The organism is Acinetobacter gyllenbergii CIP 110306 = MTCC 11365 (assembly GCF_000413855.1).
In the GTDB taxonomy this organism is placed as follows: domain Bacteria; phylum Pseudomonadota; class Gammaproteobacteria; order Pseudomonadales; family Moraxellaceae; genus Acinetobacter; species Acinetobacter gyllenbergii.
In genome coordinates this window covers 1-57,671 of the sequence record NZ_ATGG01000011.1, presented here as the reverse complement: position 1 = coordinate 57,671, position 57,671 = coordinate 1, and the positions used below count along the sequence as shown (strand labels likewise).

The window sequence follows — 57,671 nt, the reverse complement described above, 5'->3', positions numbered from 1 at the left end:
CACCACCAACGTCCGCCACGAAAAGCGGGTAAAGAACAGCTTTTGTGCCACAGCAAACATGACGATTTCAGCAATCACCCCCATCGCCCATAAACTACCAATTTGTGTAGTGCTAAAGCCTATTTCTTTTAGATAGTTACTATAAAAGCTATAAAACGGCGCCAATGAAAACAGCAAAATAAATTCAATGCTAAAAAATGCCGCCACAATAGGTCGTTTTAAAATCGGCATTAGCGGTTCAAGTGTTTTTTGTGAACTTGGTGCATGCTCTGGTTCTTTGATACTAAATGACCAGAGGAAAGCCAGAAACGAAACAGAGAGCAGTAAGATTGGCAGCATTGAAATCGGAATGATTTCCAACAAAGCCCCGATGACAAATACACCCACAATAAACCCGACCGAACCCCATTTACGTACTTTGCCATAGAGTTCACCACGTTTTTCACCTAACCAAAATAGGGTCACGCCTTCAAACTGCGCCAAGATGGCATTTTGGAAGAAGCTGAAAATCAGCATCAATAAAGCCACTGATTGGAAGCTATTCGGGATGACGAAGATGGCAAACCAGATACAGGCTTCCATCCATGTCGCAATACGGACCAAAAGCATTCGTTTCCCTGATTTATCGGCAATCCAGCCCCAAATCAGCGGTGCAAAAAAACGGGTAATAATGGCAATGGAAGATAAAATGCCAATCTCTTGATAATTGAAACCCTGATCTTGAAGATACAAGTTCCAATACGGCATGAATGTTCCGACTATGGCGTAGTAGAAGAAGTAGAAACCTGCGAGTCTGGTATTGATGGTTAGTGATGGCATTGATTCATTTTATTCGTTGGCTAAACCTGAAATAACGGCTTATATCGTTCTATTTGAAGCTTCAACTCGCATTCAAACATATATGCTTTCGTCATTCATACTGGCTTGTATCCAAGCATCATACCCCTAAACTATCTCGAATAATTGATCCGATGAACATAAATCCGAATATAGAGCCTGCGTTCATTTCTATGTGAATAATACTTCATCATTATTATTTATTTTCGCGTCCCACAAAACCATCTTTTGCGATGGCCCTAGCTCCAAAGTTTAAACTCTAAAAAAACTTTTTAAATCATATATTCATCAGAGTAAATCATGGTCTACGGTGATCCCAAGCCATGATCGGATAAGAAATCCATGACTCATGTAGCTTTTCTTCTTTCCAAACATTTAGCATTGCTTCCGATGCGGGAAATAAATTAGAGGGTAAGTCTGATAAGCTAAACCAAGCCCATTTATCAAAAATATCTGGTTCGGTGACCACAATTTGCGCTTTCATCTTGTTATTGTGCAACTGACACGACAGCCCTACCGTAGTATTTACAACGGGCGAAGACTGATTAATAAGTAGCGTAAATGGTTTAATATTCTGTTCTTCTAATTTTAAGCCTGTTTCTTCTAATAATTCTCTTAGCGCTGATTGTTCATAACTTTCACCAGCTTCAATTTTTCCACCAGGAAAACACCAAGAAGCCTCTTCACCCGCTTTAATACGCAAGCCCAATAAGACCTGATCTATATCATCAAATATCATCACGCCAACACCGACTATAGGTGCTAAATTTAAATTCTCAATCATCATATATTACCTGTGCAATACTTTTTATCTGGACTAAGTTATTTGAGATCCTATACAGAATATCAGCACTATTATGGTGACTTACGATTGCAGTAATAATACTAACTGAAAAGAACACCTCAATATAATTTTCCCATCATAAAAAATAGCATTCAAGCCAGATCTGCTAACCCGTTTTCATCACCAATCTGGTAACCCCATTCACAATCATATCAATTGCAATTGTGCCAATAAGCAATGCTGCCAACCGGCCAACAATGTCAAAATAACGATCAATATATTTAGCATGCTTATAACGCAAATGATCATGCGAGAGTTTCATCACGATTAATACACTACATGTTAAAAATAGCGTACATGCAATCACAGTTGCTGCTTCAGTAATTGACATCCTCATGCCTGTTACCACGGCAGCACTGATTGTTCCAGGGCCAATCATAAAAGGCATGGCTACTGTACCCGCTAGATGCTCTGGAGCTCCTCGCATTTCACCAATCGTATCTGCCCCTTGGAAAACATAGCGATAACCAATGACCAAAAAAATAAGACCACCAAATATCTGGAATGATTCAAATCGTACATTTAAATACTTATTAAAAATTGCCTCACCCCCCCAAGCAAAAAGTATAAACACAACATAAGCAATCAGCCCACCTTGTATCAGAGCACGATTAAATATTCTGGTCTCTGTATGTCGAATTAACCCAATCATATAGACACTCATCAGAAATGGATTCAACAATGAGAAAAATAAGAGAAATGTGCTCAGATAAGAAGAGGTCATCGCCCCACACTCCAATGCGTCTTCAATAGGTTAATCAACTTTCTACGGAAGACTGAGTTCATACGATTGTTTGCAAATTATTAAAAGTTATAAACAAACATGACATTCAATAGCTTGTTCCACCGACCATCATCGCCGCCCGCCAAAGAATTTGCAGTTCCGCCAATAAATGGGTCATTTTTACTGGTGATATATTCTGAATAAAGCGAAATCTGCTTATAGTTCCAAGCTGCACCTATGATATTACGTTGAGAGCTTTTATAATTCTGCTCATCTTTATCCAATCCGCTTAAGACCACATAAGGCGTAATATTCAGGCCATTTATGACATCTTTAAAAGTATAATTCACATCGACTGAATAAAAATTGCCACTATTTGCAATGTTATACGCGGTATCAAATGAACCAAATGTGGAGTAATTAGAGATTGCATCCTTGTTATCAATTTTGATCTGTCCAGCAGTCAGGGTTATTCCCAGGTTCTGATAGTTGAGCGTATTAAATAATGACCAAGCTTTACGATTGCCGTCTTTATGATTCTGTTGATTCTCAAGTGTTGAATACCAATAACTTCCGCCAACAGCCATATCTAAGTCATCATTATTGAAAAAGCTAAGTTCTTGTTTGGCTCTCATTACAAACATATTTTTTTCTTTTAAACTTGTCATTTCAGAATCATTGGTTTTCACCATATTGGCGGAATAACGAGCCGTATCTTTATCTGCGGTCCCAGTATAATGACCACCATCGCGAGAAAAGTATGCTAAATCAATCTTAGTGGCTGAAGGTAATTCAGTATGATAATTAATCCCTAGATTGAGTACATCTTGAAGCCCCATTGTATAATTGAGTCCTGCATAAAAGCTGCTATCCCAAAACCGACTAGGACCAAAAGGTACAGGCTGTAAGCCCAGTGTAATATGATCTGTACTGTTTAAACGATAACCCGCATAGGCCGACACTAAGGTTGAAAAGTCACATAATTCAGACCATTGATAACAACGCCACTGTACACTCCCAAATACTTTAGGTGATTCATAAGCGATATTCACAATCGCAGCATCAAACTTAATACTATTATCCGAGTCAATATTTGGACCATAATCTTTATAATTATATTTGGCTCGCAATGCACCTGAAACCGTCACAGCACCTGTATCAGTTTTTGGGTCACCCAAAGTCATTGTGGCAAAACTAGGAAGTGTCACCCCAGCTGCAAATAATCCTACACTTAACTTGCTAAATACGGTATGCATTCATATCTCCTTGTATAGATGTTGGAGAGAAATCTGTGGTTATTTCTCCCTCATTTTTAATCAAGAGATTTTGCTCATATGAGTCATAATCTAAAAAAACCAACACTGAAAATTAATTTTCAGCTTAAAAGTGATGGAATTAAGTTCAAGATAAACCATGTATTTCTTTCCAATTGCCTGGGTATACTACATAACCAAAGCAGGCATGCCCACCATAAATAAGTTCTGTACCCTCAGGTATCCAGAGCATCTGCCCTGGCCGAACTTCGTACTTCTGTCCATTTGCAGTGAGTTCAAAACAGCCTTCAATGACAAAAATGACTTCGTCATAAAGTAACTTCCAACTCACTTCCGCCCCTTCCCAACGTGCAAAACCGATACCCATATTTGGAGAAACATCGGCTCCTAATGCTCTAGCAACATAAGCAGTACCTTGAGGTGTTTCACCACGTAGGTTAAAAATCAATTGTTTACTATCAACTAAACGAACTTCACTCATTATCTTTTACCTTACAATTCACTACGGCTACGCCATTTTTCAAATCGAATACGAGTCTTCACGCCTAGACCTAAAAATGGTTCTGGCGGATTTAAACTGGGCATACCCGTCACAAATTGAATATCACTTAGCGCTTGAGAGTCTGCACCTACAACCAAATCAGCTAATAGCGTTCCTGAAATTGTGCCCCAAGCTGCTCCAACACCATTGTCACAAGCACTGGCATAAACACCATCTTCTAATTCACCAAAGAAATTGGTGAAGTTACGAGAAATTGCGTAAACACCGCCCCAAGTATGCGTAAATGGCACATCAGCTAACTCTGGATAACGTGCTAAAAAGGCTTTACGATGATCAGCCTGTATCCAGTGCCGATTATCATCACTGATATTGGCACCGTATTTCGGTACATGTTTATAAGTATTGCGGATCAAGATACGACGATCTACTGTCATACGTAATGTTGTTCCAGCATGATCTGCTGGTGTTAGCCCCCAATCCAATTCACCCAGATAAATATTCATTTCTTGGTCTGTCAGTGGACGTGTCCAACTCGCAAAGGTCATGACGGGTAATAAGCGATTTTTCAAATATCCAAATTCACGCGTGAAAATACTTGTTGCTAGAAGGATTTTTGGCGTGATGATTAGGCCATGATCACCTTCTAATACCCATTGATTATTATTTCGTTTTAAATCACGGATTGGTGATTGCTCTAATAATTCAACATTAGCTGGTAGATTTTCCCCCATACCTCTTACTAAGGCTGCTGGTTGCATTAAGTAAGAACCTGGGGTAAAAATTGCACGACTATAAAAATCTGTTCCTAATACTTTTTTCAGCTCGGCCTTTTCAACCCAACGATAGGGTTCACCTAAATCTTTCATCAAGTGTTCAAAATGATTGAGATGAGCTTCACCTCTTTCACCTACCGCACCTTGATATTTACCTGCTGCCGACCACTGACAATCAATATTATGGCGCTCGACTAAACCTTGTAATTGTGCAATTGCAGATCGGTTTAGACTTAACAACTTTTGCTTATGCGAAGGATCTGGATGTGATAATGCAAATTTATGGGGTAAATCAATTACAAACCCTGAATTACGACCTGAGGCACCTTCAGCCACACGCTGTGCATCTACTAGAATAATACGGGCGTTTGGCTTGAGTTCTGCCAATCTACGAGCTGCGGCTAATCCTGCGAAACCCGCTCCAATAATGGCGTAGTCTGCTTTTTGTGAACCGATTAACTTTTTAGCAGGACCTGCTGGAGGTAATGCCGCATACCAACCACAGGTACGATCATCATTTGGTAAAGCAATCATTTTGTTATTCCTTTAACTTAAACTGTGGATGAACACGAATCTAGTTTCTCTAGCCATTCACTACGATGATGTTGTAATTGACGACCGAGTAAGGCAAAGCCTGTTAACCTGCCTTGTTCATTGTAGAAACCAGCAGCAAACTCTCCGTCATGTTGTTCCACTCTCCACTCACCTGTCCCCATTGCAGGTAAAACAGAGAGCGGCAAAATTGGTGTTTTTACTAAAACAGGTGTTGATTTCAAATCCGCAGCCGTTGACTGACCTAAAAGATTATTCACTAAAGCAGGTAAGGCTTGCGTGATTGGATTGATATAAGGCGCCCACTGACCATTCACTTCCGCACAATCACCCAAAGCAAAAATCGTAGGATCGCTACTGCGGTGATCTAGTCCCGTACAGATTCCGCGTGCTGTTTCTAGGCCAGCGGCTTGAGCAAGTGCAATATTTGGTCTTAAACCGACTGCACTTAATACCAAGTCAGTTTCAACGGATTGACCATCCTGGAGAGTTAATTGGTAATGACCATTAGCTGATTGAATAGAACGGATACTATTTTGTAATTTCCACTCTACGCCTAACTCGCTTAGTGCATTTTGTAGTGCATGACCTAAAGGTTCTGGAATAAGACGTTCCATCGCCCATTTACCTAGCCCAACAACGGTAACTTTGACACCGTGTGCAGCTAAATCATTAGCGAACTCACAACCAATCAGACCATCTCCAAGAATTGTGACATGTTGTTTATTTGATAATTGCTGACGAAAACGGCAATAATCCGCGAGGTCATTTACGCTTATAGTTGCCGTAGAATCGCCATCAATCGGAATGACAACTGGTGTTGCACCTGTAGCAAGTACGAGTCTGCCGTAAGGATAATTACCAATTGTGGTTTGAAGCTTTTTATTTTCCCGATCAATATGAGTCACTTTGGTATGTGGATAAACGCGGATATTTAAACGTTGTTCCCAGCTCAGAACAGATTCACGAACTAAACTATCGCCATCTTTACCTAATGCCAAAGCATTCGATAATGCGGGTTTGCTATATAAAGCACCATCATCAGCAGTAAATACGGTAATAGACAAGTCTGCAGATTTGGCACGCAAAGCAGAAGCCAATTGATAACCCGCATGACCGCTACCAATAATCACCACGGGCTCAATCAATGCAGCTGCTACTTGAGGGATTTCGTCCTCCTCAACATCTGTGATATCGAGCATTTCAAAATCAGCTTTACCCACCTGACATTCTGGACACATCCAGTCATCAGGAACATCTTCCCACTTCGTTCCTGGTGCTATCCCATCATCAGGCCAGCCTTTCGCTTCATCATAGATCCAGCCACAGACAATACATAACCACTTTCTCATCTTGTCTATTTCCTTATTTCTTACACATTACACGCTATGTCTCAAACGAATACCGATGTTACGAGTCTGAACATAACTGTAGATGGCTTCCTGCCCTTTTTCACGACCAAAACCTGATAAGCCCACGCCACCAAACGGTGTTTCAATACCACCTGCAAACCATTCGTTAATAAAGACCTGACCAGCAATAAGACGATTTGCAACTCGAAGTGTTTGATTTAGATTTTCACCAAACACACCAGCAACAAGACCGAAGTCCGTGCCATTAGCAATTGCAACTGCTTGGTCTTCATCATCAAAAGGCATGATCACCATGACTGGACCAAACACTTCTTCCTGAGCAATCGACATGTCATCTTTTGCTTCAATAATCGTAGGTAAGACAAAATAGCCGTCTAGATCTGCTGCTCTACCACCTGTTAAGATTTTTGCACCTTCTTCACGCGCTTTATCAATCATGGCAAGAATCTGTTGCTGCTGATCTTTAGAAACAACTGGTGTAAGTTCGGCATTACTTTCACCAATTCCTATTGTTAGGCTTTCTGCAAGATTAACGACCGCTGCTTTAACTTCTTCATAGCGACTACGGTGTACTAATAACCGTGACATTGCTGAGCAGACTTGCCCTGAGTTATAAAAAATTCCGACTTTAACACTACGCAGTAACTGTTCTAAATCAACATCTGCAAAAGCGATAGCCGCTGACTTACCACCTAACTCCATTACAGCAGGTGTTGCACGTTCAGCCGCATCTTTCAAAATGTGTTGGCCTGTTGCAACGGAACCCGTGAATACAATCTGATTGGTCTCTTGGTGTTTAACCAAATGAGTACCCACTTCGGAGCCTTTACCGCACAGTAAGTTCACTGCACCTTGTGGAAAACCAGCTTGCTCAATGGCTTTGATGAGTAAAACCATTCCTAAAGGCGAAACTTCGGGTGACTTGATCACCACGGCATTACCAGCTGCTAAAGCTGGTGCAAGTGAACGTGCACAGATCGAAACAGGAAAGTTCCAAGGTACGATCTGAACCGATACACCCATTGGAATATACGAAGTGAAATCAATATAATCTTTACCTAAAGGGACTGAGATTCCTTCAATTTTATCTGCCATACCTGCGTAGTATTCAAAATAACGAGCTGCTTCATCGAATTCTTCACGTGCCGTATCAACATTTTTACCGTTTTCACGACATAGGATTAATGCGCCCTCTTCTGCAATTTCACGAATTGCTTCTGCTGCTTTTAACATCCAAGTTGTACGTTGTGCAGGACGTACATCAATTAGTGCACCACTGTTTACACAACCTCTAGCCGCAGCCATTGCTGCGTCTGCATCTTCGATACTTGCACGTGCTACGGTTGCAAAAACATGAGCTGTTGCAGGGTTGATCACCTCAAATTGGCGTGCAGCATCTCGCCACTGACCATTCACATAGTTCAGGTAATGTTGCATGTTATGCCTCCAACGCAGCTTTGGCCTGAGTTGCTAACCACTTTTGAAAAAAGTGTGTTGGTAAATCCATTTCAGGAGAAAAAACCCCTCCACCAAAACCTGGTGAATGACGACCTTTCTGCATGTTTTCGACAGCAAAAACATCTTCAGCAAAAACTACCTTCCATGATTCCAATGTTGCTTCACGGCATGCATCATATTTGGCATTTAGAGACTCATCGCTGACGTAATATAGACGAAGCCTTTCTATGGTCTGTTCTGGCGCAATTGGATCAATCATCATGGCAAATGCATGATCAGCTTGAATACCTAACAATACGTTTGGAAATACAGCAACATATTCTGCATGGCGTAATTGTTCTTCAGGCCAAGTTGGGAATTTTGGTAAATGGGTGCCTGCTGTCGCTGATAGGTTATATTTATAACTACCCTGACCTGCAAAGCGATCTTCAAACATAATGTTGTAATGATCTTCAAGTTTGGAGTAAGTATTTAGCGCTGGATGTACCCAAGGCAAATGATAAGCTTCGCAATAATTTTCAACAGTCAACTTCCAATTGCTTTTTACTGGAAGTTCAAAATGTGAACCCACTTTACTACTGCGGATGAGCTCTAAACCGTTTTCACCTAAGAAAGGTTTCCAACGCTCCACCAACGGTGCAATATGCGATTCAAATGTTGCGGCATCGCCAGAAATATTAACGAAGACCATATCCATCCAAATTGCTGAACGAAGTGCCTTTAAACCATGTTTTTCACACTTAAAACGTTCATCTTTGTGCTGACCAATTCCACCGACATGCGGAGTACCTTTTAAATTACCATTCAGGTCATAACTCCATGAATGATATGGACAGCGAATAACACCTTCAATCGCACCTTGATCATGTACCAGTTGCATACCACGATGGCTGCATACATTATGAAATACTTGAACTAAGCCATCACGGTTACGCATCATAACCAATGGCATACCCATAAAATTCACGGGCTTTACATAACTATTTTTAGGTAAATCCGAAGCAAAACCCACACACACCCATGTTTTACTTAAAATATTGTCGCGTTCGAAGTTAAAATATTCATTGCTGGTATAAGCTAAATTTGGCATACCATTAGATTCAGTAATTGGATTTAAAACATTATCAACTTGCTGAACCGTAATTAATTGTTGGCTAACTCGACTATTCATCTGATGATCTCCCTTATATTTGAACGAATGCAGAACTCCCTGCGCTGAGATGATTTGCACACTCTGCTATTTCTTTGGAGATTGTGTTAAATATCGAGTTGTCTCACAAACGACTTTTTAGCTAGGTATCTATGAGTTTTAATCATGCTCTTCAGATTTATTTTTTATGATCAAATTAAATATTAAAAAATAGAGTTCTTTGAAAAATCGAAGAATGATCCATCATTAATAAAAAATTGTTGTTGAAATTCCCTTATTAGAATGAGGGGGATTCTTCATATAAATTCTCTCCCGCTTGCGCCTAACGACGCTCATCTTTTTAAAAGGAAAAGTAACTTTCATTGCGAATTCATTACAGCTCAAAAATAACTTATGCAAGAGTTCTCATAATCTCCCATGATTAAAACTCACGGATGAATGAGAATAAATCAGTTGAGTGTTCTTCCTCCTCATTACTACTCTGTATTATTCGCATCTGATAGCTAATAGTTTTTAGCTATTTGCAACGCATCCAAGGAGGAGTTATGCGTATAACAACAGGGGCTACTGATTCTCATTCAGTCGTTTCAATAATTTCAAAAGTATTTGTAGTTGCATTCGTTATATTTTGTGCTGTTTTCGCAGATTCCGCGGGAAAAATATTCGCCGATCTATCCAGTGTTTTATTACACAATATGAAGTGGTTTATTTTGTCTTCTGTGTCGGCAATGTGCTTTTTCCTGCTGTATGTGATGTGTAGCAGATATGGCTTACTTAAAATCGGGAAAGATACAGATCAACCTGAATATAGCTATTTTGCATGGATCTCCATGCTATTTTCTTGCGCTATGGGAGTTGGTTTGGTGTTTTGGGGCGTCGCCGAACCGATGAACCACTATGCAAGCAACCCTTTTACCAAAGGCTTAACCGATGAAGCAGCCAGTATGGCAATGCAAATTTCCTATTTTCATTGGGGTTTACACGCCTGGTCCATTTATTGTTTAGCCGCTTTAGCCATTGCCTACTTTTCATTTCGCAAAGGCTTACCCTTTTCATTACGTTCAATTTTGCATCCTATTATTGGCGATCGTATTTATGGCCCAATCGGGCATATCGTTGACATACTTGTGATTATTATTACAACCTTCGGCATTTCACAAACACTCGCCATCGGTGTATTACAGATTAATGCAGGCTTGCATAAAGTTTTTGATATAGAAGTCAGCGTTACTGTTCAATTTATTCTCATGATTTCATTGTCGAGTATTGCAACCTTCTCAGTTGTACGTGGTATTGGCACAGGTATGCGCCGTCTTTCAGAAGTTAATATTATCTTATCTATCCTACTCATTTTGATTCTGATGTTTATCGGCCCTGCACGCTATATCACCAATTCATATATCGAAGGCATTGGCAACTATACATCGCACTTTATTGGGATGAGTTTATGGAGTGATGCCCAAAAAGATTCAGAATGGCAAAACTGGTGGACCGCTTTCTACTGGTTATGGTGGCCAACATGGGCCCCATTTGTAGGGATGTTTATTGCCAAAATTTCTAAAGGACGTACCATTCGCCAACTCATTTCAGGTGTGCTGATTGTTCCAACCTTAGTGACTTTCTTTTGGTTTGCAGTATTTGGTGGTTCAGCCCTCAAAATTGAACAAGATGTTCGTAAAAGTTTTGAACAACAAACGGCATTGATTGAAAATCAAATCGCACCATCTACAGACACGATGGTATCTCAAGCATCAACAATCTCACCTGCTGCTGTTGAATTTAAGGGTGGACCCATTGTAAAAGCAACTCAGCAAGATAATACACTTGCTGTATTTGAATTATTTAATGCCATAGATAGTGGATTATTCGGATCAATCCTCAGTATGGCGACTTGTCTGTTACTGATTACCTATCTCGTGACTTCTCAAGATGCGGGTACTCATGTGCTGTGTTTTCTAGATACGCGCTCCGAAAAGGATACACCGATCCGTATTCGAATCATTTGGTGTCTATTCGTTACCGCAATTAGTTTAGGTTTACTCTATGCAGGTGGCCTAAAAACAATTCAAGCCGCTGTTATTCTATTTGGCTTTCCAATTATCGTTTTCCTCACCATTTCAATGTTTGCCTTAATGAAGGCATTTAAACAGGAAGACATTGCCAATATTGCGGTTGTAGCAAAGCATCCTCCATGTGAACCAAAAGATTAAATTCTTTAGTTTGATACGAGGACATCGCAAGGAGAAGCATTCTAAAAATGATTCTCCTTAAAAAATTAAAATAGCGCTTTAAGAACTTATCCAAGAAACAGCTTAGTAGCAGATCGCGATGATTTACTCATTAGCGATCACTAAGCATATTATTCAAGGAAATTGAATGAAAAATAAAAAACCTCACCAAAACCGCATTACTAATCGCCATCCAGAACATTTAAATATGCATCAAATTGGGCCAGGTGACTTAGCAATATCTGAATGGAATCAGGCTGGTCTTACAATGCCTAATCTCGACCGCATGCATCAGTATCGGTTAGATCGCATCTGTAAATTATTAAAACAACAAGGGCTAGCAGGCATATTATTATACGATCCTATTAATATCCGTTATGCAACAGGTACAACCAACATGCAAGTCTGGTTGTTACACAATGCTGGACGCTATACCTATATATCCGCTGAAGGTGAAGTCATCCTCTGGGAGTTTGATCACTGTGATTTTTTAGCCGATCATTCCAAGGTTATATCACACATTCGCCCCTCTATCTCATGGTTCTATTTTTGTGCTGGAACTCGAATTGATGAGCAAGTAAAAAAATGGGCGAATGAAATATATGAGGTGGTTTTACAATACAGCAAAGGGAATAAAAAAATTGCCATAGATAAGTGCAATGACGAAGGTATTAAAGCATTAGAGCAACTCGGGCTCAGTATTCAAAATGGTGAAGTCATTATGGAACTTGCACGTGCGATTAAAGGTGAAGACGAAATCAGTGCAATGCGTTGTGCAGTCCATGCTACAGATACATCAATAAAAATTATGCATGAGCATTTAGAACCAGGGATTTCAGAACAGCGCTTATGGTCATATTTACATGCTGAAAATATTGCCCGTGGTGGCGAATGGATTGAAACGCGGTTGCTCTCCTCAGGCCCACGCTGCAATCCGTGGTATCAGGAGTGTAGTGGGCGTATTATCCAAAATGGTGATCTGGTCGGTTTTGATACCGATCTGATCGGTGCTTATGGCATTTGTGTGGATACTTCTCGGACATGGTTATGTGGAGATAAAGCGCCTACTGCCGAACAAAAAAATATTTATCAAATGGCATATGATCAAATTCAGTTTAATACCGAATTATTACGCACAGGTATAAGCTTTAAAGAACTTACGCACAATGCTTTACAGTATGATCCAAATCACTATAACCATTATTCCTTTCTTTACCATGGTGTAGGCTTATGTGATGAAGCACCTGGTATATACTTTAAAGAAGCTTGGGAAAGTTATGGTTATGATGGTGTTCTAGAGGCGAATATGGTTCTGTGTGTTGAAAGTTACGTGGGACATAAGCAAGGTGGGTCAGGCGTTAAACTTGAGAATCAAGTTCTGATTACGGAAAATGGCCCCGAAATCCTGACCTTATATCCTTTTGAGTCACGTCTACTGATTAATTAGATTGTATAAAAGAGCTGTAAAGTTAGATCATCATATTTACTAGTCCGCAGCTCTTTTAATTTTTCTCTTTCCATCGAATACAAATTAATTCAAACCTTTTTGCCCAACTTGTCCTGGCAACTGCTCTAAAAGCCAATGACGGAACTGTTTGACTGTAGAAGGAATAACCCCTCGATCGGTAGGTTCTAACATACAAAAATTAGCTTGAGTGCGTAATACGGTTTCAACAGGACGAACCAATGCCCCACTTTCTAAATAATCATCGACTAAAGATCCCCATGCCAAAGCTACGCCCTGCCCATTAATGGCAGCCTGAATGAGCAGTGGATAATTATTAATATTGACTCTACTTCTAGGCTTGAACATCGGATATCCCACCAAAGCAAACCATTCAGCCCAATTTACCCAATCCTTTTGCGATTCATCCAAAGACAACAAACTCTTCCCAAAGATATGCTCAGGGCTTTTGTCTTGAAATTGAGCAAGATAAGCAGGGCTACACACTGGAAATACTTCTTCAGGGAATAAAGGCGTAACTTTCATCTCGATTGGGGGGACTTTGCAATAAAATAAAGCTAAGTCACAATCCATTTTATGCAGGTCAAGAATCTTTTCGGTGGTTAATATTCTTAAATCAATGCCTTCGTTTTGTTGAAAACTCGCCACTTTAGGCAATAACCATAAGGCTGCCATAGCATTGGTTGTAACAACAGTCACCTGATGCTCACCCTGCCATTTTTTAATTTCGGCGGTTGCTTGAGACACATCCTGTAAAGCACTGTATATCGTTTGATAATATTGTAAGCCAGTCGGTGTTAAAACAATATTTCGATTGGCACGGACAAATAACTCCTTCCCTAGATATTCTTCGAGTTGCCTAATCTGACGACTGATTGCACCTTGAGTTACATTCAATTCATTTGCTGCCTGAGTAAAACTCAGATGGCGTGCTGCCGCCTCAAATACAATCAAACTGTTCATGGGTGGTAGTGGTTTAATTCTCATGGACGCTCCTTGTTTATCCTATCTATCCATGTCGAACACCTATGTTTGGCCAGCTTGTTCAAGTAAAGGTGGCTAAATGTTCAAACAGACTTCCTTGTGATGTCGCTCAATTAACTTATTATCGATGTAATAAATTATTTCATTCTTTTAATTTCGATAAAATCTCATAAATAACAATCAATAAAAAGTGAGAAAAACGAATAGATGTATGAGTTTTTCTCATTCAAAATAATTTTCCTATCATAAAAACAAAAAGGGCTGAAAATTCAGCCCTTTTTAACGATCAATTTACAACTTAAGCATCCGTATTCAGCGCCACACTTGGTTGAGCATTTCTCAATTTTCGCTGCTTCAAATAATAGGCCAGCATCAAACAGAGAATCCATGCAGGAATCATCATGACCGCGATACGCATATCTGCAGTCATTGACATCACCACCAGAATACTCAGCATAAAAATAATGCATAGATAGTTACTGAATGGATAAGCAATACTTGGGAACTTAGTCGTTAGCCCTTGTGCTTGCATGGCTTTACGGAATTTTAAATGCGTCCATGAAATCACCACCCAGTTAATCACAATCGCAGCAACCACCAGCATCATTAACAAACCAAATGCCTTCTCAGGAAATGCATAGTTCAACAATACACAAAGTACAGTGACGAATGCCGAAACATAAACAGCATTGGTCGGAATACCACGTTTGTTGATTTTCTTAAGGAACTTAGGTGCATTGCCTTGTTGAGCCAAGCCCAATAACATACGGCTACTACAGTAACTTGTACCGTTATAAACCGAAACTGCTGCGGTCAGGATCACAAAGTTCAACATGGTCGCAACGCCTTGGCTATCTAATGATGCAAAGACCATCACGAATGGGCTACCACCTTGTGCCATTTGGTTCCAAGGAAACAAAGCAAATAAGATGAAAAGCGTTGCGATATAGAAAATCAAAATACGATAGATAATTTGATTCACTGCTTTTGGCAAGGTTTTATCTGGATCACGTGCTTCTGCCGCAGTAATACCAAATAACTCGATGCCACCAAAAGCAAAAATGATCACTGCCATAGCCATCACTAGACCCTCTACACCAAATGGAAAGAATCCACCCAATGCCCAAAGGTTGCTGATTCCAGCTTGTGGCCCTGCCGTTCCTGTTGCAAGTAAATACGAACCAAAACCAATCATGGCCAGGATTGCTAAGATTTTGATGATGGAAAACCAAAACTCCATTTCACCAAAAAACTTGACATGCAAAAGGTTGATACCGTTAATTAAGATAAAAAAGGCCAATGCTGAAACCCATGTCGGGATTTCAGGCCACCAATATTGAATATATAACCCAATCGCTGTGAGCTCAGCCATACAGACCAGAACATTGAGTACCCAATAGTTCCAACCTGACATGAAACCTGCAAATGAGCCCCAGTATTTGTAAGCAAAATGGCTAAATGAACCACTGACTGGCTCTTGTACCACCATTTCACCTAGCTGTCGCATCATTAAAAATGCAATAAGCCCTGCAATCGCATAACCCAGAATGACCGATGGGCCAGCCAGCTTAATCGATTGTGAGATACCTAGAAACAAACCTGTGCCAATCGCACCACCTAGCGCAATAAGCTGGATATGCCGATTGCTTAAACCTGGGTTCAGGTTTCCTTGCTCCTGTTTTGACATATGATTATTCTCATCCGTGTCGCGTAATTTTTCTGTCTAAAATTACGTATATCATAAGTTAATCACAAATGCCTATATCTAACTCGAAAAATAATTAATTCACTTTTCGAATAACCGCGCATATAAACAGAAAATTCAATAAATAACAAATATTATGAATAATGTAATTAAATTATGTATTGCGTAATTAATTATTTTCAGTATGATAGAAATTAAGACGCAGGGATTTTTGCTCTAAGTAAACTAGAATTGGCAGATAAAAACTTAAATATCAATTTATCTTTCAACTACTTAATCAAAATACTCCCTAAACAAAGAGATTAGACCAACAGAATTAAAGACAAGGAAAGCGAATCATGGCCCATCATTTAACTTCTTTTCTTGAGATTGATGCCCAATCAGATTTCACAATACATAATTTGCCATACGGTATTTTTAGCGAGACCGCACAAGCTGAAAAACGCGTCGGCGTTGCAATTGGTGAATGGGTGCTTGACCTTGCCGCATTAGAGCAAAAAGGCTTATTACAGCTCACGACAGCAAACTGCTTTAATCAGCCAACACTGAATAAATTCATCGAAACAGGCAAACAAAATTGGCATAAGGTTCGCAGCACTTTGCAAAACTTATTGTCTGCGGAAAATCCAAGCTTACGTGATGATGCAGATTTACGTCAGCAAGTGTTGTTTAAACAAGAAGATGTGGTCTTACATTTACCGATTCATGTTCCTGGCTATACCGACTTCTATTCATCAAAAGAACACGCCACTAATGTCGGCACCATGTTTAGAGATCCTAAAAATGCACTCTTGCCGAACTGGAGCGAATTGCCTGTCGGCTATAACGGTCGTGCCAGTTCTGTGATTGTCAGCGGTAAAGACATTGTGCGCCCTTCAGGACAAATCAAATTACCGAATGAAGAACGTCCTATGTTCTCGGCAACCCGTAAACTCGACTTTGAACTCGAGACCGCTTTTGTCGTGGGTAAAGCAACTGAATTGGGCGAGCCGATTGCTATTGAAAACGCATGGGAACATATCTTTGGCATGGTGTTGTTAAATGATTGGTCAGCACGTGATATTCAACAATGGGAATATGTCCCTTTAGGCCCTTTCAATGCCAAAACCTTTGCCAGTGCCATTTCACCTTGGGTGGTGACCATGGAAGCACTTGAACCATTTAAAGTCAAAGGTCCAGAACAACAGCCACAACCATTGGGTTATCTACAAGAAAACACTGCCAATAGTTATGACATCCACCTCAGTGTTGAAGTGCAGACACCTCATTCAGAACAAGCGGATGTGATTTGCCAAACCAACTTTAAATATATGTATTGGTCAATGTCACAGCAACTAACCCACCACACCATTGCAGGCTGTAATGTACAAGTCGGCGATTTAATGGGTTCAGGCACGATTTCAGGCCCAACCGAAGATTCTTATGGCAGCTTACTGGAACTGACGTGGAATACCACCAAACCACTCAACCTTTCCAACGGTGAAAAGCGTGGCTTCTTGGAAGATGGTGACCGTGTCGTGATGAAAGGCTACTGTGAAAAAGATGGAATTCGCGTGGGTTTTGGTGAAGTTGCCAATACCATTTTACCAGCACGTCACTTTCGTTTTAATGAACAAAAGGACGAACGCTATGAAACTGTATAGTTACTTTCGTAGCTCTGCGGCTTATCGAGTGCGTATCGCACTCAACCTGAAAGCGCTGCCTTATGAAACTGAAGCCGTGCATCTCGTTAAAAATGAGCAACAGCTTGCAAGCTATCGTGCACTGAATCCAAGTCAGTTGGTGCCAACACTGCTTGACCAAGATCAGACCTTTACCCAATCGCTCAGCATTTTGGAATATCTTGAAGAACGTTATCCAACCAAAGCCCTGTTACCTAAAGATCTGGTTGAACGTGCCAAAGTCCGTGCTTTTGCACAAAGCATTGCCTGTGACATTCATCCAATCAATAACTTGAGAGTGTTGAAGTACCTGCAAAATGATCTTGCGATCAGTAACGAGCAAAAAACACTGTGGTACCGACATTGGATTTTAGAAGGCTTTCACAGCTTAGAAATGCAATTACAGCATTCCAATGGGCAATTCTGTTTTGGCTCACAGCCGACTTTTGCCGACTGCTGTTTGATTCCTCAAGTCTATAACGCCAAGCGCTTTAAAATTGATTTAAGTGCTTTCCCCAAAATTGAGTCGATCTATCAACATTGCTTAACCCTTCCCGCATTCTTGAATGCCACACCAGAACAACAACCAGATTGGGAATAGAGATAAAAGGAGTTTTATCATGAGCTTTGCAATTAAAAAAATTCACCATGTGGCTTATCGCTGTAAAGATGCCAAAGAAACCGTCGAATGGTACAAAAAAATGCTGCATATGGATTTCATTCTGGCCTTTGCAGAAGACCATGTGCCATCCACCAAAGCCTTTGATCCGTACATGCATTTATTCTTAGATGCGGGCCAAGGCAATGTATTGGCCTTTTTTGAACTGCCGACGCAACCCGATATGGGCCGTGATGAAAATACACCACAATGGGTGCAGCACATTGCTTTTGAAGTGGAAGATTTAGATGCACTGATGGCAGCAAAAGCACATCTGGAAGCCAATGACGTCAAGGTATTAGGGGTCACCAACCATGGTATCTTCCATTCGATTTACTTCTTCGATCCAAATGGTCATCGTCTGGAATTGACCTACAATGATGTCCATGCCGATGCCAAGATTGCACGCATTACTGAAGAAATGAAATTAGAAATGCTGGATGAGTGGAGCCGTACCAAACGTGCACCGCACCATACTCATTTCTTACACGAAGATGAACTTGGTGCATAAATCCAGTTCCATGAAATTGGCATTAGCGTTGTAAAATGCTAATGCCTTTTTTTATGGTCTAATTTTAAAGCATTTTGTATGTTTTTAAGGCATAGTAGGCTCAGCAAAATAGCGTGCAATCTCTCTAAAAACAATTGTATGCTTATGCAATTCGCCGATTTGATACATTTAAAAAGATGATTTCTATTTTGCCCGATGCTCAGGCATTATGTGCTGGATGTAAATTGTCCATGATTGACAGCAACAAATACTGCGTGAATGCGCGCAGCTTAAGGGTTATTGAATGATTGAAGAAAAGTTATCTGGTGGGGTTCAATCACTTGAGGTCGGCTTAGCCGTACTGAATGCCCTTTTAGAACACAACAAGCCCATTATATTAAAAGATCTATCCAGCAAACTGGATATGCACCCTGCCAAGGTACACCGTTATCTGGTCAGTCTGATTCGCATGAATTACGCCAAGCAACTCACTGATGGTCAGTATGCCTTAGGCGATCAAGCATGGCGTTTAGGCTTGAACTGTATTCAACATACCGATGTGTTACAGCTGGTTCAGCACCTGATTTATGAATTACAAAACAAGATAGGCTGTGGTATTCAAATCAGCAAATGGTCGCCTAAAGGGCCTTTAGTGGTGCAATCAATTGAATCCAACCATCCGATTTCAATCGTGACCAAGGTTGGTTCAATCATGCCTTTGGTCAATTCCGCAGCGGGTCGTGTGTTTGCCTCTTATATGCCTGAAGCCGTGATTAAGCCACTGATGCAAGCGGAATGGGAAAAAGCGGCTCATAACCATTATCCGATTAAACCGACTGATTGGGATGGATTCTTAGTATTAAAAGAACATGTATTGCAACACGGTATGTCGATTGCTCAGGGCGACTTGTTGGTGGGAATCAATGCGGTGGGTCTACCAATCTTTAATGCGCATCATTCAATGGAGTTTTGTATTGTGGCACTGGACAGTGAAATGTTTTTCTCGGTTCATGACGGCAGCGAGAACTTAGAACTGTTTAAACGTGAAGTTGCAGCAATCAATCAATATATTCAAACCCGTTAATGTTTCATCCATATAAAAAAGCCAAGAAGCGAACTTCTTGGCTTTTTTATTTCATTTGAATGCAATTACTTTGCTTCTAATACACCACGGCGGATCTGGTCACGTTCGATGGATTCAAACAGTGCCTTGAAGTTCCCTTCACCAAAACCATCATCATCTTTACGTTGAATAAATTCAAAGAACACTGGCCCAAGCATGTTTTGCGAGAAAATCTGCAACAACAGTTTTTTCTGACCATCTTTGGTATTGCCATCCAACAAGATACCGCGTTTTTGCAGTTCTTCTGTTGGCTCACCATGATTCGGTAAGCGCTCTTTCAACATTTCATAATAGGTCTCAGGCGGCGCTGTCATAAACTGCATGCCGATCCCTTTTAACTTGTCCCAAGTTGAAAGCAAGTCATCGGTAATAAACGCGATATGCTGAATGCCTTCACCATTGAAATCTGCCAAGAACTCTGCGATTTGACCGTTGCCTTTGTCTGAATCTTCATTCAATGGAATACGAATCATGCCATCTGGTGCAGTCAAGGCTTTCGAGGTTAAACCCGTATATTCGCCTTTGATATCAAAGTAGCGGATTTCTTGGAAATTAAAGATTTTTTCATAGAAGTTCGCCCAATATTCCATACGCCCTTTATAGACGTTATGAGTTAAATGGTCGATTTCGTTCAGGCCTGCGCCTTTAGGATTTCTGTCCGCATCATCAAAGAAAACGAAGTCATTTTCATAGATATCACGATCCACAAGGAAAATTGGCATGCCACCAATCCCTTTAATCGCTGGGATATTGAGTTCCATTGGCCCAGCTTGAGAGTACATCGGCTCTGCACCAAGCTCCACTGCTTTAGTAAATGCTTTGGCTGCATCGCGGGTTCTAAAACCCATTGCACAGGCTGAAGGACCATGTTCTTTAAAGAAGAATGAAGCATAAGACTCAGGCTGGTAGTTCAAAATAATATTGATATTACCCTGACGCCATAAATAAACTTTTTTAGACTTATGCTTTGCGACTTTAGAAAAACCGATGGTCTCAAAGATTTGATCTAATCCGTTTTCCGTCGAAACAAATTCAATAAAAGCAAAACCACATAATTCTAATGGGTTATCTAAAATGTCCATCTAGTTTCCCTTATTTAGATAAATTCATCCGTTTAATGCTCTGTATAGGTCTTATTCTTCAATTGCTTAATCGCTATCTAAAAGCATCAACCTATACATGCGTTATCAGAAAAGGCGACCGGTGTTTTTATTGGTATGTAAAAGCATCCGTGTTAAAGCCCTTTCCGTCCATAAGTCAGCCAAATGAAGAAATCATGATTCTTGATCTTGGCTCTCAGCTATAAATTCATGCTACAAGAAAGCCTGAATTTATGCAATACATAATTAAATTATGTTATGTGTAATTTTATTACTATTTGAGTCTGCCAATGAAAGGTCGCTATTAAAGAGGAATTGGTTATCTGGCTAAATCAGACCATGGTCTCAAGCTGATAGGAATAAATGTATTGTGAGTAGACTGCCTGTCTTATTTCCTTAACAAAGTTCAATTAGCTTAAGCCTATGAGCTACGTAGGCGAATGAGATAGACATGACGCAAACTTCGATTTTAGAACAGTTAACTCAACTCATTGAAAGCTATAGTCATGAGCATAGTGGTAGACCGCAAAAGATTTTGATTGGTTATAAAGCCTATTATGACTTGATGGGAAATTCGAGTTTTGCTGCTGAGGTCACTAACTCCGCTTTAAACCCCAATAAAAGAAAGTATAAAAAGATTAAAATCAAAGTCACCAAAGATGACTATCAGCTTGAGCTAGAGTAATTTTTCTGGTTTGGGAAATGCCTTTACCTACACGCTTTCATAAAGCATGACACCCCACAAAAACAACAATTAAAAGTTGTGGGGTGAATAATAAATATTGAATTAGACCATATCAGCATTAAGGTCTTGATCCCTCACTTCCGCCTAGTTTTAAAATACGTTCCCTCAAAAATTTCTTATAGGACTTGGTTTTCAATGCCCTTTTTCAGAACCAATCCTGCCTGCAATTTAAAACTCTCAAAAGCAATATGATCAATTGATTTTTATATTCTCTACGCTTGCTATCCATCATCTCACGAAAGTTATTTTATAAAATCGACCATCTTCGCAATTACATCACGCTACTTTCAGCGCTTGACTTCAACTCGATTAAATTATATACATTAATAATGATACGTTTCGTATCATTATACAAAACTACAAAAACAGGTGTATAAAATGGTAGGACTAATCGGAATAGTCTTGTCCTTAATATTGTTGATGTATTTAGCATATAAAGGATTTAGCGTAATTGTACTTGCACCCTTACTGGCATTATTTGCTGTCGCATGGAGCGGTCTCAGCAATCAACTCCTTGGGGTTTATTCCCAAGTGTTTATGACAGGTTTAGGCGGTTATATCATCAAATACTTCCCTCTATTTTTACTAGGTGCGGTATTTGGAAAATTAATGGAAGATTCTGGCTCTGCACAAACCATTGCCAATTTCTTTGTTGAAAAACTCGGACATCACAGAGCCATGCTGTCTATTGTTCTGTCTTGTGCAATTTTAACCTATGGAGGCGTTTCACTTTTTGTTGTTGGTTTTGCTGTCTTTCCCATTGCCTCGGCATTATTTAAAGAACTTGGTATTCCTAAACGCCTGATCCCAGCAGCGATTATGCTAGGTGCACTCACCTTTACCATGACCGCATTACCTGGCACACCGGCAATTCAAAATGCAATTCCAATGCCTTTCTTTGATACCGATCTTTATGCTGCACCTGGACTTGGTGTTTTAGCATCTATCTTTATTTTGATCACTGGCATGTGGTGGCTCAATAGACGGGTAAAAAAAACGGATTTGAGGAATGAAGGATATGGAAACCATATCGAGAATCATCTTGAGCAGAATTCAATATCTGCCAAGCCAAGTCTTATGGTCGCATTTGCTCCAATTTTTATTGTGATTGTGACCAACTTAGTACTCACTAAACTGATTTTACCCTCACTGGACACTGCCTATTTAGCCACGGATCAATTTGGGAATACTTCGCTCAATTCAGTGATTGGATTATGGGCAATCATATGTGCATTGGTTCTGGCTTGTTTAAGCATTATTGTTTTGAACTGGAAGTCTATTGTCGATATTAAAAATTCAATTCAACAGGGTGTCTCGTCATCCTTTTTACCTATTTTTAATACCGCCTCAGAAGTCGGCTATGGTTCGGTCATTGCGTCTTTGGCTGGCTTTATCATCTTACGTGACTTTCTTGTCGGCATTGCACCCAACAATCCGCTTATTTCAGAAGCCATCGTGATTAATGTATTAGCAGGTATCACGGGCTCTGCCTCAGGTGGTTTGAGTATTGCGCTGAATACCATGGGAGAAACCTATAAGGATTTGGCCTTGCAACATGGTATTTCACTCGAACTGATGCATCGCGTTGCCTCTATGGCTTCTGGCGCACTGGATTCCCTTCCTCACAATGGTGCGGTCATTACCATTATTACCTTGTGTGGTTTAACCCATAAACAATCTTATTACGACATGTTCATTGTCGCCGTCATCATTCCATTGATTGCGCTCAGTGGTGTGATCACGCTAGGAACAGTATTCGGTTCTTTCTAAAAACAATCAATTTTGACGTTAATACGGAGAATTAAAAATGTCATTTTCAACTCACCTTCCAAGGATTATGGAAATTGGAAAAAATGCGCGGGCTAAGCTTCCGATGATTTTAGAAAGCTTAGGTGCAAACAAGCCACTCATTATTACCGATAAAATGATGGTTTCACTTGGCTATATCACGCAAATTCAAGACCTGCTAAAAGCAGCGAATATAGACAGTGACTATTTTGCTGAAACCATTCCAGAGCCGACCTCTAGTTCCATCGAAGCAGGTGTGAAATATATTCAGGCACAGCAGTATGATGCCATTATTGCAATTGGTGGTGGCAGCCCGATTGATAGTGCCAAAGCGATTAGTATCTTGAGTAAACATGGTGGGGAGATTTCAGATTATAAATTTCCTAGACAAGTCAATGAACTCGGTCTGCCTATCATTGCCATTCCAACCACCGCAGGAACAGGATCTGAATGCACACGGTTTACCATCATTACCAATGACAAAACCAATGAGAAAATGCTGTGTGCTGGGCTTGGTTTTCTGCCAATCGCAGCAATCATCGACTACGAACTTACCATTTCACTGCCCCCACGCACCACTGCAGATACAGGTATTGATGCGCTTACCCATGCCATTGAAGCGTATGTCAGTAAGAAAGCCAGTCCATATAGTGATGCGCAAGCACTCGCAGCGATGAAACTGATTGGTCCAAATTTACAGATCGTTTATCACCAACCCAGCAATGAGCGAGCACGTGAAAAAATGATGCTCGGTTCGACTTTGGCAGGGATTGCTTTTTCAAACGCCTCTGTTGCCTTGGTGCATGGTATGAGCCGCCCCATTGGTGCTTTTTTCCATGTTCCGCATGGACTATCCAATGCAATGTTACTCCCCCTCATCACTGAGTTTTCAATCCAAGCAGCGCCAGAACGTTACGCCGACTGTGCCAAGGCAATCGGCTGTGCACATGCAGATGATTCGATTGAGATCGCCAATCAAAAGCTCATCAAAACCTTAATCGCGATTAATCAAGATTTAAAAGTCCCCACATTGGCTGAGTTTGGGGTCGACAAACACTATTTTGATGAGGTCGTTCAGACCATGGCCAAGCAGGCACTGGCCTCTGGCTCACCATCCAATAACCCTATCGTGCCGACAATTGAGCAAATGGTCAGCTTGTATCAACAACTTTGGTCAGCATAAAAGCTTTCATTTTTTATAACAGAGGATAAATTCACATGGAACTTATTGGACATTTTATTAATGGTGCAATCCATACAACGCATGCACGTACGCAAGCTGTTTACAACCCATCATTAGGCATACAAGTCAAAGAGGTTGCGCTTGCTGGCAAAGCAACTGTAGAAGAAGCAATTGCTGCCGCAGAAGCGGCTTTTCCAGAATGGCGCAATACCCCTGTAATTAAACGTGCGCGCGTCATGTTTAAATTTAAGGAATTACTTGAACAAAATGCTGAAAAAATCTGCCAGTTGATTGGTGAAGAACATGGCAAAATCGTACATGATGCCGCAGGAGAGTTACAACGTGGCATTGAGAATGTTGAATATGCCTGTGGCGCACCCGAGTTTCTAAAAGGTGAATTTAGTAAAAATGTCGGACCCGCAATCGATTCATGGAGTGAGTTTCAGCCTTTAGGTGTTGTTGCAGGAATTACCCCATTTAACTTTCCAGTTATGGTTCCACTTTGGATGTTCCCCATGGCCATTGTATGTGGAAATACTTTTGTGCTGAAACCTTCCGAGCGTGATCCATCCTCCACATTATTTATTGCTCAACTGCTCAAACAAGCGGGACTGCCTGATGGTGTAATGAATGTCGTTAATGGAGATAAAGAAGCAGTCGATACGCTACTGCATGATCCACGTGTTCAAGCGGTTAGCTTCGTGGGATCCACACCCATTGCAGAATATATCTATCAAACCGCAACTGCAGCAGGTAAACGCTGTCAGGCCTTGGGAGGTGCAAAAAACCATGCCATTGTCATGCCCGATGCAGATTTAGATAATGTGGTCAGTTCTTTATTAGGTGCAGCCTTTGGTTCATCGGGCGAACGCTGCATGGCCCTTTCTGTCGCAGTCGCTGTCGGTGATGACATTGCTGATCAAATGATCGCAAAACTATCCAAAGAAATCGATTTGCTCAAATATGGCCCATACTCAAATAAAGACAATGATTTTGGTCCAGTGATTACCGCGCAACATAAAGCCAAAGTCGTCAACTATATTGATAGTGCAGAACAACAAGGCGCCAGCGTGATCGTCGATGGACGCAATGCAGCGCCTGAAGGTTATGAAAATGGTTTTTATGTGGGTGCGACACTCATTGATCAAGTCACACCGAATATGACCAGCTATAAAGAAGAAATCTTTGGTCCCGTACTGCAAGTTATTCGTGTAAAAACCATGCAAGAAGCCATGGATCTGATTGACAGCCATGAATATGGAAATGGCACTTGTATCTATACGCGTGATGGTGAGGCTGCGCGCTATTTTAGCGACAACATTAAAGTGGGGATGGTCGGCATTAATATCCCACTTCCAGTACCTGTGGCTTATCATAGCTTTGGCGGTTGGAAGCGTTCGCTGTTTGGTGATCTACATGCCTATGGGCCAGATGGTGCCCGTTTCTATACGCGTCGTAAAACCATTACTCAACGCTGGCCGAGCACCAATGTCCGTGAAGGGGCACAATTTTCAATGCCGACACTCAACTAATTTATTCACCCACTAAAAAGAGTGAGCATTCAGCTCACTCTTTTTAAACATCAATCAATTTATTTAAATCATGTGCCGCCTGACGTAGTAAAGGCTCAAAAGTTAAGAGGTCATCAAGCGATTTTCTAATCGTAGGTGCATGGACATACAGGCATGCCACAATGCTACCTGCTCTTTGAATGGGGACAGAACAAGCCACCATACCCGAAATAAACTCTTCATTATCAGTGCCGAGTTTATTTAGAAAAATTTGATCCAAATTGTCTTCAAGTAAGACGGGATCGGTAATGGTATTTTTGGTGAGCTGTACAATCGGTAAATGCGCTAAGATATTTTTCCTGCGACTCACAGGCTGAAAACTTAAAAATAGTTTTCCACTCGAAGTACACCACAAAGGCACTGTCGCACCAACAGGTAAATACACCTGTAGCGGCCAATTCGCCTGCACCCTGTCGGTGTAAAGCATTTGATTATCACTAAGTATGGCAATACCACAGGTTTCATTAATTTGATCTGATAATTTTTGCAGGATAGCCAAGCGTTCCATCTTACGAGGTTCCTGCTCCCAAGAACTCATTAGCAGCTTATAGGTTCGATCCCCAAGAATATAACCACCATACATATCCATCTTCACAAATTTTTCTTGCTCTAGCGTTTGTAATAAACGATGAATGCTCGGTTTTGGAATATCCAGCTCTACCGAAAGATCTAAAGGTGACGGTGGATGTTTTGCAGTAGAAATTGCCTCAATAATGTCTAAAACTCGAGTAATGGATGAACCTTTTTTATTCATTTTTAAGTCCCAACACCTGCATATCGCCAATCTCTTTTCGAATACAGTACATCTATATTTATGAAAATTACCAATATTCAAGATAGTAATCGTGTTAGGAACCTGGATTCAAGTCATTCTTCCGCTGTAAACAAGAAAGTTACTTTTCCAATAAGCAAACTTATAAGAGAATAATTCTCATATCTAACAATTCATTACTTGAGCTTATGTGAGCTTCTTGGCATCGTTTGTCAGTTGCTTCATTATGGGAATCTCCTGCCGATGGCTAGTCCAGCGCAAGCTATAAGACATAAATTACTTAACACTTTCTTTTCAAGACATTCTGTTTGGTTTCTTTGTATTTTTACTGCTTTAACCATTACTTGGTTTAAATTTACCTATACTCCACATACCATTTATTATTTTATATCCGATACCCTTTTAAACGGTCTTTGGTTAGTCACTGGGGTGCTCAGCATTGTTGGTTTACGCGACTTACTGCAAAAGAAACATGCAATTTTGAGAAACTATCCAATTTTGGGACATTTCCGCTTTCTGTTTGAAGATGTTCGCCCTGAAATTCGTCAATATTTCATTGAATCAGATCAGGATGCACTGCCTTTTTCGCGGATGCAACGTAGCTTGGTTTATCAACGTGCAAAAAATGAAAATGCAGATAAACCATTTGGTTCTATCATTGATGTCTATGACCCAAACTATCGCTTCATTGTGCATTCGATAGCCCCTTGCCCACCAGCCAATCCAGAGTCTTTCCGTGTGCTGATTGGCAATGCGCAATGTAGCCAGCCGTATAGCGCCTCGATCATGAATATCTCAGCGATGAGCTTTGGTAGCCTCAGCGCCAACGCAATTCGTGCGCTGAATAAAGGTGCACATTTAGGTAACTTCTATCACGATACTGGTGAAGGCAGTCTGAGTCCCTACCACTTAGAGCATGGTGGCGATATTGTCTGGCAAATTGCCAGTGGTTATTTTGGTTGCCGCACAGCTGAAGGTTTATTTGATCCAGATAAGTTTGCACAGCAAGCTAAAAATCCAAATATTAAAATGATTGAGGTCAAGCTCTCACAAGGGGCAAAACCAGGTCACGGCGGTATTTTACCCAAACATAAAATCACTGAAGAAATTGCCCAAATTCGGGGTATTTCCAGAGATCATGACTGTGTTTCTCCTTCCAAACACCCAAGTTTTAACACACCGATTGAAATGATGCATTTCATTCAAAAGCTTAGAGAACTTTCAGGTGGGAAGCCTGTCGGCTTTAAATTGTGTATTGGTCAACCTTGGCAATTCATGAGTATTGTCAAAGCCATGCTCGAAACCAAAATTGTACCTGACTTTGTGGTGGTGGATGGTTCTGAAGGCGGAACTGGCGCAGCACCAATCGAATTTAGTGACTATATTGGTACACCTTTGAGAGAAGGTTTACGCTTTGTACACAATACTTTGGTGGGTGCAGGACTTCGTGATCAAGTTAAAATTGGTGCCAGCGGTAAAATGATCAGCGCCTTTGACATTGCCAGCACCTTTGCCTTAGGTGCGGACTGGGTCAATTCTGCACGTGGCTTTATGTTTGCCGTCGGTTGTATCCAAGCACAAAGTTGTCATACCAACCAATGCCCTGTTGGCGTCGCGACACAAGATAAAGATCGCCAAAAAGCGATTGATGTACCAAGTAAGGCTGAACGTGTATTTAACTTCCATAAAAACACCCTGCATGCCTTATCTGAAATGATTGCAGCTGCAGGTTTACATCATCCATCTGACATTAAAGCGCATCATTTGGCACAGCGTATGAATGACCGTGAAATTAAAAATTATGCGCAAATCCATTTCTTCTTAAAAGAAAATGAATTGCTGCACAGCGATTTAAATGATGACGAGAATTTCTATTATCGTATGTGGAAAATGGCGGATGCCAATCACTTTTAAGATAAACGTTTAAACCAATAAAAATCACCACTAGTAATAGTGGTGATTTGGTTTTGCATGTAGAAAAGCAGGAATTAAACCCGTCAGCGCAGCACGAATATCAGCACGCTCATTGATTAATTGGTGTGAGCCTTCTTCCAACATCAATAAAGTCTGCAATCTAAACTTACGGCGAATATATTCAATGTTATAACGCCAATCTACGGTTTGGTCTAAAGCACCCTGTGCGAGCCACACAGGAATACGACATGCTGGTCGCTGTTCCATTTCCAACATCCATTTTGACATCGCCAGAATCCAGTCCATGCCCATCATTCGAGGTTGCAAAGGATCTTTTAAACGCACAAAACGTAAAAACTCAGGATTATGATTATTACGACGGAAATGTCGTGGGACTTGGCTTTTAATGCGACGAATAATGCCCAGACCCACAGAGTTGTGCCACCATGCTGTTTTCGCTGGTCGGATCAATGGCGACAATAATAATACGCGATCGACAATAGGGTCTTCTCGACGTTCAGCATATTCCAGTAAATGATGCATCCAAATTGCACCACCCGTACTCTGTCCAATCCCTAACCACGGCTTAGGTAGTTGTTTCGCACCACGGACTGCATCATAAACTGCATGTAAAACTTGTTGATAATGATCAAAATTTTGGATACTGGCGGGTGAACCGTTACTTAAACCATGCCCAGGCAGATCATAGGTAACAATACTAAAACCTTGCTCAAGGATTTCTTTAATGATCGGTTGATAAATACCACTATGTTCCAAATAGCCATGTAACAGGCACACCGTACCTTGTATTTTTTGCTGTTTCGGCTGAAAGACTTGCACATGCAGGCGAAACAAAGGCATTTCCACATAGCCCTGCCAATGTTCACAGTCAAGTAAATGTAAACCATATAGTTTGCGATAAGCTTGCAATGGCTTAGAGATCTCAGTGACAGTAGATAGATCCAAAGGTTCAAGCAACTGTGGTGTGGTCTCTCGATTCGGTACAGGTAAATCTAATTGTTTTAAAATTGTCGGATTTAAAAATGGAATATCAGACATTAGGGTATCTCTCGACAATCACTTGAGCCAAATAACATATCACGAATCGTAGCCAGCATTTCATAGTTGGCACGGCGGCTATGATCATAGTTTTGTTCACTTGGCCGCCATTGCGTTAAGGTCGTTGGCATTGGGGCCATGACAGGCACAGTCTCAATACCATTTAAAGCAAATAAACGTCGTGTTCGTGGCATGTGATACTCATCAGTAATCAAAATAACGGTTGGTGCGCCACCTTTCTTTTGTAGCAATAAAGAACTAAATCGAGAGTTTTCACAAGTATTCATGCTGCGGTTTTCTAACAATTTAGCATCCACGCCACGCTCTTTTAACCACGCCTGCATATAAGGCGCCTCAACACCACTCAGTACGATTGGTAAAGCATATTTCTTCTCCACTTGTAAGGTTTTTTCCAAGCGTAAGCGGGTGTAATTATTCACCACAATATCTTTACCATTCGCACCTAAGGTCAGACCACCGCCGAGTACGACAATCGCATTCGGCTGTGAAGCACTTTGCGGCTCAACCAAATTCTCTTTATTATTTTTCAATTCAATCAGGTCTTTATTGGTCTGATCTTTATCCTCTTCATTGACTGGTAATGCAATTGGATAGGTTTCTAAAAAGGCAATATATTTCCCCATGAGTGCCTGATTATCAGGCGTATTCCACTGTAAAAAATCTAATGGTGTATTCATTACAACAGCTGAGCTTTCTTGATCCTGTTCAGACTGTTGATCATTTATCAACGGAATACTGGGTTGCTTTTTCTCATTTTGGCTTTCTTTTTCCTGCTCCTCAGCAATCAATTCCTGCAACAACTTGTAGCGTGCTTGAATTAACCTTAAATCTTCCGATTGCTCAGATTGAAAGCTCCGCTCCATGAGTTTCAAATAAGCCTGACGAGCAATCCAGAGATTCGAACCAGGTTCTAAGGTTTCATGTTCACTCAACGCTGCGGGGCGCTGACTCTGTGCTGCGACTTCATTGACATCGACAGGAACAAAGCGGTTCAGACCTTTCACGACCAGCTGAGAGTAAAAAGGCGAATATAAAAAAAGCACAAAACAGCCCAATAGCACGAATAATATGGTAATTACCCGTACTAAACTGACCATCCAATGTACTTTCGCCATAGATTTCTTCATCCAAGATGAGCTTGAATTAACCCTTGTTCACTATATAACACAGGTTCAGGTTCTAACTGAATACTAAACTTTTGTTTTACATCACTTTGTACAGTTTGATAGGTATTTTGTACATCCGCTAGTGTCGCCTCTGCATAATTCACCAATACCAAAGCCTGTTTATGAAACATGCCGACAGAGCCGAGTTGCTTACCTTTCCAACCTGCTTGGTCAATCAACCAACCTGCTGCCACTTTAACATTGCTGTTTGCTTGCGGATAATGCGGTATGTTTGGAAATTGTTGAGTAATTTTGTCAAATTCAGCTTGTGACAAAATCGGATTCTTAAAGAAACTGCCAACATTTGGGAATTCTTTCGGATTGGGTAGTTTACTCTGACGAATGTGAATCACCTGATTTTGTAAATTCTCTGCAGTCAGTTCATCACCAACAGCTTGCTTAAGATCACCATAACTCAATTTCAGTTCAGCTGTTTTCAACAACTTAAATGTCACACTGACAATAATGTAACGATTGGGCTGATCTTTAAAAATACTATGACGATAAGCAAAATGACAATCTTCTGCTGCAATCGAAGTAAAATGTTTCAATTCACGATCATAGACTTGCACAGATTCGATAAACTCACCTGCTTCAACGCCATAAGCACCAATATTCTGTACAGGAGAAGCACCGACTAACCCAGGAATCAAAGCAAGATTTTGCAGTCCAAACCACTGCTGCTGGGTGCTATACAACACAAAGTCATGCCAGACTTGGCCAGCACCTACTTTAACGGTAATGGTATTTTCATCTTCAGAAAGTACTTCTATACCCTGAATATTTAAATGCATTACCAAGGCTTGTATTTGCTGTGGCAATAACACATTACTACCACCCGAGAGCACCAAAATGTTTAAATGCTGCTGTTCCGCAAATGCTAATGCAGTAATGACCTCATCAGGATGATTGATTTGCACATAATGTGAAGCAATTGCATTCAAATTTAATGTATTTAAGTTTTTAAGCTGAACCTGCGCGTGTAGCTGCATATTAAATTAAATCCTATTGCCCTGCTTTCATTTGCTTTTTAAAAATATTGACCCATGCTTGGCTGCTAGATTCACACTGATCGAGTACGCGATCAAATCCATCTGCACCACCATAATAAGGATCAGGCACCGCTTGTTGATTAAACTGCGGATCATGCTCACTCATCAAAGCTAACTTGGCTCGAATCTGATGTGTACCGAACTGTTGTACAGCCTGTGACATGAGTGTTTGAATATCATCGAAATTTTCATGGTCCATTGCTAAAATCAAATCGAATTCAACAAAGTCTGCTAAAACAATCTGTCTGGCACGTAGCGCAGATAAATCATAACCACGTTTTACTGCATGTTTTTGACTACGTGCATCTGGTGCTTTATTCGGATGATAATTACTGGTTCCCGCAGAATCGACCATCACATTTAAGCCGTGCGCATCACAATAATGTCTAAGAATTGCCTCAGCAGTTGGCGAGCGACAAATATTTCCTAAACAGACACATAACACCTTATATTGTGTTGCCATCAGAAAAACATTCCAACATTCTGTCTTATAAGAAAATTAAAATATTTCATGCAAAATTCCTGCAAAATAAACGCAAAACGATTCACTGTCATTATGCCTCAATTGACCATTCTGACATCCACTATTTTGTCAAAAATTGCATTGATTTGAAAGGAAATAGTGTTTGTCTCTATTGAATATTCTGTATGAATATGTACTTTTTTGAAATTAAGAATATCTATCTCCTATAAAGCTGCTACACGGAGCAAGCAAGCAGATAAAGAAACTTAATTTTTAAAGATTGATTGCATAAAACAAATATAAAAGCCGCTCATAATTGAAATTGCTAAGGAAAGTTTCATTGTGGTTATGGGTTTTTAAAACAAAGCGCTACAATCAAAGCTTAGTTAAAACCAATAAAAATAACATCTTACAGTCAGCTCTAGAAAGAAACCACCCGAAGACGGCTGACGACGAGCACTAACCCATTCTATTTTCTTCTTTTTTAACAACCGAAGTAGAATGGGCAAGCTGGTATGATTTCCTCTGCAAAAAACCCAATATGGGGCTAATTTAAATTAACTGAAACAGTTGTGCTAAACATTTGATTATCGTCTTTGACCGTAGCAATTACGTTAAAATACGCTGTTTGTTCAAATGCAGTGATCGTTTGTGTTTCACGAAAAAACTCTATCGCTCCATCAATCGAAGTTATAACATGCTCCACAGCAGTTGCTGATAGATAAGCCATTACATATTTTACAGGCAAGTCCTTTGTCTGGTAGGAAGTGCCAAGCAGAGTTAATCCCTGCTCCGAATTTCCTGAATTAAATCCAATATTGGATTGACCTGCAGCAACACCATTCACATCTGCTAGTCGTGCACCACTTAAAACCCCAGATGCTAACGCCGTAACATTGGGAACAATCATTTCAAGCTTATCTCCAATATTTGCCTGAATGCCAGCATGATAACCATATGACAGGTCAGGAGAGTTGTCCGATCCCAAATCAAGCTGCCCTTCTGTCCAACTCAATACTCCATTCTCATATACACAGTTAGTCAGTTTCCAGTCTGGTATATCAGGATTAGGAATACTGGTAACCCCAATCACTGTAAATCCAGGGAGTACATTAACCTGCTCAAGATTCGTCATCACCTGATCATAATTGAGCTCATCTTGAATCCGTACCAATGCAATATGGCCTTCAGGAATATGTGTATTTGTTAAAAGTCTAGATCGCATTTCTACTGCGTTATTTACCACGAGCAAACTCCTTTATAATGATGTAATCGTTGCTTCTAAAAATTAAATTATTTAAACAATTGCCCTTACAGGCTATTCGGTAGTGCATTAACTACTCTTTTATTTTTAACATGAGATTTTTGTGAAATACAAAATACTGAAGTAGCAACCACACACAGTTGTCATCGTCCTTACAATTAAACCCAACGCTGTGTTAATCAAGATACTGGTCTTGCATAGAATATTGATAAAGAATAATGTAATTACCTGGACAAACATTTGCTTGAAGCAATAAAAGACAGAGCAAAATCAATCGTCTTTACCGCATTCAAATCATTCGTGTATGAGAAACGGCTACAACATACATAGACCAACTATTTGCAATAGTCTTAGCTTGCTTTTTTGATTTTCTTCATTAATTGGTTCTTTTGCGATTAAGTCCTACTTTCAATGAAAAACTCTAAGACTGCTAATATAAATTAGTTACTAATTTTTGCTCTTATGAGCTGATATTATTTTTTGTAAAAATATGGCTTGATTTCTGACAAGTTCAACTGCAACTTTCTAATTGATCTTTATTACTAAATTCTTAAGCAAGTTAAAATCCACGCCAACAATTAGACTCATAAAATATTATTTTTATAAAAGATACTTAATTTTATAATAATTTAGCATTCTATTTTAAATGAGCTATTAAAAACAAAACTGAATCAGCCTATTAAAATTTACACAAATTTACACAAATTTACAAATTATATTTATCTATATTATTTTAAAAATTAAATAAAACTAAACCTATTTACAATGAAATTTTTCTCTCATAAATCGTACTAAACAATTAGTCAAAGTTCATCAAACTTTCTTTGCAAAACTTGAAACAACGCACAATAAAAACCAACTAAATTAGTCTATTGAGAATTTTTAAGATTCACACTACTCTCTCAACTCAATTAATAAAAAAGGTAAATTTCATGAAAATTAAAAGTTTGTTGCTTGGTTTAATTTTATTAACAACACTCAATTCAGCTAATGCTGCAATGTATGGTTGGTGGACCTATATTAATGAATCTGTACAAGGTGTGACAAAAACATGCTATTGGAAACGTGAAATTTTAAATTCAAACGGTACAGGTAGCGGTCAATATCAATATTATAATTTTGTTATTGTGGCTATGAGTAGTTGTATGAGCCACACTGAAAAATTACCAAAATAATGTTAAGCCCTTCGGGGCTTTTCTTTTGACATCATAGAAGCGCTCTAATCAGCTTTAACTTAATTCATCTACAAAAAATAAAGGCCAAAGCCGTTATAATAATAAATAAACCTAATCTATTTCACAAAATATACCTTTCAGCAGATCATTAATTATCAATCAGTGCACAGAATATATATGATATCGTATATATTGAAGATCAAATAAATAGTAATCAATTTAATGGGACGTAATTTTTGAATCAATCTTTAAAAAGCGCCTTACCTGTTGCACTTGTTACGGGTGCCACATCTGGCATTGGTGCAGCGGTAGCCCGCAGACTTTCTAAGGATGGCTATGCATTAGTTATTCATTCACGCAATTCCATCGAAACTGGACTAGCCATGGCTGCTGAATTAGGAAATGCAATTTACATCCAAGCAGATTTATCAAATGATGAGGATAGAATAAGACTTATCCATGAGGCTGTATCTTGGAAAGGCCAATTAGATGTTCTGATTAACAATGCAGGTATCAGTTGTATTATTCCACATGAAAATCTAATGGCCGCATCGCCAGAGATTTGGAATCAACTACATGAAGTCAATGTCATCGCACCATTTAGACTCATAGCTGAAGCAGAAGTTACGCTGAGAAAATCAGCGCAAAATGGTCGATCTGCTTGTATCATTAATATCAGCTCACACGCTGGTATCCGCCCAAAGGGTGCTTCTATCCCCTATGCAACACCCAAAGCCGCACTAAACCATATGACGCGCTTACTTGCATTATCACTTGCTCCAGATATACGCGTAAATGCAATTGCCCCAGGTTTAGTAGACACGCCTTTGACAAAAAATTGGACTTCTGCCCATGAACTTTGGAATGAGCGCTCACCTATGCGTAAAGCAGCAAAACCAGAGGATATTGCTCATTTAGTTGCAATGTTAGTAACTTCAGACTATCTGACTGGGGAAATTCTAATTTCCGATGGTGGATTAAATCTGACCTAAGTATAAATCGAGTTTACTGACAGCAAAAAAGCCCATCTGTCGATGAGCTCTGGTGCTTAACTTTCTTATTCCCCTATTGGGATTGAAAATCTAAGTTGATTAGTTCCATGTGCTGAAGGTAACGGATTTTGCTTCACAATTTTCTGCTGATAGTCTTTTTCGGAAATTAAACCTTTGTTTTTCGCCTTCAACATTGAGTTGAACTGTTGCTCATGTCCTAGAGCATTTAAAGCGTCGAAATGTCTATGTTCTAGATAATATTGAGACTTATCATGAGGACTCATATTAGATGTATGCTGTTGTGTTTGATGCGCTTGCTCTAAATCATAATTACGTTGATTGATAATATCTTGTTCTTGTTGTTTCATTGATTCAAAAAAATCAAACTGTTCACTACTTTCAATCTCATGGTGTGGCTCTTTATTATTTAAAATTAAAAGCGATGAATTTCTTTTGAAGATATCATCAGCACTATACACTGAACCACAAACAACGGTACTTATAAGAAGAATTACTATTTTTTTCACCAAAATACTCAACACAAAAAAAATAAAGACAAGTGTATATTTTATTATTTGTTCACAATTATTTCAAATTAAATATTAAAAACAAAAACTTATAATTATTCTATAAAATCATAACCTCTATTATTGAGCATTAAGGATGTGACCACCTGGAATATTTTTTAGTTCACAAGTAAAGTAAATAGACCCGACAAGAGCCCTCACTCGAAGGAAGTTGTTCAGGATTAGTTTCATTACAGATCGGTTCCTCTAAACACTCAGGAAATAAAAGAATTCGCACTTTTGTCATCAGGCAAAATAAACTCAGCCTCAAGATGAATGCCTTCGACACCCGCCTTGTCTTCAAACGCTAAAGATTTCTCCTCAAAAATCTGAAATCTCATTTTCTAAGATTTCTCGCTCTTAGCGATATGTGCTATAGCTCAAACTTCTGACGACTCAACACGTCAAAGCTACACTTTTTAAGTGTGTCTTGTGTTAATTTATTTACACAGTGAGACCTCTAATCACTTGATATAAAAATGTTGTATTTATTATGAAAAATAAGGATGTATGTATGAACTCGTTTCAATTTCAAACTGTTCCCAACATCATTGCGGGGCTCGGTTCAATACAAGAACTTAAAAATGTTTTAACACAACAAAATTACCATAAAGCATTGATTGTCACCGATGCTGGGATGATACAGCATCAATTGCATCAGCCCATTTTAGAAATTCTGACTCAGATTGGTCTCGAGTATATTATTTATTCCGATATTCAAGCAGATCCACCAGAGCATATTGTATTAGAAGCTGTTGATTTTGCGAAACAAGAGCAAATTGATGTGATCATCGGTTTTGGTGGTGGTAGTTCCATGGATGTGGCAAAAATCATTGCCTTGCTCGCTCACCCGAAACAGCAACAGAATCTGAGTGAAATCTATGGTGTTAACCAAGCCAAAACTCCACGTTTACCACTGATTCTTATCCCAACCACAGCAGGCACAGGTTCAGAGGTCACTCCTATTTCCATTGTCACCACAGGTGCAACCACTAAAATGGGCGTGGTTTCTCCAATTCTATACGCCGATGTAGCCATTTTAGACGCAACCTTTACCCAAGGTTTACCTGCACATATTACTGCGGCGACAGGCATCGATGCCATGGTGCATGCCATTGAGGCTTATACCTCAAATATCAAAAAGAACTTTTATGCCGATATGTTGGCTAAAAATGCATTGAAACTACTCAATCATAATTTAGCCAAAGTCTTGAAAAATGGTGCTGATTTAGAAGCACGCCAAAACATGTTGGTGGGTTCGATGTTAGCGGGTCAAGCCTTTGCCAATGCACCCGTTGGTGCGGTACATGCCCTTGCATATCCATTGGGTGGGCATTTTCACCTTTCACACGGACATACCAATGCTTTGGTACTTGTTGAAGTTTTAAAATTTAATGCGCCCAAAGCCAAACAACACTATGCAGAATTAATGCAATTATTAGACCCTCGCAGTACAGGCTGTACGGATGGTTTATGTGACCTATTTATTGACCATATGCAGAATCATCTAGACCAAAGTGGCTTAACCCTGAAGTTAAGCCAGCTCGATATTGCAGAAGCAAAACTACCACAACTTGCCAAAGATGCTATGTTGCAAACTCGACTGTTGCAAAACAACCCAAGAGAAATGACTGAGCAAGACGCATTAGATATCTATCAGGCGATTTACGCATGAGCAAACCGACTTTAAAACAGCGCGAACAATTTAAGTTCTTTTTTCCAATCCAAACCCGATGGGCCGATAACGATATTTACGGCCACGTCAACAACGTGACGTATTATAGTTATTTCGATACCGCAGCCAATTCATTACTGATTCAGAAAACAGGTTTCGATATTCATCACAGTGAAATTATTGGCTTAGTGGTTGATTCAGCTTGTAGCTTTCAACAGGAACTGTCGTTTCCAGAAGTCGTTGAGGTTGGTGTTGCGATTGGCAAAATTGGGAATTCATCACTCAGATATGAGCTGGCGATCTTTAAACAAGGTCAGCAGCAAGCCGCTGCTCAAGGGCATTTTGTCCATGTCTTTGTAGACCGAGAAAGTCGAAAAAGTACCGCTATTCCAGAAGCGATGCGGGACGCTCTAAACCACTATTTATTGTAATTTCAGATCGCAGAAATGAAGAACATGCTGCAACATTGTCATGAACGATGTTGCGGCATGCCATGATTAATCTAAATCATTAGATATGTGGTAAAGCATAAGGCACGATATCTTGGAAGGTACGGCCATGCACATTTTCACCAATCGCATGCATTTTCCATGCATCGTTGTGGCGATAAATTTTTGCAATAATTAAACCAGTATGGGCGCCTTGTGAAGACAGCTTATAGCTTGCAATTTCCTGATTGCTGGATTGATCGACCAAACGACAGAATGCATTTTCGACTTTCTCAAAGGTCTGTCCACGGAAACTACTCACAGTAAATACCAAAGATTTTACTTGTGCAGGAATCTGGTTCAAATTAACACGAATGACTTCATCATCACCATCGCCAGCGCCAGTTAAGTTGTCGCCAGAATGGTGGATACTGCCATCTTTACTTTGTAATTGCCCAAAGTAAACCACATCTAATACTTGTTTGTTATCATCAAATAAAATGACAGAGGCATCAAGGTCGATATCCCCACCGCCGCCGCCAAAGCCGAAAAAGCCCTTGCTCTTCGCTACATCCCACCCCACACCTAAAAAGATTTGTTGCAAGCTGCTGCCATCTGCTTTTTGCAAGCTGATTTTTTGGCCTTTTTCTAAGTTAATTCCCATGTACTTTTACTCCTCTGGATAGAACGATAAAAATGATTGTTTTAATTTGATTGATTACGGTTTAAGTTTAACTTCGAGGTTAGCCATTGCAGGAAATTGTTGCGGTTTCGAGAACAGATTACTACCTTACCTTGACCTGAAAAACGCAATACCATCCCTTCGCCACTGGTCACACTATTGACCAAATTGCCAAGAAAACCACTACTCTGTGAAGTCGATACAGATAGATTATAATTTAAGCGTGAATCCCAACAGACCACATGTCCATTATCAATAATGACTTCTTTGTTTGGTTCAACCTCAAGCTCAAACAAGGTCCCACAGCCAGACACTACCACTTGGCCTTGCCCACTGGTTTCCATCACCAGAAAACCGCCGGTATTGCCAAAAAAGGCACCACCAAGGCTGCTGTTTAAACGTGCTTTAACCTCAACTGAATCATGGGCTGCCACAAAAGCCCCGTCACTCAGCAAATACTGCGTCGCACCGACATCCAAAATCTGCATATCGCCATCCAATGCTGCTGACAATAGACAATCGCCATCTCCACGTACCGCTTCGATATGCTGCTGGAACAACGATTCATCATTGGCAAAACGGCGTAATAGAGATTGCATTAAACCACCTTGCAAACGCCCTTTTAATTCCAATGGTGCTTCCATCATCACCATGGCATTACTTTCACAATAGATTTTATCGCCACGACGCATCGAAACATGTAAGAACGGCTCTGGTGAACCCACTAAACTAAACTGTGCCATCGTCTTTATTCCTTTTAATTTCTGACAATCTGATGTTGCTTGGCTGCATTTAACCAATCCGGAAATTCTTGCAATAACAATTCATATAGGCGTTCATCAGAAACACTATCAATGCGATCCAAACTAAAGAAATTACAGTTATCGACAATCCGCCCTGACATTTCATCTAACTTTTCTAGTGCACCATAATCTCGTCCACCGATCCCGACAAATTGCCAGAAAATAGGCAGTTTGGCGGCTTGCGATAATATTTTCTGCATTTGTCTACGGCTGCCCACGCCGCCATCTGAAATGAATAAAACATAAGTTGGGATTTGATCTTTGAACTTTTGGAAATAGTTAATCACAGCTTCAATCGCTGGAATTTCCTCATTATAGCGCGCCCCCACTTGCCAGTTCTTCCAACCGCGTTGGGTGGTATTAATGAAATCATTGACATTGCTGAGGGTTACATCATCCAGTTGTGTGGTTTTAGCCGCAAAAGCCCAACATTCAAAGCTACCATCATCATCAAAATGAATGGCCAGTGGCATTAGGCGATTCACCACCTTTTGCACATCACCACGACGATATTGCCCATCCATTGAGCCAGATGCATCTAGAACTAAGGCAACACGTGCGGTCACGCCCAGTAAATTTCTCTTTTCCAGTTGAACCAATGATTTTTTGGTCAGATCGATAATGGATGCATTGCCCGTTTTTTCGGCTTTTTGCAAAGATAATTTTTTCTTTAAATCAATATTCGATTGTGGTGCTACCGGTGTCGTCTGTTGTGCTGCCGGCTCTTCAGCGACTTCACCACCAAAATGCTGAATTAAAGCAGCAAGACCTGCATTAAAGCCTTGTCCAATCGCTGCTAAACGCCAGATACCATCTTTTCGATAAATCTCGATCAGCATGGTGGCACGTTCTTGATCGAAGATGCTGCCATCTAACTTCAGTTCAGCGATCGGCTGAAACTGCAAGTTAAGAATTTGAATCGTGGCTTGCTGTAATTGTGACATGACATTCTGGCCATCAATGGCAGCGGTCAAAACCAGATGTTGAATACTTGCAGGTAGTTTTGCTAAATCAACTAAAAAACGGCTGCATTTATTCTGGTTTTCAATCAGACGAACCGCTTGGCATGGCGTTTCAGGCTGATTATAAAAGCTCATGTATCGCTCATCACTCAAACGATATTGCGGATCAAGTCCAAAACTGGCGATGTCTAAATCAAAAGCTGCTTGGTATTGAATCTGGATATAAAAAGAGGATTGCCCCTGTAAAACATCATTTAATTTTATTTTTTGTCCGCGAACTAAATTCAACATATCAAGCAATAACCTATTTTTTATCATTTATAAATATCGAAAAAGAAGATAGTGCCTAAACACTATCTTCCACAGGCATCTTAAACAGAAACGCCATAAGAAGCCGCTAAAGGCCCTAAACCACCAGCAAAACCTTGACCGATTGCGCGGAATTTCCACTCGCTACCATGTTTATAAAGTTCACCAAAGATCATTGCAGTTTCTGTGCTGCTGTCTTCAGACAAGTCATAACGTGCAATTTCAGTACCACCCGCATCGTTACTTACACGAATGTAAGCATTTGCAACTTGACCAAAGTTTTGGTTACGTGTTTGACCGTCATAAATCGTAACCGCAAAGATCACTTTTGCAACGTCAGCTGGAACTTTGCTTAAATCGATACTTAAAGTTTCGTCATCACCATCGCCTTCACCTGTACGGTTATCACCATTGTGAACCACTGAACCATCTGATGACTTTAAGTTATTGAAGAAAATAAAGTCATTATCAGCACGAACCTTACCACCTTCATTGACTAAAAATGCAATTGCATCAAGGTCAAATGCAGCACCATCAGTCACACGTGGATTCCAACCTAAACCCACAGTCGTTTTTGTAATACCAGGCGCTTCTTTGGTTAAGCTAACGTTGCCGCCTTTGGTTAAACTAATTGCCATTTGAGTTTCTCCTTATTAAATATCAACTCATTGTTTATTTCATTTGAATCATGGACATCATATAAATGATGTATCCATGCATTTTTATCAAGCTTGTGTTTGTTGTTTACTGTAAGCAATCGAAGATAATACAGCCCAAATGATGAATGCAATACCAATCAAGCCTGTTACAACTTCAGGCACATGACCACCTGTTCCGGTATAAAGCATAATTGCAGCTAAAGCACCAATCGCATAATGTGCGCCATGCTCTAGATAGATAAAAGCTTCTAATGTGCCTTTCTCAACTAAATAAATCGTCATAGAACGGACAAACATAGCACCAATTGCCAAACCGAGCATAATCACAACGACATCACTTGTGATCGCAAATGCACCAATCACGCCATCAAAGCTGAATGACGCATCTAATACTTCGAGGTAAAGGAAACCACCAATACCAGCTTTGACAATATTACTTGATGTACCCGAAACCTGTTTTTCATCGGCTTCATCATCTTCACTACTGCCTTCAAGCAAATGACCCAGTACCTGTACACCGATGTAAACCACGATGCCCCAGATTCCCGCGACAATCACAATCAGTTTTTGTTGCTCAGGCACAAATGCAGCCATAGTCAACAAAGCAATCAGTGATACGAATACTGACATCGCAGGAATGTTTGCTAGATTCGATAAATGGGTTTCCAACCAATGGAACCAGTGTGTATCTTTACCATCATCAAACAAGAAGTTTAAGAACACCAACAGTAGGAACATCCCACCAAAGGCTGCAATCTCTGCATGGTGTGCAAGTAACTTTTCTGAATAAGTTTTTGGATCATTCAGCGCCAGTTTCGCAACCTCGACCATTCCCATGTCTGCGGTAACACCAACAATCAACAATGGGAAGATTAAACGCATACCAAATACAGCAACTAAAATACCGACAGTCAGAAACAGTTTTTTCCAGAACTCATCCCAGTTTCTTAACACTGAAGCATTAACAACAGCATTGTCAAAAGACAGGGAAACTTCCATGACCGCCAGTACAGTCGTAATCAATAAAACTTTAAGCATCATCGAGAAACCAGCATTTGGGCCGTGCGTAAAGCCCCACCATGCTGATAACCCGAGACAGATTATGGTAAAAATAATTGAGAAACGAAAATGTTTCATTGTTTTCCTTTTCTAAACAGCTTTGAGCTATTCATCATTTATGTGTTGAAATGAGAACCTTAGCCGACCTGAATACCATATTGTTGGCACATCGCAGCAAGCCCACCAGAATAGCCTTGACCAACGGCTTTAAATTTCCATTCACCATTGTGGCGATAAACTTCGCCAAACACCATGGCAGTTTCAGTAGAATAATCTTCTGCCAAATCAAAACGAACCACTTCGACATTGGTGTCTTGATTGACAACACGAATAAAGGCATTGGCAATCTGACCAAAATTCTGGCCACGTGCTTGCGCATCATGAATGGTCACAGTAATCGCAATTTTTTCAATTTCAGGTGAAACTTTTGACAGATCAACCAACAATGTTTCATCATCACCATCGCCTTGACCTGAGCGGTTGTCACCTGTGTGCTCGACTGAAGCATCTTGCGATTTAAGTTGGTTGTAGAAAATAAAGTCGTGATCGCCACGTACTTTACCTGTTGCGGTTAATAAGAATGCACTCGCATCCAAGTCAAATGCTGCGCCATCAGTCGCACGCTCATCCCAGCCCAATCCAATTAAAATACGAACTAAATTTGGATCTGTTTTGCTTAGGGATAAATTTCCACCTTTATTTAAACTAATTGCCATTTTGTTTTTTCTCCTCGTTTGAACATTTAAAATTCAATGGTCTTAATAATGTCTACATAGATATCGAAAGTGTTGTTATCTAATACATCATTAAATATCAATTTTATTTACTGCCTGCAACCCAGCGCAGACCAAAACCAAAGGTTTGATCCAGCTCACGATGTCCAAGCACATAGCGCACATGACGTTGTACTTGGATACTACCGCCTTGATTGACTAACTCAACAATTCCACACATCCCTAAAGGTTGCCCTTCAGTTAAACGGATTTCAATCGGTGGTTGATCTGGAACATAAATCGTGACCACAGCATCTGTTTCAGCCCAGTTCGGCACACCTTCATAAATAAAGGCAAACAACACCACACGGCGAATCTGCGACCAGTGCTGTCCATTAATCCGAAGCCACTCACCCTCTGTCAATGCACCAGTCCGGTCATCGGCAGAAAGCTGAATAAAGGGGAAACCGTTAAAATCACCAAATCGATCACCTAAAGCCTGAATCACCGATTTGCTACCGTCTTGCATCTCGAACAGGCAACCCAAATCCAAATCAATACCTTGATTTTGGTTAAGCAGCTTTTTAAAGAAGCCTCCTGCTTGTGCTTGCTGAGTCCGTTGATTCCAATTCAGATTAATTTTAATCTCACCAAAACCATGCGCCTGTTTCTGTAAATTAATCTGGTTATTGCGTTTATCTAAGGTAATTTTGCTTAAATTAATTTTAGGCTGAGGTGCTGGCGCAGGTACAGGTTGAGACACAGGCTCAGGCGTTGTTGCTTGATCACTAATTTCTACCCCAAAATGTTCGGCTAACGGTTGTAAGCCACCATTAAAACCCTGATTCACAAAGCGGAATTTCCACTGGTCTTTATGACGATAAACTTCGGCCAAAATCAGAGCTTTTTCAGTCTTTTCAGCACTTTTTACCGTTGCTGATGCCGTGAGCTGTCCGTTTTCCCATAATTCAATTTGAATATCTTGAATCGCATTAATTGCGCCTTGCCCATCAATCGTTGCACACATCGCAAGCTTGCTGATGTCTGCATCGAACAATTGAGTGTTCAGATTAAATTGCGCGATATAGGGGGCTTTTGTTGTCGCCTCGATTAATTCCACACTACGGTTCGGCGTCTGCTTTTGCCCATAAAAGATCATGTCCGCATCACCACGAACCTTGGACTGAGCATTTAAGACATAAGCGGTAACATCTAAACCGATATGAGCCGCCAATGTGGTTTTAATTTTCACTTGGTACTGTGACTGGCTCAATGCCAGATTGGCTCCTGTAATGAGTTGTTGCATCGATTATTCCTATATTTTCTGTTTTTTATACTTTTAGCCCAAACACTTTTGCTCGCTCTAAAATTCGTTCCGCCCAACGACGATGTGTTGCAGGTTCAAGCATACTGCCATGACAGGCAAATACAGCCTTGCTGCCATCCAACAAAATACCCTGCGCTTGTTTTAACTCGATTTCATTAACCTGATAAGCCTGATGCACAATCGAGATCTGTGCAGGATGAATCACGGTTTTACCAGATAAGCCGTGCTGTAAATCCAGATATAATTCATCTTGCAACAATTTCACCTGACTAAAATGCTCACAGACAGGTGCGCTCAGTGCAAAACCATAAGGCAAAAACTGACCTGCTAGATTTGCAATGAGTGTGCCGATAGGCGTTTGGTATAAAGTCATATCACTCGGCCGACGTAAAGCCAAGCAATTCAGTAAGTCATTGCCCCCGACCCGAAGTACCAATACTTTATGAAATTCTGGCAAAGCTTGTCTCAGCTCTTTCATTTGCCCCATATCAAAACTGTCCGCTGTTTCAAGCGTAGGCATGTAATAAAGTTCTGGTGGAAGAACTTCAAGCCATTGCTTAAAACTGGCTAAACCAAATTTCGGCAACACCATGCCATCTAAAGCCGTGATTTCTTGCCATTCTGCTAACTCAGCGGCCATTGCAATATGACGAGGGCGAATAAAAACTTTTGGATGTTGTTCTAGGCGTTGTTGTTGCTGAATTTGCTGCAACAACTGTTTGAGATTTTGTTTGGCAAACTCAATTTCCTGTTCAGTGATGGCATCTTCCAGACAGATCACCAATGAGCGCAACTCTGGATATTTTTCACCCTTGACCACAGCCCATAAGTCTGGACGCGTGGCAGGCATATATAATGTTGCCCCTAAAGATAATGCAGATAACATAAAATTATCCTTTCCCCAATTTTTGAATCAATGTAATCGCTCTATACGGCGCAATTTGATCACCAACCACTTGTACAGGTGTCTCTGTGACTTGCGTTAAATAACGTAATAAACGGGTATCGGCATCATCAGCATCGCGAAGTAAAACCAGATCAGGTACTCGTCTTAAAATTGCTCGGGTTGCTTCTGCGATACTCGGTTTTATCCGATTAATATTTTGAATGTCGTATTCTTGGGCCAGTTTCTGTACCACCTGCTGGCTTTGATCTTGTTGTGTCAGTTGCTGTGTTTGCCCCCAAACAGCATTCGGTTGAGGATTAAGCTGTGTGCGAATCTGGTTGATGCGCTGAATAAACTGCTGCGAAATATCAAATTCTTTTAAATGACTATATTCAATACATCGATGCCATTGATCAATGTTATCCGCATTGATTTCCTCGGCACTTAAGGCTTCACCTTCACAAATGCTACGTGAAATAAGACCTGAAATGGTCGAACCCAAAATACCAGATGGAATCAGCCAGTCATCGCCACTGGCCGCCAACCATGCACAACCGGCAATATCAGACAAAACCACCAACGGTAAAGGTCGCCCTGCAAAACGAGCATCTCCACCTAAACTACGTTGTAATTCTTGGCGAATCGCACCTTTCCCCGTCCAACCATCCACAAATACAATCGATTCGTGTCCATGTTTAGCAATAATGGTTTCCAAGGCAGCAAAATCGATACCACGGTCTCGAATAATACTGATGCCATAATGTACACAGTCACAGCCTAAGTCATGTATCGCATGATAAAGCAGTACGCCTAAGGGTACGCCCGCACGTACAAAACTCACCAATACAATTGGTTCCTTGAATTGTGCAATCAAGCTTTGTGCCAACTGTTGAACTTCTCGAGCCAAACGTTGTTGCCCTTGCTGCATAGCCTGTTCAAACAACTGTAAATGACGTTCAGTCGGTGCACTCTCCAAACTGATCATTTGCGAATAATGTTTTTCTCCCGATTGAATCAGGCGTTCTTTTTCGATGGTATCGGTTGGTTCAATATGCGTCCGTTTAAGTAAAAAAGTCACTTGTTCCGATTGGTAACTACCACTAAACCCTTGTTTTAAAATTAATTCACTTGCTTTATCTTTATTGATAATCGCCATAATATCCTTCTTGTTTATATTGCTGCGTCAAATTATGTTTTACCCAACGATTCAATTGACTGTGGTTTGGCATGCCCCACCAATGGCAGAGATTCAAAAACTCTACATCGGATAAACTATCGCCAAAACCGAGAATCGGGCGTTGTTGAGACGCAAACTGTTGCAATAAAAAACGTGCAGCATTGGCTTTACTGACAGGTTCTGGAATCAAAGCCAAATTATTGCCATTTAAATGAAAATAGAGCCCATCCAAAACTGCTGGGCTTAAGCTATTTAATAATTCTGGTAAGAAATTCGGTGCATAGGGATTATCATTTTCGGTATTTTGCTTGGCAACTACGTATAGGCCCAAACCTTGCTCTTCGACCACCCAAGTACGGATAGAACCAAAATGGGTTGCCTGTTGTTGTACCACCTCAATCAAAGCCTGTTGTCGCGCTTGATAAGGAGCCAATGCATCTTGCATCTGCGCATGCCAATCCAGATTTACACTGAAATCGGCATTCAGTACCGTACCGCCATGGGAGCAGACGGCCCCGTATTGGAAAGGTAAATGGACCCGAGACAATGCTTCTGCACTTCGTGCCGTAACAGGAATCAAATGTGTACTATGCAACAACCACTGCACAAAGTGCTGCTGAATCGGATTCATATACGCCAATGCTTGCCCCTGTTTGTCCGTGGTGACCATTTTAAAGTCAGCTTGGGGAACAATACGGCGATGGGTCTGGAATAAAGTATCATCCAGATCAACCAACATAAGCGGCGTTGCAATATTTTGCGCGTCAAATAAGAAATTAGTCATTTGCACTACACAGATTAAAAGTTTGATGTGGAAATTCTACTGCGCTGATGACTTCAGCATTTGGAATCGCGTCTAATAGGCTATTGGCGACTGACTCAGCACAGGTTTCCACTGTAATGAAGATTCGGTCATACTCTAATGGGTTGATATTGTAAACAAAGTTCTGAATACCCAAACCATAGTTATCTGAAAAAGCCAAAGCAGATTGAATTGCATGTCCTACTGCGATTGGTGAGCGCGTGATCGCACTAAATTTCACCTCCGCACCCTGTCGCTGCAAATCTTCGGCCAATAAGAATGAAGACCAGACATATTCACCACTTCCTAACACTAAAATCCGTTGTTGAGGTTCGACCTTCAAACGAATATAGGCAGAAGTATCTTGAGTCGGTAACCGCCCCCAAGTCGGTTCAGACAAGGTTGCATACTCACCAAATGCCACGGTATCGACTTTGGGCATATTGATCTGTGGTGGATTTTCGGCATCCTGCCACTGCCACTTACCTGTCATCAATGCCACGGACTGACAATGTAATCCAGCAATATGAATACCTGATGACCAATCTGCTAAAGTGGCCGTCACAATATGGGAAATTTGATCAAAACCAGCCGCCTGTAGTGCCGACACTAAATTGATAAAGGTTTTTCCTGTAGAAGCTTCATCATCGACCAATACAATACTTTTGCTGGCTAAAATTTTCTTTTGGATATCCGCATCAGGAGAACCATACAGCAACTGATCTTGCGCATGGCTGTGTTCTTCTAAAAAGCGAGCCAATAATGGTGCACCATCAACGGGATGACGAGTAGTCGTGACATACAGTGCATCGGGATAACGTGCTTGTAAAACTTGATGTACACCTGCACCAAGACCTACCGCAGTTTCTGCCATCCCAATCACCAAAATTGGTTCAGGTAAATCACTCGGAATCAGTTGAGCTAAATCAGTAAACGCATGACGCATGACTTGAGGACTCACCGGAATATGTCTTCCCAAGACTTTTGAAACAAATAAAAATGCTCTTTTCGGATTTATTCGTTCAGCAAAACCGAGTAAATCCTGCCATTTCCAATGGCTATTGTCATCCGGCTGTAAATCCAGTTTGCCACGTTGTAATTCAATCTCGATCATATAATTCTTAAATCTAAGTTAAAATAATATACATAATGGTCTTTATATTACACAAATACTCTGACTTATGCTGCGTACAGTGACTGAACTTTCCATCTTTTCAGGTTGATAATTGAGCTGTAGTGCTTGCGCAATCCCTAAATGAACCAAATTCACGCCACTCATAAAGGTATGTGCTATGCCACCTGAAGGTCGAGAGTTCACCTCCAAGATATATAACTGCTGTTGATCATTATATCGAGCCTGCATATTGACGAGTCCATCACAACCAAATAGTGCAGCCACCTGATGCGCCAACTCAATCGCTGGATCTTCAAAAGTTAAGTTTTGGCAACCATTGTTCTGTTTATAACGTGCAATCGCACCATGCACCTCACCATGTATGCACAACATATCGACTGAACACTCAAGCCCAGATAGAAATGGCATAACTAAATACACAGGGGGTTGTTCTAACTGCCGATAACTCTCGATAAAACTTTCAGGATGTGCTTTAAATCTCATGCTATTGGCAAAGACATCAAAAGCATCCGCTTTAGGATCTAAATGCCAAAACCCTGAAGCAAAAACCCCTTTGGCAGGCTTGACGCACACATCGCCTTTTTGCAGCCAGTCATGATATGCATCTTGTAATTGCTCAGCATTTTCAACAATGGTTGCTGGTGCAACCGCCAAACCGTGAGTCACACAAATTTGAGTGAACAGTGATTTGTCATTCAGTTGCTCGACCTGCTCCACCGTATCACAGCCCGCCATCAGACGGATACCCAATTGCTCGAAGCGATGCTTTTGAGCCAGATAAATTGCAGCATGATGCCCAGCAATGATCAACTTGACGTTTAAGCGCTGCGCCTGTTGTAACACCCACTCGACTCGCTCTGACAAAGACGGTTCTTGTAAAGCAATATCGGCAACAGAAGTAATTTCAGGACGATCGTCTGCATGTGATGCCACCACATGAATTGGGAGATTAAAAGGCGCAGTTTTTGCTGCCAAAATTAAATCACGTTGACAAGAATGCGCTTGGGTAAACCAAATCCCGATCGAGTTTTCTGCGATGCCAATCTGAGCAAGCTCATTCACTATTATTTGCGTCATATACATTCCACCATTTGCACCACCACTAAGCGACCTCCATCCTGACGTGAAAGTAAAATTTGTTTTCCATCCAGCAATTCGATTTTTTCGCCAATTGGAATGGTTGTTTTAGTTGCCACATCCATGAGATCGGGCAGATTTTCATTCACTAGCCACCACTGATTTTGGTGAAAAACAAAGTAGCCAACACGTTTGGTTTGTTCTGCTGTTAAACGCTCATTCGGCGCAATCAGATTATTGGCATGCCACGGGTAAAGCGACTGCCCTGTCCAGACCATTAAACGGTGATTATCAGGTCTAAAACTGCCTTCTCGGCGTGCCGAATAGAGATTCAATACAGGTAACTTGCCTTTAAAGGCTGTGCCACAAAATGGACATACTGGTTTTGTTGTATTATCAAATACATACCATTTTTGACTGCAATTGCTATTTAAACAAGGCTGAATCAAATCCACCGTTTTAACCAAAGCAGTTTCCCAATCATTAGCAGATGGTCGCTGCTGCGGTTGATGTAAACCCGTCACAAAGCTTTGTAAAAACAGTTCTTTTAAATAAGGACCTGTCACGGTGAATGGAATTTTTTCTGGATCAGCCCATGGTAAAGCGCTTGGACGCACCTGACTAACTTTCACCCGGTTGCTTGGATCAGTTGGATGCTCAATAAATAAGGCATTTTCACCCATTGCCAGATTTTCATCGCGCTGCGGATCATTCACATCATGGACTTTACCACCACGCAACGGGTGCCGATACAGCAAATACATATAGATCAATACGGCCAAGGCATGGCGATCAGTCATGATATTTGGGAGACTACGTAGCGGATCATCCTTTTTAAAGTGATTGGTTTTCACCACTTCTGGCGCAATGAAGTCAGGCGTCCCCACGACATCAGGTGGGTATTTACCAGGTACAACCAAGCCATCAACATCAATCACACAGGCACGGCCAGTTACAGGATCAATTAAAATATTCTTATAGGATAAATCTGAATGCGCCAAACCTGCCGCATGCATACGGCGCACAGCTCGGGCAATCAGAATACAAATTCGCAGATAATTCGACCAATTGCCTTTTTCTTTTTCATCTAAAAACCGATTTTGATTATTGGCACTGGCAAACCATTTCCCTTCTTTTTCCTTACCTTTAATGCCTAAAAAATCATTATTTTTAGAACCATACTCAAAGAAAAACTGTTTTTGGTACGTCGGGGCGGTAATGCCCAATAAACCATTATACTCCACCAAACCATCGGGCCAGCAAAAGACATTTTTCCAATAATCCCCACCTGCACTGTTGAAAATACCTTGCCATTTATTGCCAACAATTTCCTTTAAGCGGTCCTTCTGTCTTTCCAGCTCAGCATGCGACTGATAAAAATGGTTTTTTTCTTTGCTAAAAAAACACACTACATAAGATTTATCAGGCGAAAAATAGACATCTTTCATTGCTCCTGAGCCAATGACTTCATCAACAAATGCGACTGGCCGACCATCTAAAGTTTGACACTGGATAATCTTAGTCATGGGCAAGACCCTCCACATCCGCAATCACAGGCTTATTCCATAAAATCGCCAAAGTACGATCATCATGATGTCCTGCACTAAAGAACTTTGACCATTCCAATAAAGCTTGATCTGGGTGTGGTTGCTGTAACTGAGGTTCAATTTCTTGCCAGAATGCCTGCCATTTTTCGTGGTTTGCAAGTCCAGCATCCGTTTCAAAACGCGGATCGGAAATACCATCTGTCATTAGAATCACAGCTTCACAATCATCGTAATAGCCAATATTGACGCGACTACCAAACTGTTGTGCAAAACTACGATCTAAGAAACGGGTTTGCCCAGCAAACTCTCCACCATCTGGTTTACCCATTAAACGCACTTTATCTTTGGCATATACAGCAATCGCGCCATCACCCATCCAGAAGGTGCTAATAAAGGTTTTTTGCTCGCATTGTTTAACCACAGCCACCAATAAAGTCGTGGCATACGCCTTGGCTGCAACTTGCTTTAACTCGGCTTCCTGCTCAATAGCCTCAATCGCCACTTGTGCTGTTTTATAGAAGGTATCGTGAAAATCTTTATAGATTTGCTGTGCAACCGACTTGGTCATTTCATCGTCACTGCCAACTTGCCATTGCTGCAATAACAGGTCTAGATGCGGATGATGCTGTTCGAGGTAATCCGTCAGCGTTTTTGCTGCACTTTGCACCGCAAGCAAAGAACCTTGTCGAGAGTAACTGGCACTGCCAGCGCCGTCTGCAACAATTAATAGCGACCAATCGGTCTCAGCAACACGAGCAATCAGAAAGTCATCGTCACGGAAAGTCCCCGCATGTTCATGGGAGCGTCCACGCTGGCTACAGGCCATGAGGTTAAAATACTCAGTCTGAATCAGTTGATGGTCACTATGTGCTTTCTGATAAGGCGCATTGATATCAGGTTCATTAACTTGCCACAAACTACGTGGATCAGCAGTAATAATAAAGGTCACTTCACCCGAAGACCATGCTTGTGCGGCTTCACTGTTTTTATACTGAAATACCAGTTTAAACTCGCCTGCTTGCAACGGTATGCCCTGTAACTGTTGGGCTTCATCATCAAATACAATACCTAAGTCTTCTGGAATTTTGATCGATTCAGAACAAATCAGCACATCCTCTTTGACCGGATATTGCATTTGAATACGTGCTTGATAGTCTTGCCCAACACGCGCATTGGGGATCTGAAAATGAGGCATTTTTTTCACCATTTTCACCTCATGATTTTGTTTTCCTGAGGGATTATTCTGCTTGTGGTCTGTATTACTGGAGTCGATATTTGCAGTTGTACTAAGTAGCAACGGCGTTGTAGAGCATGGCTTAGCAACGAAACAATCATTGATCAAAGAAGGCTCAGTTTCTGCATCAATAGGTGCAGACAAATAAAGTTCATCTAAAAAATCAAGCTGATCAATTGACTCCAATGCATCACCCTCATTGATTGGATTCAACATCATTTGCGTATGATCGAATTGCTGTTGATTTGGTTCAGTACGATCAAGCCCAGCGCTGATAGAAGCATAAATCGGTAAGCGACCCTGCTCCAGAATGCGCTGTAATGAAGAATGCTGGAAGGCTGGTGACTGCTCTAATTGAAAACCCATCAGCGCATATATCTGTTCAGCCAAATCATGATAGGCATTATAAATTTTTTTATTTTTCAACAATTGATTAAAGGACTCATCATCCACCACAAATTGGTTCGGTTGAGTTTGATCTTGTAACAGCTGTTTCAATGTACTCAAAAAAACAGTCTGAACTTCATGAGTCAATGTTTGCGACATGGCTTTTCCTCAATCCAACTTTTAACCACGTCCTCGTTGCACATCGAAGCCGTCCATTCCACCATAACCAAAACTGACTTGGCGACGGCACCATGGGCAAGTCACGTCCTCGCTAAAACCGTCATAACACATCAATTGGCCGCAACCACACATCGCAAAAGCCGTTTCAGCCAAACAATGTGGACATTCTGGGGTGCCTTGTAACAACGTGGTATTGACCTGCTGCTGATGCTGGGTTTGATCAGACCAAGTGAAATAGTCCTCATCAATTTTGCAGCATTCAGTCAATTGAAAATGATATAAATTCAGGTTGATATTTAAATCTTGAGGCGCTTGATACTGAATTTCACGTTCAAATTTCATTAAATAGGGTCGATTCAATTTGCCACAGCGCCCCACAAAAGTGACACAGTTTTCATCCACCAAGGTTTTCTTGGCTGGCAAATCCTTGACCAGACGCATATAGCGCTCATCAATTGGTGGTAAATGATTTTGCTGCTGCCCATCCCCAATACTTTTACTTTGTGCAACCACAGAAGCACTAATCCATTGGAAAAACTTTTTAAAGTCTTGCTCATTCAACTCATCAAAAGCAATACAGTGTTCTGTTAATTGCTTGAGCGTTGCATAATCAACGTTTTTACCCATTCCCAAGGCAATCAGCGTACAACGTCGTGCATATTTCTTTTGCCATCGGTAAATCGCATCTTTACATTCATCCGTTGGACGACCATCCGTAAACAAATATACGATTGGCTTCCAATCCCCTTTGGTGTCTTCCGTTGTTTTAATCAAATGACGATCAAATTCATTCATCAAATGTTCTAAGGCCTTACCTAAATGTGTCCCACCACCTAAAGGTAATTTCGCAGGATAATAGGCATACACCTCAACCAAAGGAACTAAGGTTCGAACAATCCCTGCAAATGCTATAACAGAAACATACACGGTTTCCAAGGCATATGGATCTTGACGTAATTGTTGCATAATCAACTGGATGCCTTGTTGCATCTGCTGAATATTTTGCCCTGCCATCGACTCAGAACAATCCAATACGAAAAAAACAGGTAAACGGCGCATCTTCTGATTATCCTTAATGTATTTTTTTATTTACAACACCAACTGTACTTCAGGCGGCGGTGGTGGCAATGAAACAGAACCAGAAATCCCGGCACTACTGCTTCCAACGACGACACTGGCAGACACCCACTTAAAGAATCCTGCAAAAGAAGCCGCATCCATGGTATCCAATACCACTACTTTATCAGTAAGTTGCAGGAGATGTTCCTGTTTGGCCTTCGGTCCAGCGGCACAAGCAACGATACTGGCAAAATTTAACTGTTGTATGACTGGAATTGCTTGCTGATAGGCGTAGACATCTGAAGGCGAGCCATCAGTCATCACAAATAACAGTGGACGCCAGTCTCCTTTGACCTCATCGGTACTTTTTTGTAATTGCTGACTCACTTGCTCTGCCAGCAACTCAAGTGCAGCGCCCATAAATGTTGCACCTGCACTCGGCACATCGATATCTGCAAGCTGTACTTGATCTAAAGGCGTTAAAGGCAAATAAACCTTCGCCTCCAAATCAAAGGTAATAATACTTAAATGCACGCTCTCCAATGCATAAGGGTCTTGGCGCAATGCACTCAACATGGACTGCAAGCCGACGTTCACCGAATGAATTGGCTCACCTCGCATTGATCCAGAGGTATCTAATAAAATATAAACGGGTAAACGGCGCATGTTGTTCTAAACCTTTCTTTAGCCGAAAATCAATTTTTTAAGCGTATTGTTTTAACCATTCCACAAATGAATCAGATTGGGATGCCTGTCCGACTGCATTAAATTTCCATCCTGCCGATTCACGAACAAGTTCAGCAAACAGTAGTGAGCGCTGCTGATCATATTGCCCAGTACCTGACAAATCGAAACGGACCATTTCCTTGCCTGTAGTATCCACTGCACGAATAAATGCATTTTTGACTTGCCCAAAATGTTGTTTATTCTCAGCAGCTTTATAGATTTGCACCACAAAAACGACTTTTTGATATTGTTGACCAAGGTCATTGAGCTTCACGATAATTTGTTCATCATCGCCATCTCCCGCACCTGTACGGTTATCACCAGTTAACCAAATATGTCCAGAAGAATGTTTTTGATTATTGAAAAAGATAACGTCACTATTTTCTAAGGTGACATTTCCTTGCGCATCTCGCCCCAGATTATTGACCTTGCCATTGCTCCCTACAAGGAAGGCAATCACATCCAAATCATATTCAGCGCCATTACCACCAAATAATCCACCAAGAAAGCCTTTTTTCTGTTCCTGAATATCCCAACCTAAACCAATCGTTACTTGAGACAAATTATTTTCAGTTTTACTTAAACTAATTCCTTGACCTTTATTTAAACTCACAGCCATGGTTTTACCCTCTTATTTAAACTTTGTTTTACTTTTATAGTACGATGTTGACTTCAGGTGGCGGTGGTGGCAAATCGCCCAACCCCGTAACTTCTTTTTGTCCTGCATCCACTTTCTGACTGCCTGTTGAAATACTGGCAGAAACCCATTTAAAGAATGCTTTAATCGTATTTGAATCTGCCGTTGCCAATTCAACCACAACTTCTGTGATTTGTTTTAAAATTGAAGTATCGGCTCCATGTCCTGCTGCACAAGCCACGATCACGCCTGTTTTGACTTGTTGTAAACGTTGCAACCCTTTACGCCAATCATCTGTTGGCACACCATCTGTCATAATGAAAATCAAAGGTTTCCAGTCACCTTTGACCTCTGCAGTGGTTTTTGCCACTTCCTGTTCAATTTTATCGGCTAACAGCGCTAAAGCATCGCCCAAGGCAGTGGTGCCTGTGACCTGCAAATCTGGCGCTTGGAAAACAGCCAATTCAGTTAATGGGACTAACTGTTTGGCTTGGCTATCAAAACTAATTAAAGATAAATAAGCCGTTTCCAGCGCATATGGATCTTGACGCAAAGTCGAAAGTAAAATTTGTACCCCATTTTTTACAGCTTCTATAGGTTCACCGTGCATAGAGCCTGAGGTATCAAGTAATAAATAAACTGGTAAACGACGCATTATTTTTTACCCTTATTTCGTTATGATTTAAATTTTAAGCATAGATTACACTTTTAGCTTATCTAAATCATTACAAAGTAAAAAATAAATACTCTTCTGTCTATTTCAGCTAAGGATTGAGCTTAATATTAACCAATTCGGCATCAAAGGTATCTACTAGACTCTTAATTGTTGGCTCTTGGTGCAATAACTCAACCGCACGGTTAAATGCTCTCTCTTTACGCTCATTCTGCATCATTAAAGGCGTATTGGAATCCACTGCAGCATATTGCACACTAAACAGGGTTTGTGGCCATTGCGCCTTTAAAGCATCCTCCAAACCATGCTGCAATTGCGACAACATGCCTTCATATTCTTGAGGAATCTGAAAAACAGAAGTGCCATTGATCTGTCCTTGCATCACACCATGTTGGGCTAACTCTTGAACCGCAGGTGAAAGTTGACTGGTTCTAAACCAATATTCCCATTTCTCTAAATTCCACTCGCCTTCTAAAACCTGCTCACGCAGTTTTAAAATATCTTGAGGCATCAGATCAGTTTGTCCATGATCTTGCTGTTTTATTACGGGTGCAACTGGCTTGTCTGCGACAACATTCGGTTCCGAAACAACCACTTCAGCTACTGACTCCGATACGAGATCAAGTACTTGCTCAACTTTCACTTGCTGCAGCGGTACTTGAGGACTTTGCTCGACAGGAAAAACCAGCACATCATCCGCCGCAACGATATTCGACTGAATCGTGTGTTGTTGCACTGATAGATCCAATCCAATTAACTGACCTTCCTCGGCATCAAACACCATGAGATGAGGTTCTTGATTGTGCTGTTCAGGTTCAGGTTCAGGTTCAGGTTCAGGTTCAGGTTCAGGTTCAGGTTCAGGTTCAGGTTCAGGTTCAGGTTCAGGTTCAGGTTCAGGTTCA

General features: G+C 40.7%; 52 protein-coding genes and 2 pseudogenes (1 of these 54 running past the window's edge). 15 read left to right on the top strand and 39 right to left on the bottom strand.

Annotated elements, in window-relative coordinates; translation table 11 throughout:
• The 10 genes and pseudogenes from F957_RS14660 to F957_RS14700 form a co-directional block, all read right to left on the bottom strand.
• Window positions 1-819, bottom strand: the 5' portion of a protein-coding gene (locus F957_RS14660) for an MFS transporter (protein WP_081401614.1). The gene continues 351 nt to the left of window position 1, outside the view; 819 of the gene's 1,170 nt are visible here — the first part of the coding sequence; it begins with the start codon at window positions 817-819; its stop codon lies off the left edge, out of view.
• 316 nt (window positions 820-1,135) lie between these two features.
• Window positions 1,136-1,624 carry a nucleotide triphosphate diphosphatase NUDT15 gene (locus F957_RS14665; protein WP_016540330.1) on the bottom strand — a complete coding sequence of 163 codons (489 nt, stop codon included), beginning with the start codon at window positions 1,622-1,624 and terminating at the stop codon, window positions 1,136-1,138.
• 163 nt (window positions 1,625-1,787) lie between these two features.
• Window positions 1,788-2,405, bottom strand: coding sequence for a MarC family protein (locus F957_RS14670; RefSeq protein ID WP_016660228.1), 618 nt, complete (start codon window positions 2,403-2,405; stop codon window positions 1,788-1,790).
• Window positions 2,406-2,485: 80 nt separating this feature from the next.
• Window positions 2,486-3,661 carry a hypothetical protein gene (locus F957_RS14675; protein ID WP_016540332.1) on the bottom strand — a complete coding sequence of 392 codons (1,176 nt, stop codon included), beginning with the start codon at window positions 3,659-3,661 and terminating at the stop codon, window positions 2,486-2,488.
• A 145-nt stretch (window positions 3,662-3,806) separates the two neighbouring features.
• The gene (locus tag F957_RS14680) at window positions 3,807-4,160 is read right to left on the bottom strand and encodes a cupin domain-containing protein (RefSeq protein WP_016540333.1); all 354 of its coding nucleotides are present in this window, start codon (window positions 4,158-4,160) and stop codon (window positions 3,807-3,809) included.
• Window positions 4,161-4,171: 11 nt separating this feature from the next.
• Window positions 4,172-5,488 (bottom strand): NAD(P)/FAD-dependent oxidoreductase, encoded by a 1,317-nt coding sequence (locus tag F957_RS14685; protein WP_016540334.1) that lies wholly within the window; start codon window positions 5,486-5,488, stop codon window positions 4,172-4,174.
• 17 nt (window positions 5,489-5,505) lie between these two features.
• A complete protein-coding gene (locus F957_RS14690; RefSeq protein ID WP_228129625.1) occupies window positions 5,506-6,708 on the bottom strand; it encodes an FAD-dependent oxidoreductase in 1,203 nt (400 codons plus the stop codon).
• Window positions 6,697-6,858, bottom strand: a pseudogene (locus F957_RS21855) (rubredoxin); the annotation flags it as partial. The gene F957_RS14690 and the pseudogene F957_RS21855, both read right to left, overlap by 12 nt.
• Before the next feature lie 27 nt (window positions 6,859-6,885).
• The gene (locus F957_RS14695; protein WP_016540336.1) at window positions 6,886-8,316 is read right to left on the bottom strand and encodes an aldehyde dehydrogenase family protein; all 1,431 of its coding nucleotides are present in this window, start codon (window positions 8,314-8,316) and stop codon (window positions 6,886-6,888) included.
• A 1-nt stretch (window position 8,317) separates the two neighbouring features.
• Window positions 8,318-9,508, bottom strand: coding sequence for an aromatic ring-hydroxylating oxygenase subunit alpha (locus F957_RS14700; protein ID WP_016540337.1), 1,191 nt, complete (start codon window positions 9,506-9,508; stop codon window positions 8,318-8,320).
• 524 nt (window positions 9,509-10,032) lie between these two features.
• Here F957_RS14700 and F957_RS14705 point away from each other — a divergent pair.
• Both F957_RS14705 and F957_RS14710 read left to right on the top strand, forming a co-directional pair.
• Complete coding sequence (locus tag F957_RS14705) at window positions 10,033-11,697, top strand: BCCT family transporter (RefSeq protein WP_016660227.1); 1,665 nt, start codon at window positions 10,033-10,035, stop codon at window positions 11,695-11,697.
• A gap of 166 nt (window positions 11,698-11,863) precedes the next feature.
• Window positions 11,864-13,162, top strand: coding sequence for a M24 family metallopeptidase (locus F957_RS14710; RefSeq protein WP_016540339.1), 1,299 nt, complete (start codon window positions 11,864-11,866; stop codon window positions 13,160-13,162).
• 84 nt (window positions 13,163-13,246) lie between these two features.
• Here F957_RS14710 and F957_RS14715 read toward each other — a convergent pair whose 3' ends face one another.
• Window positions 13,247-14,167, bottom strand: a complete 921-nt coding sequence (locus F957_RS14715; protein ID WP_016540340.1) for a LysR substrate-binding domain-containing protein — start codon at window positions 14,165-14,167, stop codon at window positions 13,247-13,249.
• 295 nt (window positions 14,168-14,462) lie between these two features.
• On the bottom strand, window positions 14,463-15,851 hold the full coding sequence (locus F957_RS14720; RefSeq protein WP_004807561.1) for an amino acid permease: 1,389 nt from the start codon (window positions 15,849-15,851) through the stop codon (window positions 14,463-14,465).
• 356 nt (window positions 15,852-16,207) lie between these two features.
• Here F957_RS14720 and fahA point away from each other — a divergent pair, with 356 nt between their 5' ends.
• The 4 genes from fahA (at window position 16,208) to F957_RS14740 (ending at window position 19,762) form a co-directional block, all read left to right on the top strand.
• Window positions 16,208-17,512 carry a fumarylacetoacetase gene (fahA, locus tag F957_RS14725; RefSeq protein WP_016540341.1) on the top strand — a complete coding sequence of 435 codons (1,305 nt, stop codon included), beginning with the start codon at window positions 16,208-16,210 and terminating at the stop codon, window positions 17,510-17,512.
• Complete coding sequence (gene maiA / locus F957_RS14730; RefSeq protein WP_016540342.1) at window positions 17,499-18,131, top strand: maleylacetoacetate isomerase; 633 nt, start codon at window positions 17,499-17,501, stop codon at window positions 18,129-18,131. Before fahA ends, maiA begins: the two co-directional genes overlap by 14 nt.
• Window positions 18,132-18,150: 19 nt before the next feature.
• Entirely contained in the window at window positions 18,151-18,699 is a 549-nt protein-coding gene (locus F957_RS14735) for a VOC family protein (protein ID WP_004653219.1), read from the top strand.
• A 283-nt stretch (window positions 18,700-18,982) separates the two neighbouring features.
• Window positions 18,983-19,762 carry an IclR family transcriptional regulator gene (locus F957_RS14740; protein ID WP_016540343.1) on the top strand — a complete coding sequence of 260 codons (780 nt, stop codon included), beginning with the start codon at window positions 18,983-18,985 and terminating at the stop codon, window positions 19,760-19,762.
• A 65-nt stretch (window positions 19,763-19,827) separates the two neighbouring features.
• On the opposite strand, the gene hppD is transcribed toward F957_RS14740, so the two are convergent.
• Window positions 19,828-20,883, bottom strand: coding sequence for a 4-hydroxyphenylpyruvate dioxygenase (hppD, locus tag F957_RS14745; protein ID WP_016163504.1), 1,056 nt, complete (start codon window positions 20,881-20,883; stop codon window positions 19,828-19,830).
• A 469-nt stretch (window positions 20,884-21,352) separates the two neighbouring features.
• Here hppD and F957_RS21770 point away from each other — a divergent pair, with 469 nt between their 5' ends.
• The 4 genes from F957_RS21770 (at window position 21,353) to F957_RS14765 (ending at window position 26,149) form a co-directional block, all read left to right on the top strand.
• A complete protein-coding gene (locus tag F957_RS21770; protein ID WP_016540344.1) occupies window positions 21,353-21,586 on the top strand; it encodes a hypothetical protein in 234 nt (77 codons plus the stop codon).
• A 438-nt stretch (window positions 21,587-22,024) separates the two neighbouring features.
• The gene (locus F957_RS14755) at window positions 22,025-23,416 is read left to right on the top strand and encodes a GntP family permease (RefSeq protein WP_016660226.1); all 1,392 of its coding nucleotides are present in this window, start codon (window positions 22,025-22,027) and stop codon (window positions 23,414-23,416) included.
• Between the two features lie 37 nt (window positions 23,417-23,453).
• Window positions 23,454-24,617, top strand: a complete 1,164-nt coding sequence (locus F957_RS14760) for an iron-containing alcohol dehydrogenase (protein WP_016660225.1) — start codon at window positions 23,454-23,456, stop codon at window positions 24,615-24,617.
• A 35-nt stretch (window positions 24,618-24,652) separates the two neighbouring features.
• A complete protein-coding gene (locus tag F957_RS14765; RefSeq protein WP_016540347.1) occupies window positions 24,653-26,149 on the top strand; it encodes a CoA-acylating methylmalonate-semialdehyde dehydrogenase in 1,497 nt (498 codons plus the stop codon).
• A gap of 43 nt (window positions 26,150-26,192) precedes the next feature.
• On the opposite strand, the gene F957_RS14770 is transcribed toward F957_RS14765, so the two are convergent.
• Window positions 26,193-26,942 carry an IclR family transcriptional regulator gene (locus tag F957_RS14770; protein ID WP_016540348.1) on the bottom strand — a complete coding sequence of 250 codons (750 nt, stop codon included), beginning with the start codon at window positions 26,940-26,942 and terminating at the stop codon, window positions 26,193-26,195.
• Window positions 26,943-27,203: 261 nt separating this feature from the next.
• On the opposite strand from F957_RS14770, the gene F957_RS14775 reads away from it, so the two are divergent.
• Window positions 27,204-28,874, top strand: coding sequence for an FMN-binding glutamate synthase family protein (locus F957_RS14775; protein ID WP_016660224.1), 1,671 nt, complete (start codon window positions 27,204-27,206; stop codon window positions 28,872-28,874).
• A 30-nt stretch (window positions 28,875-28,904) separates the two neighbouring features.
• Here F957_RS14775 and F957_RS14780 read toward each other — a convergent pair whose 3' ends face one another.
• From F957_RS14780 to F957_RS14800, 5 genes are all read right to left on the bottom strand, one after another.
• Window positions 28,905-29,933 (bottom strand): alpha/beta hydrolase, encoded by a 1,029-nt coding sequence (locus tag F957_RS14780; protein WP_016540350.1) that lies wholly within the window; start codon window positions 29,931-29,933, stop codon window positions 28,905-28,907.
• On the bottom strand, window positions 29,933-31,069 hold the full coding sequence (locus tag F957_RS14785) for a YdcF family protein (protein ID WP_016540351.1): 1,137 nt from the start codon (window positions 31,067-31,069) through the stop codon (window positions 29,933-29,935). The genes F957_RS14780 and F957_RS14785 overlap by 1 nt, the downstream gene beginning before the upstream one ends.
• Before the next feature lie 8 nt (window positions 31,070-31,077).
• Window positions 31,078-32,112, bottom strand: coding sequence for a UDP-N-acetylmuramate dehydrogenase (murB, locus tag F957_RS14790; RefSeq protein ID WP_016540352.1), 1,035 nt, complete (start codon window positions 32,110-32,112; stop codon window positions 31,078-31,080).
• A gap of 13 nt (window positions 32,113-32,125) precedes the next feature.
• A complete protein-coding gene (locus tag F957_RS14795; RefSeq protein ID WP_016540353.1) occupies window positions 32,126-32,635 on the bottom strand; it encodes a low molecular weight protein-tyrosine-phosphatase in 510 nt (169 codons plus the stop codon).
• A gap of 547 nt (window positions 32,636-33,182) precedes the next feature.
• Window positions 33,183-33,881, bottom strand: a complete 699-nt coding sequence (locus F957_RS14800) for a hypothetical protein (protein ID WP_016540354.1) — start codon at window positions 33,879-33,881, stop codon at window positions 33,183-33,185.
• A gap of 950 nt (window positions 33,882-34,831) precedes the next feature.
• On the opposite strand from F957_RS14800, the gene F957_RS14805 reads away from it, so the two are divergent.
• Together F957_RS14805 and F957_RS14810 are read left to right on the top strand one after the other, a co-directional pair.
• Complete coding sequence (locus F957_RS14805; RefSeq protein WP_016540355.1) at window positions 34,832-35,074, top strand: hypothetical protein; 243 nt, start codon at window positions 34,832-34,834, stop codon at window positions 35,072-35,074.
• Window positions 35,075-35,310: 236 nt separating this feature from the next.
• Window positions 35,311-36,066 (top strand): SDR family NAD(P)-dependent oxidoreductase, encoded by a 756-nt coding sequence (locus F957_RS14810; RefSeq protein WP_016540356.1) that lies wholly within the window; start codon window positions 35,311-35,313, stop codon window positions 36,064-36,066.
• A 65-nt stretch (window positions 36,067-36,131) separates the two neighbouring features.
• Here the strand turns inward: F957_RS14810 and F957_RS14815 are convergent, their stop codons facing one another.
• Window positions 36,132-36,593: a hypothetical protein gene (locus F957_RS14815; protein WP_016660223.1), complete on the bottom strand. Its 462-nt coding sequence runs from the start codon at window positions 36,591-36,593 to the stop codon at window positions 36,132-36,134.
• A gap of 553 nt (window positions 36,594-37,146) precedes the next feature.
• On the opposite strand from F957_RS14815, the gene F957_RS14820 reads away from it, so the two are divergent.
• On the top strand, window positions 37,147-38,307 hold the full coding sequence (locus tag F957_RS14820) for an iron-containing alcohol dehydrogenase (protein ID WP_016540359.1): 1,161 nt from the start codon (window positions 37,147-37,149) through the stop codon (window positions 38,305-38,307).
• Entirely contained in the window at window positions 38,304-38,738 is a 435-nt protein-coding gene (locus F957_RS14825; protein ID WP_016540360.1) for an acyl-CoA thioesterase, read from the top strand. The genes F957_RS14820 and F957_RS14825 overlap by 4 nt, the downstream gene beginning before the upstream one ends.
• A 79-nt stretch (window positions 38,739-38,817) precedes the next feature.
• Here the strand turns inward: F957_RS14825 and F957_RS14830 are convergent, their stop codons facing one another.
• The 19 genes and pseudogenes from F957_RS14830 to F957_RS14920 form a co-directional block, all read right to left on the bottom strand.
• Window positions 38,818-39,399 (bottom strand): TerD family protein, encoded by a 582-nt coding sequence (locus tag F957_RS14830; protein WP_016540361.1) that lies wholly within the window; start codon window positions 39,397-39,399, stop codon window positions 38,818-38,820.
• Between the two features lie 41 nt (window positions 39,400-39,440).
• Complete coding sequence (locus tag F957_RS14835) at window positions 39,441-40,160, bottom strand: TIGR00266 family protein (RefSeq protein WP_004807604.1); 720 nt, start codon at window positions 40,158-40,160, stop codon at window positions 39,441-39,443.
• 14 nt (window positions 40,161-40,174) lie between these two features.
• Window positions 40,175-41,473, bottom strand: coding sequence for a VWA domain-containing protein (locus F957_RS14840; RefSeq protein ID WP_016540362.1), 1,299 nt, complete (start codon window positions 41,471-41,473; stop codon window positions 40,175-40,177).
• 80 nt (window positions 41,474-41,553) lie between these two features.
• Window positions 41,554-42,129: a TerD family protein gene (locus F957_RS14845; protein ID WP_016540363.1), complete on the bottom strand. Its 576-nt coding sequence runs from the start codon at window positions 42,127-42,129 to the stop codon at window positions 41,554-41,556.
• A gap of 87 nt (window positions 42,130-42,216) precedes the next feature.
• Complete coding sequence (locus F957_RS14850) at window positions 42,217-43,287, bottom strand: DUF475 domain-containing protein (protein ID WP_016540364.1); 1,071 nt, start codon at window positions 43,285-43,287, stop codon at window positions 42,217-42,219.
• A 59-nt stretch (window positions 43,288-43,346) separates the two neighbouring features.
• Window positions 43,347-43,925, bottom strand: a complete 579-nt coding sequence (locus F957_RS14855) for a TerD family protein (RefSeq protein ID WP_016540365.1) — start codon at window positions 43,923-43,925, stop codon at window positions 43,347-43,349.
• A 103-nt stretch (window positions 43,926-44,028) separates the two neighbouring features.
• Window positions 44,029-45,228 carry a TerD family protein gene (locus F957_RS14860; RefSeq protein WP_016540366.1) on the bottom strand — a complete coding sequence of 400 codons (1,200 nt, stop codon included), beginning with the start codon at window positions 45,226-45,228 and terminating at the stop codon, window positions 44,029-44,031.
• 25 nt (window positions 45,229-45,253) lie between these two features.
• A complete protein-coding gene (locus tag F957_RS14865; RefSeq protein ID WP_016540367.1) occupies window positions 45,254-46,135 on the bottom strand; it encodes an HpcH/HpaI aldolase/citrate lyase family protein in 882 nt (293 codons plus the stop codon).
• A gap of 4 nt (window positions 46,136-46,139) precedes the next feature.
• A complete protein-coding gene (gene stiP, locus F957_RS14870; RefSeq protein ID WP_016540368.1) occupies window positions 46,140-47,291 on the bottom strand; it encodes a cysteine protease StiP in 1,152 nt (383 codons plus the stop codon).
• Entirely contained in the window at window positions 47,275-48,096 is an 822-nt protein-coding gene (locus F957_RS14875; protein ID WP_016660222.1) for an HAD family hydrolase, read from the bottom strand. Before F957_RS14875 ends, stiP begins: the two co-directional genes overlap by 17 nt.
• The gene (locus F957_RS14880) at window positions 48,089-49,228 is read right to left on the bottom strand and encodes a phosphoribosyltransferase domain-containing protein (RefSeq protein WP_016540370.1); all 1,140 of its coding nucleotides are present in this window, start codon (window positions 49,226-49,228) and stop codon (window positions 48,089-48,091) included. Before F957_RS14880 ends, F957_RS14875 begins: the two co-directional genes overlap by 8 nt.
• Window positions 49,229-49,270: 42 nt before the next feature.
• Window positions 49,271-50,326: an ATP-grasp domain-containing protein gene (locus tag F957_RS14885; RefSeq protein ID WP_016540371.1), complete on the bottom strand. Its 1,056-nt coding sequence runs from the start codon at window positions 50,324-50,326 to the stop codon at window positions 49,271-49,273.
• Window positions 50,323-51,852: a helix-hairpin-helix domain-containing protein gene (locus F957_RS14890; RefSeq protein ID WP_016540372.1), complete on the bottom strand. Its 1,530-nt coding sequence runs from the start codon at window positions 51,850-51,852 to the stop codon at window positions 50,323-50,325. The genes F957_RS14885 and F957_RS14890 overlap by 4 nt, the downstream gene beginning before the upstream one ends.
• A complete protein-coding gene (locus tag F957_RS14895) occupies window positions 51,845-53,653 on the bottom strand; it encodes a PP2C family serine/threonine-protein phosphatase (RefSeq protein WP_016540373.1) in 1,809 nt (602 codons plus the stop codon). Before F957_RS14895 ends, F957_RS14890 begins: the two co-directional genes overlap by 8 nt.
• 21 nt (window positions 53,654-53,674) lie before the next feature.
• A complete protein-coding gene (locus F957_RS14900; protein WP_016540374.1) occupies window positions 53,675-54,733 on the bottom strand; it encodes a TerY-C metal binding domain-containing protein in 1,059 nt (352 codons plus the stop codon).
• Between the two features lie 30 nt (window positions 54,734-54,763).
• Window positions 54,764-55,399, bottom strand: a complete 636-nt coding sequence (locus F957_RS14905) for a vWA domain-containing protein (protein WP_004807629.1) — start codon at window positions 55,397-55,399, stop codon at window positions 54,764-54,766.
• 37 nt (window positions 55,400-55,436) lie between these two features.
• A complete protein-coding gene (locus F957_RS14910) occupies window positions 55,437-56,078 on the bottom strand; it encodes a TerD family protein (RefSeq protein WP_016540375.1) in 642 nt (213 codons plus the stop codon).
• 34 nt (window positions 56,079-56,112) lie between these two features.
• Window positions 56,113-56,751 carry a vWA domain-containing protein gene (locus F957_RS14915; RefSeq protein ID WP_016540376.1) on the bottom strand — a complete coding sequence of 213 codons (639 nt, stop codon included), beginning with the start codon at window positions 56,749-56,751 and terminating at the stop codon, window positions 56,113-56,115.
• Window positions 56,752-56,860: 109 nt separating this feature from the next.
• Window positions 56,861-57,671, bottom strand: a pseudogene (locus F957_RS14920) (DNA polymerase III subunit gamma/tau); the annotation flags it as partial.

Excerpts from the sequence above, each read along its gene's own strand:
- F957_RS14665 (WP_016540330.1), bottom strand. The coding sequence starts at position 1,624 with ATGATGATTGAGAATTTAAATTTAGCACCTATAGTCGGTGTTGGCGTG.
- F957_RS14670 (WP_016660228.1), bottom strand. The coding sequence starts at position 2,405 with ATGACCTCTTCTTATCTGAGCACATTTCTCTTATTTTTCTCATTGTTG.
- F957_RS14675 (WP_016540332.1), bottom strand. The coding sequence starts at position 3,661 with ATGCATACCGTATTTAGCAAGTTAAGTGTAGGATTATTTGCAGCTGGG.
- F957_RS14680 (WP_016540333.1), bottom strand. The coding sequence starts at position 4,160 with ATGAGTGAAGTTCGTTTAGTTGATAGTAAACAATTGATTTTTAACCTA.
- F957_RS14685 (WP_016540334.1), bottom strand. The coding sequence starts at position 5,488 with ATGATTGCTTTACCAAATGATGATCGTACCTGTGGTTGGTATGCGGCA.
- F957_RS14690 (WP_228129625.1), bottom strand. The coding sequence starts at position 6,708 with ATGCTCGATATCACAGATGTTGAGGAGGACGAAATCCCTCAAGTAGCA.
- F957_RS14695 (WP_016540336.1), bottom strand. The coding sequence starts at position 8,316 with ATGCAACATTACCTGAACTATGTGAATGGTCAGTGGCGAGATGCTGCA.
- F957_RS14700 (WP_016540337.1), bottom strand. The coding sequence starts at position 9,508 with ATGAATAGTCGAGTTAGCCAACAATTAATTACGGTTCAGCAAGTTGAT.
- F957_RS14705 (WP_016660227.1), top strand. The coding sequence starts at position 10,033 with ATGCGTATAACAACAGGGGCTACTGATTCTCATTCAGTCGTTTCAATA.
- F957_RS14710 (WP_016540339.1), top strand. The coding sequence starts at position 11,864 with ATGAAAAATAAAAAACCTCACCAAAACCGCATTACTAATCGCCATCCA.
- F957_RS14715 (WP_016540340.1), bottom strand. The coding sequence starts at position 14,167 with ATGAGAATTAAACCACTACCACCCATGAACAGTTTGATTGTATTTGAG.
- F957_RS14720 (WP_004807561.1), bottom strand. The coding sequence starts at position 15,851 with ATGTCAAAACAGGAGCAAGGAAACCTGAACCCAGGTTTAAGCAATCGG.
- fahA (WP_016540341.1), top strand. The coding sequence starts at position 16,208 with ATGGCCCATCATTTAACTTCTTTTCTTGAGATTGATGCCCAATCAGAT.
- maiA (WP_016540342.1), top strand. The coding sequence starts at position 17,499 with ATGAAACTGTATAGTTACTTTCGTAGCTCTGCGGCTTATCGAGTGCGT.
- F957_RS14735 (WP_004653219.1), top strand. The coding sequence starts at position 18,151 with ATGAGCTTTGCAATTAAAAAAATTCACCATGTGGCTTATCGCTGTAAA.
- F957_RS14740 (WP_016540343.1), top strand. The coding sequence starts at position 18,983 with ATGATTGAAGAAAAGTTATCTGGTGGGGTTCAATCACTTGAGGTCGGC.
- hppD (WP_016163504.1), bottom strand. The coding sequence starts at position 20,883 with ATGGACATTTTAGATAACCCATTAGAATTATGTGGTTTTGCTTTTATT.
- F957_RS21770 (WP_016540344.1), top strand. The coding sequence starts at position 21,353 with ATGACGCAAACTTCGATTTTAGAACAGTTAACTCAACTCATTGAAAGC.
- F957_RS14755 (WP_016660226.1), top strand. The coding sequence starts at position 22,025 with ATGGTAGGACTAATCGGAATAGTCTTGTCCTTAATATTGTTGATGTAT.
- F957_RS14760 (WP_016660225.1), top strand. The coding sequence starts at position 23,454 with ATGTCATTTTCAACTCACCTTCCAAGGATTATGGAAATTGGAAAAAAT.
- F957_RS14765 (WP_016540347.1), top strand. The coding sequence starts at position 24,653 with ATGGAACTTATTGGACATTTTATTAATGGTGCAATCCATACAACGCAT.
- F957_RS14770 (WP_016540348.1), bottom strand. The coding sequence starts at position 26,942 with ATGAATAAAAAAGGTTCATCCATTACTCGAGTTTTAGACATTATTGAG.
- F957_RS14775 (WP_016660224.1), top strand. The coding sequence starts at position 27,204 with ATGGCTAGTCCAGCGCAAGCTATAAGACATAAATTACTTAACACTTTC.
- F957_RS14780 (WP_016540350.1), bottom strand. The coding sequence starts at position 29,933 with ATGTCTGATATTCCATTTTTAAATCCGACAATTTTAAAACAATTAGAT.
- F957_RS14785 (WP_016540351.1), bottom strand. The coding sequence starts at position 31,069 with ATGGCGAAAGTACATTGGATGGTCAGTTTAGTACGGGTAATTACCATA.
- murB (WP_016540352.1), bottom strand. The coding sequence starts at position 32,112 with ATGCAGCTACACGCGCAGGTTCAGCTTAAAAACTTAAATACATTAAAT.
- F957_RS14795 (WP_016540353.1), bottom strand. The coding sequence starts at position 32,635 with ATGGCAACACAATATAAGGTGTTATGTGTCTGTTTAGGAAATATTTGT.
- F957_RS14805 (WP_016540355.1), top strand. The coding sequence starts at position 34,832 with ATGAAAATTAAAAGTTTGTTGCTTGGTTTAATTTTATTAACAACACTC.
- F957_RS14820 (WP_016540359.1), top strand. The coding sequence starts at position 37,147 with ATGAACTCGTTTCAATTTCAAACTGTTCCCAACATCATTGCGGGGCTC.
- F957_RS14825 (WP_016540360.1), top strand. The coding sequence starts at position 38,304 with ATGAGCAAACCGACTTTAAAACAGCGCGAACAATTTAAGTTCTTTTTT.
- F957_RS14830 (WP_016540361.1), bottom strand. The coding sequence starts at position 39,399 with ATGGGAATTAACTTAGAAAAAGGCCAAAAAATCAGCTTGCAAAAAGCA.
- F957_RS14835 (WP_004807604.1), bottom strand. The coding sequence starts at position 40,160 with ATGGCACAGTTTAGTTTAGTGGGTTCACCAGAGCCGTTCTTACATGTT.
- F957_RS14840 (WP_016540362.1), bottom strand. The coding sequence starts at position 41,473 with ATGTTGAATTTAGTTCGCGGACAAAAAATAAAATTAAATGATGTTTTA.
- F957_RS14845 (WP_016540363.1), bottom strand. The coding sequence starts at position 42,129 with ATGGCAATTAGTTTAACCAAAGGCGGCAACGTTAGCTTAACCAAAGAA.
- F957_RS14850 (WP_016540364.1), bottom strand. The coding sequence starts at position 43,287 with ATGAAACATTTTCGTTTCTCAATTATTTTTACCATAATCTGTCTCGGG.
- F957_RS14855 (WP_016540365.1), bottom strand. The coding sequence starts at position 43,925 with ATGGCAATTAGTTTAAATAAAGGTGGAAATTTATCCCTAAGCAAAACA.
- F957_RS14860 (WP_016540366.1), bottom strand. The coding sequence starts at position 45,228 with ATGCAACAACTCATTACAGGAGCCAATCTGGCATTGAGCCAGTCACAG.
- F957_RS14865 (WP_016540367.1), bottom strand. The coding sequence starts at position 46,135 with ATGTTATCTGCATTATCTTTAGGGGCAACATTATATATGCCTGCCACG.
- stiP (WP_016540368.1), bottom strand. The coding sequence starts at position 47,291 with ATGGCGATTATCAATAAAGATAAAGCAAGTGAATTAATTTTAAAACAA.
- F957_RS14875 (WP_016660222.1), bottom strand. The coding sequence starts at position 48,096 with ATGACTAATTTCTTATTTGACGCGCAAAATATTGCAACGCCGCTTATG.
- F957_RS14880 (WP_016540370.1), bottom strand. The coding sequence starts at position 49,228 with ATGATCGAGATTGAATTACAACGTGGCAAACTGGATTTACAGCCGGAT.
- F957_RS14885 (WP_016540371.1), bottom strand. The coding sequence starts at position 50,326 with ATGACGCAAATAATAGTGAATGAGCTTGCTCAGATTGGCATCGCAGAA.
- F957_RS14890 (WP_016540372.1), bottom strand. The coding sequence starts at position 51,852 with ATGACTAAGATTATCCAGTGTCAAACTTTAGATGGTCGGCCAGTCGCA.
- F957_RS14895 (WP_016540373.1), bottom strand. The coding sequence starts at position 53,653 with ATGTCGCAAACATTGACTCATGAAGTTCAGACTGTTTTTTTGAGTACA.
- F957_RS14900 (WP_016540374.1), bottom strand. The coding sequence starts at position 54,733 with ATGCGCCGTTTACCTGTTTTTTTCGTATTGGATTGTTCTGAGTCGATG.
- F957_RS14905 (WP_004807629.1), bottom strand. The coding sequence starts at position 55,399 with ATGCGCCGTTTACCCGTTTATATTTTATTAGATACCTCTGGATCAATG.
- F957_RS14910 (WP_016540375.1), bottom strand. The coding sequence starts at position 56,078 with ATGGCTGTGAGTTTAAATAAAGGTCAAGGAATTAGTTTAAGTAAAACT.
- F957_RS14915 (WP_016540376.1), bottom strand. The coding sequence starts at position 56,751 with ATGCGTCGTTTACCAGTTTATTTATTACTTGATACCTCAGGCTCTATG.